The sequence below is a fragment of the Streptomyces sp. L-9-10 genome (genome assembly GCF_004151105.1).
Lineage (GTDB): Bacteria > Actinomycetota > Actinomycetes > Streptomycetales > Streptomycetaceae > Streptomyces.
In genome coordinates this window covers 1-56903 of the sequence record NZ_PHRF01000066.1, presented here as the reverse complement: position 1 = coordinate 56903, position 56903 = coordinate 1, and the positions used below count along the sequence as shown (strand labels likewise).

Below are 56903 nucleotides of genomic sequence, written 5' to 3'. Positions count from 1 at the left end.
CTGCCGGTGCGGCGCAAGCAGCCGGGCAATGTCGTCGTGAAGTGGCTGACCACCACAGATCACAAGACGATCGGCACGATGTACCTGGTCACATCGTTCGCGTTCTTCTGCATCGGCGGTCTGATGGCGCTCTTCATGCGCGCCGAACTGGCCCGTCCCGGTACGCAGATCATGTCGAACGAGCAGTTCAACCAGGCGTTCACGATGCACGGCACGATCATGCTGCTGATGTTCGCGACGCCGCTGTTCGCCGGATTCGCGAACTGGATCATGCCGCTCCAGATCGGCGCGCCCGATGTGGCGTTCCCGCGGCTGAACATGTTCGCGTACTGGCTCTACCTCTTCGGCTCGATCATCGCCGTGAGCGGTTTCATCACCCCCCAGGGCGCCGCTGACTTCGGCTGGTTCGCGTACTCGCCGCTGTCGGACGCGGTGCGTTCGCCGGGTATCGGCGCGGACCTGTGGATCATGGGTCTGGCCTTCTCCGGCTTCGGCACGATCCTCGGCTCGGTCAACTTCATCACCACGATCATCTGCATGCGCGCTCCCGGCATGACGATGTTCCGGATGCCGATCTTCACCTGGAACGTGCTGCTGACCGGTGTGCTGGTCCTGCTGGCCTTCCCGGTGCTGGCCGCCGCGCTCTTCGCGCTGGAGGCGGACCGCAAGTTCGGTGCGCAGATCTTCAACTCCGCCAATGGCGGGGCGTTGCTGTGGCAGCACCTGTTCTGGTTCTTCGGGCATCCAGAGGTGTACATCATCGCCTTGCCGTTCTTCGGCATCGTCTCCGAAGTGATTCCGGTCTTCTCGCGCAAGCCGATGTTCGGTTACATCGGTCTGGTGGCGGCGACGATCGCGATCGCGGGCCTGTCGGTGACGGTGTGGGCGCACCATATGTACGTGACCGGCGGTGTGTTGTTGCCGTTCTTCTCGTTCATGACCTTCCTGATCGCGGTGCCCACCGGCGTGAAGTTCTTCAACTGGATCGGCACGATGTGGAAGGGCTCACTGTCCTTCGAGACGCCGATGCTGTGGACGATCGGATTCCTGATCACCTTCGTGTTCGGTGGTCTGACCGGTGTGATCCTGGCGTCCCCGCCGATGGACTTCCATGTGTCCGACTCCTACTTCGTGGTGGCGCACTTCCACTACGTGGTGTTCGGCACGGTGGTGTTCGCGATGTTCGCCGGATTCCACTTCTGGTGGCCGAAGTTCACCGGCAAGATGCTGGACGAGCGGCTCGGGAAGATCACCTTCTGGACGCTGTTCATCGGCTTCCACGGCACCTTCCTCGTGCAGCACTGGCTGGGCGCCGAGGGCATGCCGCGCCGTTACGCGGACTATCTCGCCGCCGACGGTTTCACCGCGCTGAACACCATCTCCACGATCAGCTCGTTCGTCCTCGGTCTCTCCGTCCTGCCGTTCTTCTACAACGTCTGGAAGACGGCCAAGTACGGCAAGAAGATCGAGGTCGACGACCCGTGGGGCTACGGCCGTTCACTCGAATGGGCGACTTCCTGCCCGCCGCCGCGGCATAACTTCGTCACGCTGCCGCGGATCCGTTCCGAATCGCCGGCGTTCGATCTGCACCACCCCGAGATCGCCGCGCTGGAACACCTTGAGCTCGACGGCCAGCAGGACACCGCCCTCGTGGGCGGCAAGGAGGTCGGCAAGTGAAGATCCAAGGCAGGCTGTTCATCTGGCTGAGCGTCTTCATCCTGGCCACCGCCGTCGTCTACGGCGTCTGGTCGAAGGAGCCGGTCGGTACGACGGCGCTGTTCCTCGCCTTCGGCCTGAGCGTCATGATCGGCTTCTATCTGGCCTTCACGGCTCGCCGGATGGACGCCCTTGCTCAGGACAACAAGGAAGCCGACGTCGCGGACGAGGCCGGCGAGGTGGGGTTCTTCGCCCCGCACAGCTGGCAGCCGTTCTCGCTCGCCATCGGTGGCGCACTGGCCTTCCTGGGTGTGGCGATCGGCTGGTGGCTGCTGTACTTCTCGCTGCCCCTGATCCTGGTCGGCCTCTGGGGCTGGGTCTTCGAGTTCTACCGGGGCGAGAACCAGAACCAGTAGCGCGCTGAGCGAACCCGGGGCCCGAGCATTCCCATTCGGAGTGCTCGGGCCCCCCGTTTGCCTCTCTCGCCGTGCGGAAAAGCCGCGGGCGTTCCTATCTTGTGATCATGAACCACAAGCCACGCTTGCGCACCGTGCTGAGCTGCACCCTGCTGGTCGTGTCCCTCTGGGCGAGCGCGACCGCGTGCGGCAGCGGTGACGAGAAGCACCCGCTCTCCGCGAAGCCGGCCGACGCCACGGGCAAGGTCTCCTTCAGCATGTCCGCAGGCAAGACCAAGGCCGACCCGGACAAGCCCCTCGAAGTCACCTCGACGGGGGCCGACGGCAAGATCACCGACGTCACCGCCGTCGACAAGACGGGCCACTACCTGGCAGGCGAGCTCGCCGCCGACGGCACACGCTGGCACTCCACGGCGCCCCTGGCCGCCGGCAGCCGCTACACCGTCAAGGTGTCCACGGAGAGCAAGAAGGGCGCCCCCGGTCTGCGGACCCTCACCTTCGACACCCGCCCCGCCAAGAAGAAGCTCACGGTCGAGTTCGGACCGGACTCCGGCGAGTACGGGGTCGGCCAGCCCATCACCGCCACGCTCAGCGAGCCGGTCACCTCCAAGAAGGCCAGGGACGTCATCGAGCGCTCCCTGAAGGTCCGCTCCCAGCCCGCCGCCGAGGGGGGCGCCTGGCACTGGGTGGACGAGACCGAGCTGCACTACCGCCCCAAGGACTACTGGCCCGCCAACGGGACCGTCACCGCGTCGAGCACGCTCGAAGGCGTGAAGATCAGCAACAAGCTGTACGGCGGCACGGTCAAGCCGATCAAGATGAAGACCGGCGACCGAGTCGAGGCCATCGTCGACGCCAGCGCGCACTACATGACGGTCTATGTCAACGGGGAAGAGATCAACAGCATCCCGGTGACCACCGGGAAGCCGGGCTTCTCGACGCGTAACGGCATCAAGGTCGTCCTGGGCCAGGAGTACTTCGTCCGGATGCGCGGCACCAGCGTCGGCATCGGCGGTGGCGAGGGCTACGACCTGCCCGTCTACTGGGCCACCCGCGTCACCTGGAGCGGGGAGTACGTACACGCCGCGCCGTGGTCCGTGGGCTCGCAGGGCGTGGCGAACGTCAGCCACGGCTGCGTGGGCATGTCCACCGGCAACGCCGCCTGGTTCTTCGAGACCGTCCAGGAGGGCGACATCGTCCAGGTCATCAACAGCGCCGGGGACTACATGGAGGACTTCGGCAACGGCTACGGGGACTGGAACGTGGACTGGGAGGACTGGCGCGAGGGCAGCGTCCTCCAGGCCGGGACGAGGGAGGGCAGCAGCCCCGCAGACAAGGCGAGGCTCCGTCCCGTCGTCTGAGCCCCGGGAACGGGATCCGGACCGCGTGGTCCGGGGAGGGCCGTGGACGTCCGAGTACGGGCGTCCACGGCCCTCGCCTCTGTCCGGGCCCGTGTGCCCGGCCGAGCAGGATCTCCCTGCCCAGCGGGATCTAGGCGTCCACGGCGAGCCTGGCGCGCAGCAGGGAGGCCAGAGCCTCCGCGAAGCCGACCGGTTCGACCGGAAGGGTCACCGCGGCGTCCGCGCGGCTCCAGGTGGCCAGCCAGGCGTCCTGCGGGCGGCCGATCAGCAGCAGCACGGGCGGGCAGTTGAAGATCTCGTCCTTGATCTGCCGGCAGACCCCCATGCCGCCCGCGGGGACCGTCTCGCCGTCCAGCACACAGACATCGATGCCGCCCCTGTCCAGATGCTTGAGCACCGCGGGCAGAGTGGCGCACTCCAGGAACTCGACCGGCGGTACGTCGGAGGCCGGCCGGCGTCCCGCTGCCAGCCGGACCTGCTCGCGGGTGTTCGCGTCGTCGCTGTAGACCAGCACCGTGGCGGTCGGCTGCATTGTTCCTCCGTGACATCAGTGTCTGCGAGGGCTCCAGGGCGTCATTGCCATGAACCGATGCCGCGGATGCTACTCCGTCGGACACCATGTCAGCACGGGTAATGACGCCCCTTCGCCGGGCCGTTCGAGCTGGGCACATCGCATGGACACACCGAACGGCACCCCCCGGGGTCAGCGCGGGATAAGCGACCGACATAATGTCGGTCGTGGCGACAGCAACGACAGTAGAAACCGGGCACGCGCACCCGTCGGTCAATCGGCCGAACCTCACCAGCGTCGGAACCATCATTTGGTTGAGTTCCGAGCTGATGTTCTTCGCGGCCCTCTTCGCGATGTACTTCACCCTGCGATCGGTGATGGGAGCGGAGTACTGGAGCGAAATGGCCCATGCCTTGAACGTCCCGTTCTCGGCTGCCAACACCACGATCCTGGTGCTCTCCTCGCTCACCTGCCAGCTCGGCGTTTTCGCCGCCGAGCGGGGCGACGTGAAGAAGCTCCGCACATGGTTCGTGGTGACCTTCGTGATGGGTGCGATCTTCATCGGCGGTCAGGTCTTCGAGTACACCGAGCTGGTCAAGAAGGACGGCATCTCGCTGTCCTCGGACCCGTACGGCTCGGTGTTCTATCTGACCACCGGCTTCCACGGTCTGCACGTGACGGGGGGTCTGATCGCGTTCCTGTTCGTCCTGGGCAGGACGTACGCGGCCAAGAGATTCACCCACGAGCAGGCAACCGCCGCCATCGTCGTGTCCTATTACTGGCACTTCGTCGATGTCGTCTGGATCGGCCTTTTCGCCACGATCTACTTGATCAAGTAGCCGGGCACCGCGCCCGAGCGCACACAGTCCAGAAGCACCGACGCTGAAGATCCTGACACCGGGGTAATCCGTGAAAAAGCTCTCCGCACGACGACGCCATCCGCTGGCGGCGGTCGTCGTCCTACTCCTCGCGCTGGCGGCCACCGGGGGGCTGTACACCGCGTTCGCGCCCGCGGGCAAGGCGCAGGCTGACGAAACCGCCCAGTCCCTCGCCATCGAGGAGGGCAAGAAGCTCTACTCCGTCGGCTGCGCCAGCTGCCATGGAACCGGCGGTCAGGGAAGCTCTGACGGCCCCAGCCTGGTCGGCGTCGGCTCCGCCGCCGTGGACTTCCAGGTCGGCACCGGCCGTATGCCGGCCATGGCGCCCGGCGCGCAGGTGCCGAAGAAGAAGGTCATCTACTCGCAGAAGGAGATCGACCAGCTCGCCGCGTATGTCGCGTCCCTCGGCGCCGGCCCGATCATCCCGGGCGCGAAGCAGTACAGCCCCTCCGGTGCGGACATCGCCAACGGTGGCGAGCTGTTCCGTACCAACTGCACCCAGTGCCACAACTTCACCGGTGAGGGTGGGGCGCTGACAAAGGGCAAGACCGCGCCGTCGCTTGAGGGTGTGGATCCGAAGCACATCTACGAGGCCATGCAGACCGGCCCGCAGAACATGCCGTCCTTCCCCGACTCCACGATGCCGGAGCAGGAGAAGAGGGACATCATCGCCTACGTCAAGGCGGTGAACGGGGAAGAGTCCGCGAGTCCCGGCGGTCTGAGTCTGGGCGGCCTCGGCCCCGTCAGCGAAGGGCTTTTCGCCTGGATCTTCGGTCTGGGTGCTTTGATCGCAGTTGCCGTCTGGGTCGCGGCCCACACCGCTAAGGCCAAGAAGTCATGAGTAGCCAAGAAGAGATTTCAGAGAACCTGCCGAGCGAGCAGGGGGCCGCGGGCACCGCGGTGGAGCGTACGGACGACCCGTTCGCCGACCCGGGACTGCCGGCCCACCGGCCGCGGGTGCAGGACATCGACGAGCGGGCGGCCAAGCGGTCCGAGCGCGCGATCGCCTTCCTGTTCCTGCTGTCGATGATCGCGACGGTGGCCTTCATCGCCTCGTACGTGGCGTTCCCGGTCAACAAGATCGTCTACATCTTCCCGTTCGGCCACGTCAGCATCCTGAACTTCTCGCTGGGCCTGACCCTGGGCATCGCGCTCTTCTGCATCGGCGCCGGCGCGGTCCACTGGGCCCGCACGCTGATGTCGGACGTGGAGATCGCCGACGACCGTCACCCGATCGAGGCGACGCCCGAGGTCAAGGCGAAGGTCCTGGAGGACTTCGCGGCGGGTGCGGCGGAGTCCGGCTTCGGCCGGCGCAAGCTGATCCGCAACACGATGTTCGGCGCGCTGGCGCTGGTGCCGCTCTCCGGCGTGGTGCTCCTGCGCGACCTGGGCCCGCTGCCCGAGAAGAAGCTCCGCTCCACGCTGTGGCGCAAGGGCAAAGAGCTCATCAACATGAACACCAATGAGCCGCTGCGCCCCGAGGACATCGTCGTGGGTTCGCTGACCTTCGCCATGCCCGAGGGCCTCGACGAGCACAGCGAGGACTTCCAGAAGCAGATCGCCAAGGCGGCCCTGATGATCGTCCGGATCCAGCCGGACGAGATCAAGGACAAGCGCGAGCTCGAATGGTCCCACCAGGGGATCGTGGCGTACTCGAAGATCTGTACCCATGTCGGCTGCCCGATCAGCCTGTACGAGCAGCAGACGCACCACGTGCTGTGCCCGTGCCACCAGTCCACCTTTGACCTCTCCGACGGCGCCCGCGTCATCTTCGGCCCGGCCGGTCACGCCCTTCCGCAGCTGCGTATCGGTGTGAACGCCGAGGGCAACCTCGAAGCGCTCGGCGACTTCGACGAGCCCGTCGGCCCTGCCTTCTGGGAGCGCGGATGAGTACCGCAGACGACAAGAACCGCAAGGCGCCCGCCGGTGAGCGGGTCGCCGACTGGGCGGACGGCCGGCTGGGCATCTACGGCCTGGCCAAGGCCAACATGCGGAAGATCTTCCCGGACCACTGGTCCTTCATGCTCGGTGAGATCTGCCTCTACAGCTTCATCATCATCATCCTCACGGGTGTGTACCTGACGCTGTTCTTCCACCCGTCGATGAACGAGGTGGAGTACCACGGCAGCTACGTCCCGCTCCAGGGCGTGCTGATGTCGGAGGCGTTCGCCTCCACGATGGACATCAGCTTCGACGTCCGCGGCGGTCTGCTGATCCGGCAGATCCACCACTGGGCCGCGCTGATCTTCCTCGCGGCCATGCTGGTCCACATGATGCGCGTCTTCTTCACGGGCGCGTTCCGCAAGCCGCGCGAGGTCAACTGGCTGTTCGGCTTCCTGCTGTTCGTCCTGGGCATGTTCACCGGGTTCACCGGTTACTCGCTCCCGGACGACCTGCTCTCCGGTACCGGTGTCCGGTTCATGCAGGGCGCGGTCCTGTCGGTGCCGGTCGTCGGAACGTATCTGTCGATGTTCCTGTTCGGCGGGGAGTTCCCCGGCGGCGACTTCGTGGCCCGGTTCTACTCGGTCCACATCCTGCTGCTGCCCGGCATCATGCTCGGCCTCGTGGTGGCCCACCTGATCCTGGTCTTCTACCACAAGCACACGCAGTTCGCGGGCCCCGGCCGTACGAACAAGAACGTCGTGGGCATGCCGCTGCTGCCGGTCTACATGGCGAAGGCCGGAGGCTTCTTCTTCCTGGTCTTCGGTGTGATCGCGATCGTCTCCGCGATCGCCACGATCAACCCGATCTGGGCCCTCGGCCCGTACCGCCCCGACCAGGTGTCCACCGGCGCCCAGCCCGACTGGTACATGGGCTTCTCCGAGGGACTCATCCGTGTGATGCCCGGCTGGGAGATCAACTTCGCCGGACACACCCTCGCCCTGGGTGTCTTCATCCCGCTGGTGATCTTCCCGCTGGTACTGGTCGCGATCGCGGTCTATCCGTTCATCGAGTCCTGGGTCACCCGTGACAACCGCGAGCACCACATCCTGGACCGCCCGCGCAACGCACCGACTCGTACGGCCTTCGGTGTGGCGTGGCTGACCTGGTACTTCATCCTGCTGGTGGGTGGCGGTAACGACCTGTGGGCGACGCACTTCCATCTGTCGATCAACGCGATCACCTGGTTCGTCCGGATCGCCTTCTTCGTCGGACCGGTCATCGCCTTCATCGTCACCAAGCGGATCTGCCTGGGTCTCCAGCGGCGCGACGCCGAGAAGGTGCTGCACGGACGCGAGTCCGGTGTCATCAAGCGGCTGCCGCACGGTGAGTTCATCGAGGTCCACACCCCGCTGGAGCAGGGAGACCTGCACAAGCTCACCGCCCACGAGCAGTACGAGCCGGCCGAGATCGGCCCCTCGGTCGACGAGAACGGCGTGGAGCGCAAGGTGAGCCCCGGCGAGAAGCTCCGGACGAAGCTGAGCAAGGGCTACTACGGCGAGGGCAACCAGATTCCCAAGCCCACCGCCGAGGAATACAAGGAGATCACCAGCGGCCACGGCCACCACTGATCCCACCCGGCCTCACCAGGTCGCCACCACCGAGGGCCCCGGCCCGGTCTCCCGCGAGGGAACCGGCCGGGGCCCTCGGCGTACGTCCTGTTCCGGAGTACGGGCATCCGCCCTGCGCGCCGGTACACGCCGATAGGCTGACCACAGGCCGCACACAAGGCCCACGCAGTGGAACCGGACACCCAGGAGCGAGCATGAGCGCTGTGACCCCCGTCGGAGGCGACACCACGGCGGCCCGCACCTGGCCCCGCGTACTGGACGCGCTGCTGAGCGGCGCCGACCAGAGCGCGGACGCCACCGCCTGGGCGATGGACCGGATCATGCGCGGCGAGGCCACCGACGCCCAGATCGCCGGCTTCGTCGTCGCGCTGCGGGCCAAGGGCGAGACGGTCGCGGAGATCAGCGGCCTCGTCCGCGCGATGTACGCGCACGCCAATCTGATCGAGGTGCCCGGCAGGACCGTCGACATCGTCGGCACCGGCGGCGACGGCGCCAAGACCGTCAATATCTCGACCATGTCGTCGATCGTGGTCGCCGGCACCGGCGCGAAGGTCGTCAAGCACGGCAACCGCGCCGCGTCCTCGGCGAGCGGAGCCTCCGACGTACTGGAGAAGCTCGGCGTCAACCTGGAACTGACCCCCCAGCGGGTCGCCGAGGTCGCCGAGGAAGCGGGCATCACCTTCTGCTTCGCCGTGAAGTTCCACCCCGCGCTGCGTCATGTGGCCGCCGCGCGAGGCGAGTTGGGCATCCGCACCACCTTCAACTTCCTGGGCCCGCTCACCAACCCGGCGAAGGTACGCGCACAGGCGACGGGCGTCGCCGACGCCCGGATGGCACCGATCGTCGCGGGCGTACTGGCCGAGCGCGGCTCCTCCGCGCTGGTCTTCCGCGGCGACGACGGCCTCGATGAGCTGACCACCACCGCGACGTCGCGGGTATGGATCGTCCGGGACGGCAAGGTGTCCGAGGAGACGTTCGACCCGCGGGACGTGGGCCTGGAAGTGGTGCCCGTGGAGGCGCTGCGGGGCGCGGACGCGTCGTACAACGCGGATGTCGCGCGGCGGCTGCTGGCGGGCGAGACGGGGCCGGTGCGGGACGCGGTGCTACTGAACTCGGCGGCGGCGCTGGTGGCGCTGGATCCGACGGGGGAGTCGCTGGAGGCGCAGCTGTCGGCGGGGATGGAGAGGGCGGCGGAGTCGATCGACTCGGGCGAGGCGGGGCGGGCTCTCGCCCGCTGGATCGCGTCGTCGCAGTCGTAGCGGTTCGCCGTCCGGCGGGTTGCTGGGTGCGGGTGCGTTTTGGCTGGGGCCGGTGGTTGTGTGCGGGTTGTGGCCGGGTTGCGCGGTGCGCCTCCGGCGGGGGCGCGGTCCGGGGTGCGTTTTGGCTCGGGCCGGTGGTCGGGCGCGGGTTGTTGCCGGGTGGCGCTCCGAGGCTCGTGTCCGGGACTGCATGCTGTGCTTTCCCGGGGGTGTCCCCCGGGAAAGCACAGCATGCAGTCCGGACATGTGCCTCCGGAGGCCCCGGACCCCGGCCCACGACAACGAGACCGCAACCCGGCGACCGCAACCCACCCCCCCGCCACCCATATGGCATACTCTCCGGCAAGGTCATGAGCGACAGCGATTAAGGCCCCGGCTCGCTGTCCGGCAACCCTCCGTCCGTGGCGGGGTGCCCCGGGTGAAGACCAGGCCGTAGGCAGCGAGGTCTGCGGCAAGCGCGGACCCCTGCCACCTTTGGGGTCCTGGTCCTCAAGGGAGCAGTCTCGTGAGCAAGCGAATGCGTTAGGGCGATCGCGCCCCCTCTTCAACACCTCCGCACGGCGACCCGTGCGTTGAGGCACACCCCCGCGACCACCGCGGCGGAGCCGCGCACCGCGGCACAGCCGCGCCTCGTGGGGACTTGAAGCCGTTCCGACTTGTCCCGCCGGGAGATATCGCCATGTCCGCACGCCCGAACGCCGTCACCACGACCCTCTCCGACGACCCCGCCTGCGCCGCCCCGCTGCCGGTGCTCGGGCGAGAGGTGAGCGTCCCGCTCGTCACCGGTGGCGAGGTCACCTACGCCGCGCTCGACTACGCCGCCAGCGCCCCCGCCCTTCAGCGTGTGTGGGACGACGTCGCCGCGTACGCCCCGTACTACGGCAGTGTCCACCGGGGCGCCGGTTATCTCTCGCAGCTCTCCACGGATCTGTTCGAGAACAGCCGCCGCACGGTCGCGGAGTTCCTCGGCTGCCGCCCCGATGACCAGGTCGTCTTCACCCGCTCGACCACCGACTCGCTCAATCTGCTGGCGGCCGTGCTCCCCGCGGAGTGCGAGGTGTTCGTGTTCGAGACCGAGCATCACGCGTCCCTGCTGCCGTGGCGGGACGCGCGGGTGACGTATCTGAACGCTCCCAGGACGCCGGGCGAGGCCGTCGCCACGCTGGAGCGGGCGCTCGCCGGGCGGGAGGCCGCGGGGCCGGCGCTGGTCTGTGTGACCGGTGCGTCCAATGTGACCGGCGAGCTGTGGCCCGTACGGGAGTTGGCCGCCGCCGCGCACGCGGGGGGCGCCCGTATCGTGCTGGACGCCGCTCAGCTCGCGCCGCACCACCCCGTGGACATCGCCGAGCTGGAGGTCGACTGGGTGGCCTTCTCCGGGCACAAGCTGTACGCGCCGTTCGGTTCCGGGGTGCTCGCGGGGCGGGCCGACTGGCTCCAGGACGCGGAGCCGTATCTCGCCGGGGGCGGCGCCAGCCGCAAGGTGGCGCGCCGGGCCGACGGCGGGGTGGATGTCGACTGGCACACCACGGCGGCCCGTCATGAGGCCGGTTCGCCCAATGTCATCGGGGTGTACGCGATCGCCTCGGCCTGCAAGGCGCTCACCGACGCCGGGTTCGACGCGCTGGTGGCGCGCGAGCAGCGGCTCGTGGCCCGGGTGCGGGAGGGGCTGGCCGGGGTGCCCGAGGTGAAGGTGCTCTCGCTGTTCGGCGACGACGCGCCGCGGGTCGGGGTGCTCTCGTTCGTGGTCGAGGGGTGGAACAGCTCGCACTTCGCCGCCGCGCTCTCCGCGGAGTACGGCATCGGCGTACGGGACGGGCTCTTCTGCGCCCACCCGCTGGTACGGACGCTGCTGGGCAGCGACCCGCAGGACCCGGGGGAGTGCGGCGCCCCGGAGGCCGAGCCGGGCGAGCGGTCGCTCAACGCGATCCGGGTCAGCTTCGGCGCCGGGACGCCGGACGAGCATGTGGACCGGTTCGTCCGGGCCGTGCGGGAGCTGGTGACCGACGGCGCGCGGTGGAACTACCGTACGGAGGACGGCCGCTGCGTCCCCGACCGCGGCTGATTCAGGCCGCGACGGGCGCGAGGCGGGTGCCCAGCAGGACCATCCGCAGGGCGCGTTCGGTCGCGTCGGCGAGGAACTCGCCGCCGCGGTCGAGGGCTTCGGGCAGTGCCACCGGCGCGGGCAGGATCGAGCTGTACGCGTCGACCCCCACGGCCCGCACCTCGTGCGCGCCCTGCCCGATGGTGCCGGCCAGCACCAGGACCGGCACTCCGGACGCGTGGGCGCGGCGGGCCACTTCGGCCGGGATCTTGCCGCGTACGGTCTGGTGGTCGAGCGCGCCCTCGGCGGTGATCACCAGATCGGCGCGGGCCAGCCGGGCGTCGAGGTCGAGCCGGTCGAGCAGGACGTCGAAGCGGGGCAGGAGCCGGGCGCCGAGGGCGGCCAGACCGGCTCCCAGACCGCCGGAGGCGCCCGTGCCGGGGGCGGTGCGCAGGTCGGTTCCGGGGGACAGGTCCCGGGTGAGGACGGCCGCCCAGTGTTCGAGCGCCAGGGACAGTTCCTCCACCAGGGCAGGGCCGGCGCCCTTCTGCGGGCCGAACACCCGGGCCACCCCGCGCGGGCCGCACAGGACGTTGAACGGATTGCAGGCGACGAGCAGTTCGGTGCCGGACAGCCGCGGGTCGAGTCCGCTCGTGTCGATCCGGTCGAGTGCGCGCAGCGCCGCGCCGCCCGGGGGCAGTTCCCGGCCGCGGCGGTCCAGGAGCCGGGCGCCCAGTGCGCGCAGTGCCCCGGCGCCGCCGTCGGACGTTCCGGAGTCACCGCAGCCGACGAGGACGCGCCGGACGCCCAGGTCCAGCGCGGCGCCGATGAGCTGGCCGACGCCGTGGGTCGTGGTGGTGCCGGGGTCGCGCCGGTCGGCCGGTACGAGCGAGAGGCCCGCGACGGCGGCCATTTCGACGACGGCGGTCGCCGTACCGGGCGCGGTGTTCCCGAGGAGCGCGAAGTGGCTGCCGACGGGGTCACCGACCGGGCCGGTCGCGGTGTACGGGACCAGTCGGCCGCCGGTCGCGGCGGCCAGCGCCTCGGCGGTGCCCTCGCCGCCGTCCACCAGCGGGATCAGATCGACCTCCGCGTCGGGCACCACCCTGAGCAGGCCCTCGGCGATGGACTCGGCGACCTGGCGGGCGGACAGGGATTCCTTGAAGCCGCTGGGGGCGATGGCGATGCGGTAGCTCATGGCTGGGTCTCCAGACGAACGGGCACGCCGAGCAGTGGCCAGACGGCGAGGGCGAAGAGCAGGACGAGGGCTGCTGTGAGCGGTGCGAGCACGGCGGAGAGCCGGAGCAGATCACGCGGGGTGTAGGTGGGGGTGCCGGGCAGGTCGGCGAAGAGCGCGACGGGTTTCGCGGAGGCGGGCAGGGTGTGGCAGAACCCGGCCGCGGCCGTCGAGGCGAGCGCGGCGGCCATCGGGTTGACACCGGCGCCGATGGCCGCGACGACCACCAGCGGCACCAGTACGGAGGATCTGGCCGAGCGGGACTGAAGGGCCAGATGGGCGGCCGTACTGATCAGCACCACCCCGGTGAGGAACGCCCACGGGGGGACGGCGGAGCCGCCGGGCACCCAGCCGACCAGCCACGCGGCGGCTCCCGACTCGGCGAGGGCGACCCCCATCGCCATGGTCGCCGCCATGAAGAGCAGCAGCGGCCAGGGCACGGTCCGCAGACCGTCCTTGAGGCCGACGGTCCCGAGCGCGGGGGACGCGGCGACGACCGCGCCGATCAGCGCGACCACCGCGGGGGACACCCCGTGCAGTGGCTCGCTGCACCACAGCACGACCACGGTCCCGAGCAGCAGCGCGCACCGCGCCTCCGACGAGGTCAGCGGGCCGTCGACCGGGGTGCCCGAGTGCTCCTGGATCTCCGCGGCGGTGATGCGGACGGGTCCGCGCCGGTCGGCGCGTGTGGTGGTCGTCAGGAGCACCGCCTCGGCGGCGAGATGCGAGGAGACGACGGCGAGCGGCAGCCCGAGCAGCAGCCATTCGACAAACCCCAGCCGCTGTCCGGTCTGCTCCCACAGCACGCTGACGGTGATCAGATGCGCGCCCGCGCCGATCAGCGTGGCGATGGCGGAGAGCAGGATGACGGTCGGGAAGAGCAGCGCGAGCATGACGACGAGCCGGGTGCGGTCGGCGAGCGCCTTGGCGAGCGCCAGGAAGACCGGCAGGGCGAGGGCCGCGCGCCCGGAGGTGGCCGGTACGGCGAAGGCGGTGACGACCAGCGCGGCCGTGGTCAGATGCGTCAACTGCCGTACGGTACGGGCGCCGCCGACCAGGAAGGCCGCGGCCCGTCCCGCGAGCCCGGTCCCCGTGACCGCGGCCGCCAGGACGAACGCGCAGATCAGCAGCCACACCGTCTCGTCGCCGAGCGTGGCGAACAGTGTCTCGCTGCTGATCACACCGGTCGCGGTCAGCGCGAGCCCGGCGCCCAGGGCGATATACGTGTCGTCCACCGGGGTGGCGATCCAGGCGCAGGTGGCGAGGGCGAAGACGCCCAGGGTGAGCCGCGCGTCACCGCTCAGGCCCGGAAGGGAGCCGGGCACGGCGAGCAGCGCGCAGAGACTGAGTACGGCGCAGAGCCAGCCGGCCTGCCGGAACGAGAGTGTCACGACGATCAGTCTCCGGCCGCGCGGTGAGCCCCGAATGAGCGCTTTGTGAAAGGGAGTTCATCTGGCGGGCCCACTCGTCCGGGACCGCCCGCCGTCACGGCATCCGGTAGCCCATGCCCCGTACGGTCTCCAGCCGCTGGGCGCCCAGCTTCTTGCGCAGCGCCCGTACGTACACGTCCACGATGTTGGAGCCGGGGTCGAAGTCGTATCCCCAGACATGGGAGAGGATCTGCTCACGCGAGAGCACCTGGCCCGGATGGCGCAGGAACAGTTCGAGCAGCACGAACTCACGGGCCGTCAGATCGACGGTCAGCTCGCCCGAACGCGCCCTTCGGGTACGCAGATCCAGGCTGAGATCGCCGCTGCGCAACATCGTCACCTCGGGCGCGCGGGCCGCCGTGCGCAGCCGCAGCCGTATCCGCGCGAGCAGCTCCTCGAAGCGGAACGGCTTCGTCATCCAGTCGTCGGCGCCGCCCTCAAGGCCGGCCACGGTGTCCCGTACGGAATCCCGCGCGGTCAGCACGATGACCGGCAGCGTCACCCGCGCCTCGCGCAGTTCGCGCAGCACGGTGAAGCCGTCGCGCCCCGGCAGGCCGATGTCGAGCAGGACCAGATCGAAGCCGCCGGTGACGGCGTACTCCAGGGCCGAGTCGCCGTCGGCGGCCACGGTGGTGGTGAAGCCGTTGGCGCGCAGCCCCTTCTCGACGAAGGAGGCGATGCGCTCCTCGTCCTCGGCGATCAGTATGCGGTTCATGAACTCGTCTCCAGGATGAGTACGAAGGTGGCGCCGCCGCCGTCGGTGGGCCGCAGCTCGACCCGGCCCCGGTGGCCTTCGGCGATCGCCCTGACGATCGCCAGGCCGAGCCCGGCGCCGCTGGTGCGGGCGCCGCGGCGGGCCGTGCCGCGGCGGAACCTCTCGAAGATCACCTCCGCGTCCTGTGGCTGGACGCCGGGGCCGTGGTCGGTGACATGGAGTTCGATCCGGTCGCCGTGCGCCTGCGAGCCGATCCGGATGCGCTGCCCCGGCACGGTGTGCTGCACGGCGTTCTGCGCGAGCTGCACCATCGCCTGGGTGATCCGCTGCGGATCGAGCCGCGCCTCGCGGTCCGCGACGCCGTCCAGCACCCAGTCCCGGTCGCCCAGCGTCCGCGCCTTGACGAAGACATCGGCGGTCAGCTCGGCGAGCTGGACCGGCTCCGGGCTGATGAAGTCGGGCCGTTCGGCCTTGGCGAGCAGCAGCAGGTCCTCGACGATGCGGCTCATCCGGTCCAGCTCGTCGGTGACCAGACGTACGGTCTCCTCCCGGTCGGCCGGGTCGTCGCCCATCACCTCCAGATGGCCGCGCACGATGGTGATGGGCGTCCGCAGCTCGTGCCCGGCGTCGTCGACGAACTCGCGCTGCGCGGCGAACGCCCGCTCCAGCCGGTCGAGCATCCCGTTGAAGGTCTCGGCGAGCGCGGCGATGTCGTCCCGGCCCTTGACGGGGATACGGCGGGTGAGGTCCTGCTCGGTGAGTTGCGCCGCGGTCATCCGTACGACCCGTACGGGCGCGAGTATGCGGCCCGCGACGGCCCAGCCGATGCCGGTCGTCATCAGCAGCGCCACCCCCGAGATGGCCAGCAGCGTGCGGAACGTCTCGTCCGCGAGGGCCCGTTCCTGGTCCGCGTGGAAGGCGACGACGAACGCGCCGGGCGCCGCGTCGCCCGCGGGGTCTATCTCCACTTTCGCCCAGCGCAGCTCGCCCTGCGGGCGGTGCAGGGTGCCGGAGGCCGCCCCGGAGGCGAAGATCCGGGTCAGCGCGTCGTCGTCGCGCCACAGGGCGGTCCGGTCGGGGAGGTCGCGGCGCTGCCGGATCACATGCGGCTTGGGTCCGGCGGCCCGGGTCAGGCCGAGCAGTTCCTCGTCGGGGTCGGAGTACTGGCGCTGGAGAAAGACCCGGAGCAGCCTGCGCGGGTCGCCGAACCGCTCGCCGGTCTCCGGATCGACGCCCTGGCTGACGAAGTTCGCGAACTCGCCGGTCTCCTGGGTGAGCAGCTGGCTGATCCGCTGGTCGACGTCCCGCAGCAGGATCGAGCGGGTGGTGGTGGCCACGGCGGCCAGCGCGGCCGTCATCACCACCAGCAGCCAGAGGAGGATCCGTACGCGGGCGGAGATACGGCGCGAGTCAGCCGTCTTCACCGGTGTCGTCACCGCGGTCGTCATCGTCGTCACCGTCGGTGGCCGAGGGGCCCGGTACGACGGCGTCGCCCGGGGTGGCACCGGGGCTGCCGCTCTTCGAGGGGGCCGGTGTGGTGTCCGGCAGCACCCCGGGCGTGCGCGACGGCGTGCTGTCCAGCTCCACCTTGGGCGGCACCTTGGGCGTGTCCGGACTGTCCGTCATGGCGTAGCTGGTCGCGGCGATACCGAGCGGGATGGCGACGACTGCCGCCAGGGCCGCCAGACGAGGAGAGAAAGCCATGTCCGTCAGGGTGCCGGGCGCGGGAGAGGCGGGGATGAGGGCCGGATGAGGATTTCTTCATCCGACGCCGCTGAGACCGACGCCGCTGAGACCGACGCCGCTGAGACCGACGCCGCCGAGACCGACGCCGCCGAGGCCGACGCCGCCGCGACCGGCGCGGACGGGCCCTACGCGTCGAGTCCGATGGCGAAGGCGGCTTCGAGGTCGTGCTGGGAGTACGTACGGAACGCCACATGCGTGTCCGTGGCCTCGACGCCCTCGATCTTGCTGATCCGGCCGGGGATCACATCCGCCAGATCGTCGTGCTTGGGGACCCGGACCATGGCGATCAGGTCGTACGTACCGGTGACCGAGAAGACCTCGCTGACGCTGTCGAGGGCGGCGATCGACTCCGCGATCTCGGGGATCCGGTCGACGCTGGTCTTGATGAGCACGATCGCGGTGATCACGGTTGGCGTTCTCCCTCGGTGGCCGCGGCTGGATCCCTCACTCTATCGGTACGCCAGTACCGCACCCAGGCGCAGAGGAAGCCCGTGCCGAAGCCCACCACGTGCGCGAGATAGGCGACCCCGGGGCCGGCGTCCGCGCCGTGCGCCGCCACCCACTGGAGCACGAACCAGAAGATCAGCACGATCCAGGCGGGGAAGCGCAGCGGCAGGAAGAGCAGAAACGGGAAGAGGCTGGTGACCCGGGCCCTGGGGAAGAGATAGAGGAAGGCGCCGAGCACCCCCGAGATCGCGCCCGAGGCCCCCACCAGCGTCTGGTCCGAGTCGGCGTTGGCCGCCGCGTACACGAACAGCGCGAAGTAGCCGACGGTGAGATAGAAGAGCACGAACTGCGTCCGGCCCATCCGCTCCTCGGCCATCGCCCCGAAGACATACAGGAAGAGCATGTTCCCCAGCAGATGCAGCCAGCTGCCGTGGACGAAGAGCGCGGTCAGCGGGGTGAGCAGGGCGTGCGGGGTGCCGCGCAGCAGATTGACCGGGATGACGCCCCACCGTTCGAAATACGCGCTCTGGGTCGCGAGGAGCGTGTCCCCCTTCCCGTATCCCGGATTGAACCCCGACAGCGGGCTGATCAGGAAGACCAGACAGCAGAGGCCGATCAGTCCGTAGGTCACCACTGGGCCGTCGGCCGCCGTCCGCCACTTGATCATGGACAGAGCATTGCGTACCGGGACCCACTGGTACAGAGCGCCTCGCCGCCCCCTGGAGTGGCCGCCAGGCCGTAGGGTTGCTGGCATCACATGCGTGTTTCTGGATATCGGCGTTTCGACGGCGCACCCCGGGACACCGCACGAGGGACGACGAAAAGAGGACGGCGACGATGACGACGGTTCCGCAGCCGACGGCCGCGACCCGGTGGCGCTGCACGCTGTGCGGCAATCTCACGCGCTTCGATGTGACCCGCTCCGCGAAGACCGTCGAGTACGTCCATCTGGACCTGGCCGGGGAGCCGAAGGTCGAGGAGCGCGAGGTGGTCAGTGAGACCATCGAGTCGGTGCGGTGCCGTTGGTGCAACGCCGTGGACCAGATCGAACTGGTGGACAGGCCGGGGGCCGGTTCCTGAGGGAGCCGCCCGAAAGGGGTAGATGGGGTGACGGATCGTGGAGCAGCCCGCGAGCGGTGCTGAGCCGGCCGGTGCGGCCGGCGGTGACGCCGCGGAGGCGCTCGACCGCCCGCTCCCGGACGGAGTACGGCGCCGGGTCGTCGCGCTGGTCTCCGACGCCTTCGGCGGGCTGACCGTCACCGAACTCCCCACACAATTGCGGCAGTACGCCCGGTTCGCCCCCAACAGACGGGCGAAGTTCGCGGGGAACGCGATGGCCGCCGCCCTGGAGAGCGACCCGGTGTTCCGGCAGCGGATCGGGGAGCGGATCAGCCAGTCCCAGCCCGAGCTGACCGCGGCCCTGGAGGCGGGCTCGCCGCCCGCCGCCGCCGATCCCGTGGATGTCGCCGCGGCCGCGTATGTGCTCAGGCCCCCCGGGTGGGTGAAGCTGGTGGCCGCCGCGGGCGAGGAGGCACAGCGGGCGGACGCCGAGCGGGCCGGTGCGGAGACCCGGCGCGAGCTGGAACGGCTCCGTGAGGAACTGGCCGTCGCCAGGGCCCTGACGAAGAGCGAGACCGAGCGGCTGCGCACGGAGCTGGAGGCGGCCCGCAAGGAGGCCGAATCGCTCCACCGCAAGCTGCGCAGCGCCCAGAGCGATGTGAAGCGGGGCGAGGCGGCGCTGCGCCGCGCGAACGCGGAGTCCGAGGCGTTCCGGGCCGAGTCGGCGGCGCAGGTCTCCGCCGCGGAGAGCGAGACGCGCCGGATCAGGGCGCGTCTCGGTGAGGCGGAGGCGGCCGTCGAGGCGAGCCGCCGGGCCGCCCGTGAGGGCCGTTCGGTGGAGGACATGCGGCTGCGGCTGCTGCTGGACACGGTGCTGGAGTCGGCGCAGGGGCTGCGGCGCGAGCTGGCGCTGCCGCCCGCCGCCGCCCGGCCCGCGGACACGGTCGACGCGGTCGAGCCCGGCCGTATGTCTCCCAAGGACGTGGCGGCCCGCGCGCTCTCCGAGACCGATCCCGCGCTGCTCGACCAGTTGCTCGCGCTGCCGCAGGCGCATCTGATCGTGGACGGCTACAACGTCACCAAGACCGGCTATCCGACGATGCCGCTGGAGAAGCAGCGGCTGCGGCTGCTGGGCGGGCTCGCCATGCTCGCGGCGCAGACGGGCGCGGAGATGACCTGTGTCTTCGACGGCGCCGAGCTGGCGGCGCCGGTGCTGCTCGCGCCGCCGCGCGGGGTGCGGGTGCTGTTCTCCAAACCGGGCGTGACGGCGGACGAGTTGATCCGCCAGCTGGTCAGGGCCGAGCCGCCCGGCCGGCCCGTGGTCGTGGTCTCCACCGACCGGGAGGTCGCGGACGGGGTCGCCAGGGCCGGTGCCAGGCCGGTCGCGTCCGCCCTGCTGCTGAAGCGGCTTTCGCGCGTCTGATCCCTCTTGTGACGCTGGTCAACTCATGCGAACAATGACCGAATTGATCGCTCCTTGTTGCAGCGCAGCGTCAAATGCCCATGACTGCCTGTGTGGTGTCGGTAAATTATGTGCGTCCTGACTGAGTTTTTCCTTGGAAGGATTTGAACTGATCACAAGAAGGTCACTAAGGTCAGGCCTCGAACCTTCGCACGGTTGATCATCCATCCGGGGTGGCAGCGAAGGAACCGCCGATTTCGTGTAGTTCAGCCCGGTTCGGTCCAGTTCGCTGGAGGGGTGGACGCAGGAAGCCGGGGCCCAGCGTCCCCCATGGCCCGGCAGGCGGGTGAGGAAGAAGGAGCTCGCCTCCGTGGCGTCCCACCGTCGACCCAAGCAGCCGAGCCGTGCCCGTGTGACCGTGCTCACCGCGACCGCCGCCGCTGCCGTCGCTCTCAGCGCCCAGGCCGCGCACGCGGACCCGAAGCCGAGCAAGGAAGACGTCAAGGAGAAGGTCGACAAGCTCTACGAGGACGCGGAGAAGGCCACCGAGAAGTACAACGGGGCCAAGGAGGCGCAGGGCAAGCTCGAAAAGCAGGTCGACGCCCTCCAGGACAAGGTCGCCCGCGGCCAGGACGAGCTGAACGACCTGCGCGACGGCCTCGGTTCGATGGCCAGCGCCCAGTACCGCACCGGCGGCATCGACCCCGCCGTACAGCTGTTCCTCTCCTCGGACCCGGACAGCTACCTGGAGAAGGCGTCCACGCTCGACCAGGTCAGCGCCAAGCAGGCCGACACGCTCCAGCAGATCCAGTCCAAGCAGCGGACCCTCGCGCAGCAGCGCCAGGAGGCCCAGGGCAAGGTCACGGACCTCGCGGACACCCGCAAGCAGCTCGGCGCGAAGAAGGACGAGGTCCGGGCCAAGCTCGCCGAGGCGCAGAAGCTGCTCAACACGCTCACCGCGCAGGAGCGCGCCGCGCTCGCCCAGGAGGACGAGTCCCGCGCCAGCCGCGACGGCGGCGGCACCTCCTCGCGCGCCGACCTCGGCAACTCCGTGCCCTCCTCGCAGCTGGCCGGCGCCGCGTTCGCCGCCGCCCAGAGCAAGATCGGCACCCCGTACGTCTACGGTGCCAGCGGCCCCGGCTCGTTCGACTGCTCCGGGCTGACCTCCTGGGCGTACGCGCAGGCCGGCGCGACCATACCCCGCACCTCCGAATCCCAGGCCAACGCCGGTACGCGCATCGGAATGAGCCAGCTCAAGCAGGGTGACCTGGTCATCTTCTACGGCGACCTGCACCACGTCGGCTTCTACGCGGGCAACGGCCAGGTGCTGCACGCCCCCAAGCCCGGTGCCAGCGTGCGCTACGAGTCCATCAACAACATGCCCTTCCAGTTCGGCGTCCGGATCGTCTGACGGCCCGTTGACACCCGCCCATTCGGGCGAATTCCCGCTACGCACGCTGACGCCGCGCCCCACCGATGACCTTGTGGTCTGCGGTGGGGCGCCACTTTGTGTGCCCGGGGCGGTCGTTGGTCGCTCCGTGGTCGCACGGCTACTGTCTGCTGCGCGCAGCTCCGGCCAGCGGTCCGCCCGTCGGGCGGCAGGGGCTGCGTCAGTGCGTACAGCGGAAGGAAGTGCGGCTTCCTGTGGTGTCCCATCGCCGCCCCTCACAACCCGGACTGGGCCTCGGCGCCCGCGGCAGCGTCCTCGCGGTGTCCGCCGCGGCGGCCACGGCCGCGGCGGCGCTCGGAGCCGCCCCCGCGGGTGCCGACCCGCAGCAGACGCCGGAGGCCACCCGCGCCAAGGTCGACCGGCTGTACGAACAGGCCGAGAAGGCAACCGAGTTGTACAACAAGGCCAACGAACAGGCGGAACGGCTGCGCGGCCTGGTCGACCAGGCGCAGGACAGCGCCGCCCGCGGCCAGGAGCGCGTCAACAAGATGCGCGGAGCGCTCGGTTCGCTCGCCGGCGCCCAGTACCGCTCGGGCGGCGTCGACCCGGCCCTCGCCCTGCTGCTCTCCTCCGACCCCGACAGCTATCTCGACAAGGCCTCCGTCCTGGACCGGGTCGGCGCCCGCCAGTCCGGCACCCTGAGAGAACTCCAGCAGGCCCAGCGGAGGCTGGGACAGGTGCGTATGGAAGCCGCCCACGACCTCACCGAGCTGGAGCGCAGCAGAGCCGCCGTGGCCCGGCACAAGCGCGCCGTCGAACGCAAACTCGCCGAGGCGCGCCGGCTGCTCGACTCGCTGCCCACCGCCGACCGCGACTCCTACGACCGGGCCTCACGCTCCGACCGCGGCGAGGGCTCCACGCTCTCCGGCGGCGCGCCCGCCTCGGCGCGCGCCGCCGCGGCCGTACGCGCCGCCCAGAACGCGGTGGGCCGCCCCTACGTCTGGGGTGCCAACGGGCCCTCCGGCTTCGACTGTTCGGGGCTCACCCAGTGGTCGTACGCGCAGGCGGGCGTCGGACTGCCGCGCACCTCCCAGGCGCAGCGGTACGCGGGCCGGCAGGTCCCGCTCTCCGCCGCGCGCCCCGGTGACCTCGTGGCGTACCGCGACGACGCCAGCCACATCGGCATGTACGTGGGCAACGGCCAGGTCATCCACGCTCCCTACCCCGGGGCCGCGGTGCGCTACGACCCGGTCGGCATGATGCCGGTCTCGTCGGTCACGCGCGTCTGATCCGGACGGAAGCCGCGGGCCACCCCGTACGATCGGCGACGTGGCAGGTCGGGCGCGTACCGCGGCAGGACGGCACGGCGCGTGGGGACGTACGGCCGTGCCGTGGCTCGTCGCGCTGCTGCTGGCGGCGGGCTGCACGGCCCCAGGGAAGACCCCCGACACCTCCACCGAGGCGATCGGACGGACCCTGGAGCGCCGGGCCGCGGCCGTGATGGACCGGGACGAGGACGCGTATCTCGCCGTCCTCGCCCCCTCCGCGCGGACCCTGCGCGCCACCGCGCGCGAGGAGTTCGAGAACCTCGCGGACGTGCCGCTCGGCTCATGGACGTACCGGCTCACCGACGTCGAACGCTCCGGCGACCGGGCCACCGTCCAGGCCGAACTGCGCTATCGCATCGCCGGCTACGACAGCGCGCCGGTCTCCACCCCCCGCACGCTGGCGCTGGAGGAGAGCGGGGGCCGCTGGTACGTGACCGGGGACCGGCCGGGCGCGGGCGGCACCGCGCAGCTCTGGCAGCAGGGCGAGGTACGGGCCGTACGCGGCGCCCACAGCCTTGTCCTCGGCGTCGGGGCCGGTGCGGCGGCCGAGGAGCGGCTGCGCGGCATCGCGGCAGCCGCCGACCGTGCCGTACCCGCCGTGGACGACGCCTGGCCGGGCCCCTGGGCACGCCGGGTGGTGCTGCTCGCGCCGGACTCCCTGGAGTCCATGGCGGGGCTGCTGGGGGCGCCCGCGGCCGGATACCGGGGCATCGCGGCCGTCACCACGGGCGAGGTCGGCTCCCCGGGCGCGGCGCCCGCCGACCGGATCGTGGTGAACCCCGAGGCGTACGGCGCCCTCAGCACCTACGGCCGGCGGATCGTCCTCACCCACGAGACCACCCATGTCGCGACCCGCGCCGCCACCTCGGCCGCCACCCCGGCCTGGCTCTCGGAGGGCTTCGCCGACTGGGTCGCGTACCGGGGCACGGACCGGACGGCGGGCGAGATCGCCCCCGAACTCCAGCGCGCCGTCCGCCGCGGGGAGACGCCCGCACAGCTGCCGTCCGACGAGGACTTCGCCTTCGGCGGCGACCCCGACCGGCTGGCCCGCTCCTACGAGGGCGGCTGGCTGGCCTGCGAGCTGATCGCCCGGGACCGTGGCGAGCGGCGGCTGACCGGCTTCTACCGCGCGGTCGGCGCGCACCCGGGGCGCGAGGGGGCGGTGGAGAAGGCGGCGCACGACGTGCTCTCCACCACGCCGGAGGACCTCACGGCACGTTGGCGCGACTTTGTGCGCCGGCGTCTGGCCTGACCGCGGGCGCCTCCCTGTCGCGGGGCCCGGAGACCGTGTCCCGCCACAGGCGCGCACAGGCGGTCAGGGTCGCCGCGACCAGCAGTCCGTTCCGTACGGCCAGCAGCAGGACGCCCGTCGGGTCGCCGGCCACCACGTGCGAGAACAGCAGCGGGAACTCGAGCAGTGTCACGGCGGTCGCCGCCACCACCAGCCACGCGGGCAGGGCCATCCGGCTCGCCCGCAGCGTCAGACAGACGGCCGCCAGACCGACCAGCCAGAGCATGTACTGCGGACTGATCACCCGGCTCGTGGTGGTGAACAGCAGCACGGCGGCGAACGCCGCGTCGTACGGCGTGCCCGCGCCGAACCCGCGCGCCCTCAGCCGCCACACCAGCAGCCAGCCGAAGGACAGGACGGTCAGCGCCAGCGCGGCGTTGCTGACCAGCGGGACATACGGCCCCACGAACTCCACGGAACCGTAGTTGAGCAGCACGCTCCCGTTCCAGCCGAAGTGCCTCGCCACCTGGAAGACCAGCGCGCCCAGCGACTCGATCTCGGTGCCCCGGTCGCGCTGGAAGGTCAGGAACGCCAGCGCCCCGGGCATCGCGGCGGAACAGACCGCGAGCAGTACGGCCGCCACCACCGCGGCCGTCCCCCAGGACCACCGGGTGACCCGGCCGCGCGGGGTACCCACCAGCAGCAGTACCGGCCACACCTTCAGCAGGGCACCGAGCCCGGCGAGCGCCCCCATCAGCCGCGGCCGGCGCACCCCGGCGAGCAGGGCGGCGACCGCCACCGCCGTCACCATCAGGTCGTATCGCGCGTACGCCGTCGGACCCAGCAGCGGCACCCCCGCCACCCACACCCACGCGCCCCCCATGGACCGGCCGGTCCGCCTCCCCGCGTACAGCAGCAGCCCGAAGGCCATCGCGTCACAGAGGAGCGCCAGCACGAAGAAGGCGGAGGCGTAGCCGAGGAACGGCAGCACCGCGGGCGAGACGATCGCCAGCGCCGCGGCCGGCGGATACTGCCAGGTCACATCGTCCAGCGGGTATGTGCCGGTCTTCAGCACCTCGTACCAGCCCTGGTAGATCACCGCGACATCGCCGGTGACGTCGGGTCCGGGCAGCGTGACGACCTTGAAGACGCAGAGCAGCAGCGCCGCCCTGGTGAGGGCCCACACCGCGACCGGGAACCGTGTGCCGTGCGCGCCCGCCATGACCGCCTCATCCTCGTCCGACTCGTACGTGACCGCGGGTGTCATGATGCAGGGCGCGGCTGTGCGGGAGCCACGAGGCAGGGCCGCCGCCGGGTTGGGTACTGTCTGCGGCGATGCACAAGACATTGATCGTGACCAATGACTTTCCGCCCAGGCCGGGCGGCATCCAGGCGTTCCTGCACAACATGGCGCTGCGTCTGGACCCCGAACGGCTCGTCGTCTACGCCTCCACCTGGAAGCGCGGGCGCGAGGGCGCGGAGGCGACGGCGGCGTTCGACGCGGAGCAGCCGTTCACCGTCGTACGCGACCGTACGACGATGCTGCTGCCGACCCCGCGCGTCACCCGCAGAGCCACCCGGCTGCTGCGCGAGCACGGCTGCGAGTCGGTCTGGTTCGGCGCGGCGGCCCCGCTCGGCCTGATGGCCCCCGCCCTGCGCGCGGCCGGCGCCCGGCGCCTGGTCGCCACCACGCACGGCCACGAGGCCGGCTGGGCCCAGCTGCCCGCGTCCCGGCAGCTGCTGCGGCGCATCGGCGAGGGCACGGACACGATCACCTACCTCGGTGAGTACACGCGCTCGCGCATCGCCGCCGCGCTCACCCCGGAGGCCGCCGGGCGCATGGTCCAACTGCCGCCCGGCGTGGACGAGAAGACCTTCCACCCGGGCTCGGGCGGCCAGGCCGTCCGCGAACGGCTCGGCCTCGCGGACCGGCCCGTCGTGGTCTGCGTCTCCCGGCTGGTCCCGCGCAAGGGCCAGGACACGCTGATCCTCGCGCTGCCCGCGATACTGGCCCGGGTCCCGGACGCGGTGCTGCTGATCGTGGGCGGCGGACCGTACGAGGGGGCGCTGCGGAAGCTGGCGGCCGACACGGGCGTGGCCGGCTCCGTACGCTTCACCGGCGCCGTCCCCTGGTCGGAACTCCCCGCCCACTTCGGCGCGGGCGACGTCTTCGCGATGCCGTGCCGCACCCGGCGCGGCGGCCTCGACGTCGAGGGCCTGGGCATCGTCTACCTGGAGGCGTCGGCGACGGGGCTCCCGGTGATCGCGGGCGACTCGGGCGGGGCGCCGGACGCGGTGCTGGAGGGTGAGACGGGATGGGTGGTGCGCGGGGGGCCGCAGGAGGTGGCGTCCGCGGAAACGGCGGAGCGGGTGGTGGCGCTGCTGGGGGACGAGGAGCTGAGGCGGCGGATGGGGGAGCGGGGACGCGAGTGGGTGGAGGAGAGGTGGCGCTGGGACTCGCTGGCGTCGCGCCTCAAGGCGTTGCTCTAGCGGTACGCCGCCCGGCGGGGGGTGCGGTTGTCGTGGCTGGGCCGGGGGCCGGGACGATCCCCCTCCCGCCCGGTGGGCCTGTTCGCCCCCGGCGCACGGCCGCGCCAGTCCGTGACGGGCGGTGACGGGGGGCGCGCAGGGGTCGTGTCCGGGACGTAGAGCGTGATGTGTGGCGCGCGGACGCCTGAACCATCGTCAAAGCAGCTGCGCGCCGTAAATCATGCAGTCCGGGACGCGAGCCCCGGAGCGCACCCCGGCGACAACCCGCACCGCACCACTGGCCTCGGCCAAAGACAACGGCACCGCACCACCGGCCTCGGCCAAAGACAACCGCACCGCATCACCGGCCTCGGCCAGAACTCAGCCCTGATAGATCGCTTCGATTTCGTCGGCGAAGTCCTTCGCCACCACATTGCGCTTCAGCTTCATCGACGGCGTGATGTGCCCCGCCTCCTCCGTGAACTGCCGCGTCAGCACCCGGAACTTCCGTACCGACTCCGCCTTCGACACCGCCGCGTTCCCCTCGTCCACCGCCCGCTGCACCTCCGCCAGCAGCTCCGGGTCCAGCCGCAGCGTCGCCGCCGTCGCGTCCGAGGGGTTGCCGTGGTCCTTGGCCCAGCGGGTCAGGAACTCCTCGTCCAGGGTGATCAGCGCGCCCACGAACGGGCGGCCGTCGCCCACGACCATGCACTCCGCGATCAGCGCGTGCGCCCTGATGCGGTCCTCGATCACGGCCGGGGCGACGTTCTTGCCGCCGGCGGTGACCAGGATCTCCTTCTTGCGGCCGGTGATCGAGAGATAGCCGTCCTCATCGAGCGTGCCGATGTCGCCGGTGTGGAACCAGCCGTCGGCGAGGGCCTCGGCCGTCGCCTCGGGGTTGTTCCAGTAGCCGGTGAACAGGTGCTCGCCGTGGAGCAGGACCTCGCCGTCGTCGGCGATCCGGACGACCGAGCCCGGCAGGGGCTGGCCGACCGTGCCGATCTTCTGGCGGTCCCACGGGTTGAAGGCGGTGGCCGCGCAGGATTCGGTGAGGCCGTAGCCCTCCAGTACCGTGAAGCCGATGCCCCGGTAGAAGTGGCCCAGCCGCTCGCCCAGCGGGGCGCCGCCGGAGATCGCGTACTCGCCGCGTCCGCCGAGGACGGCGCGGAGTTTGCCGTAGACGAGCTTGTCGAAGATCTTGTGCCGGATCCTCAGGCCGAGGGACGGGCCCCGCGGGGTGGACAGCGCGCGGCTGTACGCGATCGCCGTGTGCGCGGCCTTGTCGAAGATCCGGCCCTTGCCGTCCGCCTGGGCCTTGGCGCGGGCGGAGTTGTAGACCTTCTCGAAGACGCGGGGGACTCCGAGGATCAGCGTCGGCCGGAAGGCCGCCAGGTCGTCGGTGAGGTTCTTGATGTCCGGCAGGCAGCCGAGCTTGATCGGTGCCATCACGGCCGCCACCTCGACGAGCCGCCCGAAGACATGCGCGGCGGGGAGGAAGAGCAGCACGGAGCACTCGCCCGTGCGGAAGAGGGGGTTGAGGCGTTCCACCGCGTTGCCGCACTCCGCGAAGAAGCTGCGGTGCGTCAGCACACAGCCCTTGGGGCGGCCGGTGGTGCCCGAGGTGTAGACGATGGTCGCCGGGTCGTCCGCCTTCGCGGTCGCGGCGCGTTCGTCGACGGCCGCGTCCGTGATCCCGGCGCCGGCGGAGGTCAGTTCCGCGACCGCGCCGTCGTCGATCCGCCAGACGTTCCGCAGGCCGGGGAGGCCGCCCCGTACCGACTCCACCGACGCGGCGTGCTCCGCGGTCTCCACGATCGCCGCGACCGCGCCCGAGTCGCCGAGGATCCACTGCACCTGCTCGGCCGAGCTGGTCTCGTACACCGGGACGGTGACCGCGCCGGCGCTCCAGATCGCGAAGTCGAGCTGTACCCATTCGAAGCGGGTACGGGACATCAGTGCGACCCGGTCGCCGGGCTGGATGCCCGCCGCGATCAGGCCCTTGGCCGCGGCCCGTACCTCGGCGAGGAACTGCGTGGCGGTGACGTCCGTCCAGGCGCCGGCCACCTTGCGGCCCAGGACCGCGACATCCGGGTGCTGCGCGGCATTACGGCGGATGAGATCCGTCAGATTGCCGTCCGAAGGGACCTCGTACAGGGCCGGAAGGCTGAACTCGCGCAAGACTGCTGCTCCTCATCGGGCGCCGGCGCCACGGCTTCGTACGCGCCGGCTGCGGTCCAAGATCGGGCAGGTGCTCGGTGGGGCGAGCACGACTGGACTGCCCGGACGTTACCCATCGGTACGGTCGTACCGATAGAGGGTCCCGGCCAGATGTTCCGTGCGTCACACGTACTGTGCGGTACTTCGCGCAGAGTAGTCCACACCTCCGCCGCCACGGAAGGAACCGCAGGTCCGGCCCCTCTACCGAGGGCGGAATCGGAGTTCTAGGGTGATCGTCATGCGAGGTATGCGAGTCAATGTGATCAGTGATGTCCATGGGAACGCACGGGATCTCGCGAAGGCGGGTGACGGCGCGGACGCCCTGATCTGCCTCGGTGACCTCGTGCTCTTCCTGGACTACGCGGACCATTCGCGCGGTATCTTCCCCGACCTCTTCGGCGCCGAGAACGCCGACAGGATCGTGGCGCTGCGCACCGCCCGCCGCTTCGACGAGGCCCGGGAGTTCGGCCGGGAGCTGTGGGCCGGGCTCGGGCTCGACCCGCGTGCCGCCATCGAGCGGGGCGTGCGGCGCCAGTACGCCGAACTGTTCGCGGCGTTCCCCGACCCGACGTACGCGACCTACGGCAATGTCGACATCCCGGACCTCTGGCGGGAGTACGCGCAGCCGGGCACCACCGTGCTGGACGGTGAGCGGGTGGAACTGGGCGGCCGGGTCTTCGGATTCGTCGGCGGCGGGCTGCGTACCCCCATGAGCACCCCGTACGAGATCTCCGACGAGGACTACGCGGCCAAGGTCGAGGCGCTCGGCGAGGTGGATGTGCTGTGCTCGCACATCCCGCCCGACGTGCCCGAGCTGACGTACGACACGGTCGCCCGCCGCTTCGAGCGCGGCAGCACCGCGCTGCTGGACGCCATCCGCCGTACGAGGCCGCGGTACTCGCTGTTCGGACACGTCCATCAGCCGCTGGCCCGCCGGATGCGCGTCGGCGCCACGGAGTGCGTGAACGTGGGGCACTTCGCGGCGACCGGGCGCCCGTGGGCCATGGAATGGTGACCGGCGCACTCGCGATAGCCTGCACCACACATATCCAGAAGCCGGGACAGCCCCAGCACCGGAGGAGCACGGCGATGGCGGAACACACCAGTTCGAGCATCACGATCGAGGCGGCACCGGCCGACGTCATGGGCGTGATCGCCGACTTCGACCGCTACCCCGAGTGGACCGGCGAGGTGAAGGAGGCCGAGGTGCTGGCCACCGACGGCCGGGGGCGTGCCGAGCAGGTCAGGCTGGTACTGGACGCCGGAGCGATCAAGGACGACCACACCCTCGCCTACACCTGGACCGGCGACAACGAGGTCAGCTGGACGCTGGTGAAGTCCCAGATGCTGCGTGCCCTCGACGGCTCGTACCTGCTGTCGCCCGCCGGGTCGGGCACCGAGGTCACCTACCGGCTGACCGTCGACGTCAAGATCCCGATGCTCGGCATGATCAAGCGCAAGGCCGAGAAGGTCATCATCGACCGGGCCCTCGCGGGCCTCAAGAAGCGCGTCGAATCCGTCCCCGGAGCCTGACGCCGATGCGTACGGTCCTCGTCACCGGCCCCGGCGGGGCGGGCCGTACGACCATCGCCGCCGCGACCGCGCTCGCCGCCGCCCGGCCCGGCGGACGGGTCCTGCTGCTCTCCGCCGGCCCGCTCGGCGAGCTTCTCGGAACACCGGCCGGAACGCCGGACGACCCCGCTCCGGTACGGGACGGCCTGTGGGCCGCGCGCATCGATTCAGGCGCGCACTTCCGTACGGAGACGCTCGCCTTCCAGGAGCGGGCCGCCACCGCGCTCGAACTGCTCGGCGCCCGCGAGCTGGCCGGTGAGGAACTCACCGAACTGCCCGGCAGCGAACAGTCCGCCCTGCTGCACGCCCTGCGCCGGGCCGCGGCAGGCGACTGGGACGTCCTCGTCGTCGACCTGCCACCGCTGCGCGACGCCCTGGCCCTGCTCGCCCTGCCCGAACAACTGCGCCGCTATCTGCGCCGGCTGCTGCCCCGGGAACGGCAGGCCGCCCGCGCGCTCCGCCCGATGATGGCGCAGCTCGCCGGGATACCCATGCCCGCGCAGTGGCTGTACGAGACGGCCGCCCGGTGGGACGCCGAGCTGGCCGCCGTCCAGTCGCTCGTGGAGGACCCCGCCACGACCCTGCGGCTGGTCGCCGAGCCGGGGCCCGCCGCGGCCGAGGCCCTGCGCGCCGCCCGCGCCGGGATCGCACTGTACGGACTGCGGGCCGACGCGCTCATGGCCAACCGGATACTGCCCGGCGACGCCGCCGACCCCTGGCTCGCGACGCTCGTCGCCCAGCAGCGCAAATGCCTGGACGAGTGGCACGAGGGATGGCAGCCCGGGACACCCGTGCACGTGGTGGGGCATCTGGGCCGGGACCCGCGCGGTCTCGACGACCTCGCCCTTCTCGGCCCCGCCCCTCTCGGCCCCGCCCCTCTCGACACCGTGCCGGAGGGCGCCACCGGCGGGAGCCCCGCCGAGGACCCCTGGCCCGTGGAGGACCGGCTCGCCGAGGAGAATCTGCTCGTCTGGTGCCTGCCACTGCCCGGGGCGGTCAAGAGCGAACTGGCGCTGGTACGCAGGGACGACGAACTCCTGCTCACGGTCGGCCCGTTCCGCCGCATCGTTCCGCTGCCGTCCGCGCTGCGCCGCTGCACGGTCACCGGCGCGGCTCTCACGGACGGCGTGCTGCGGGTGAGATTCACCCCCGACCCCGACCTGTGGCCGCGCGCACACTGAACGACGTACCTCCGTTCGGGTACCGTCGAAGGTACGAACCCTTCCGCTGCCCGTGGCGGAAGACCCTGTCTCTGACGCAGGAGTGCCGCATGAGCGATGCCACCGAGCGCCCCGCCGCCGACTCGGACGCCTGGGCCACGGCATGCGCCGAGGATCTGGAGGCCGAGAAGGAGCGCCGCCGCGCGACCTACGGCCCGCAGCCAGGCTCCGCCACCGAGGAACTGCGCAAGCTGGTCGAAGCCGTCGCCGACAAGGTCTCCGCGCTGCCGGGCCCGCTGTTCGGCGTGGCCGCGCAGGGCGCCGTACAGCAGTTCATCAACCAGGCGAAGGCGGCCGTCGAGCCGGTCATCGAGCGCAACCCCGGAGTCTTCGACCATCTCGCCGCCGCGGGCAACGAACTGCTCGCCGCGTACCGCTCCGCCGTCGAGTCCCAGGAGTCCCGCTGGACCCAGGGGACGCCTCCGTCGACCGGGGCCGTACGGGAGACGGAGAAGGCCGGCGATCCCACCGACCCGAGGGACGAAGGGCCTGGTCCGGACGGCCGGATCGACCTGGACTGACCACCGGGGCGACAGCGGTACACGGGGCAGGACCGGCCGGGCCGGCGCCCGCCCTCGGGTACGGTTGAGCCTTAGCGGGGCTCGACCGAAAACTGAGGGACACATGGGACTCACCATCGGCGTCGACATCGGCGGCACGAAGATCGCGGCCGGCGTGGTCGACGAAGAGGGCACCATCCTGGAAACGCACAAGGTACCCACTCCGCCGACCGCCGAAGGCATCGTGGACGCGATCTGCGCCGCGGTCTCCGGTGCCGGCGAGGGGCACCAGATCGAGGCCGTCGGCATCGGCGCCGCCGGCTATGTGGACGACAAGCGCGCGACCGTCCTCTTCGCGCCGAACATCAACTGGCGTCACGAACCGCTCAAGGACAAGGTCGAGCAGCGGGTCGGACTGCCGGTCGTCGTGGAGAACGACGCCAACGCCGCCGCCTGGGGCGAGTACAGGTTCGGTGCCGGGCAGGGCCATGACGACGTCATCTGCATCACGCTCGGCACGGGGCTCGGCGGCGGCATCATCATCGGCAACAAGCTGCGCCGCGGACGCTTCGGCGTGGCAGCCGAGTTCGGGCACATCCGGGTCGTGCCCGACGGGCTGCTGTGCGGTTGCGGAAGCCAGGGCTGCTGGGAGCAGTACGCGTCAGGGCGTGCTCTCGTCCGGTACGCCAGGCAGCGCGCCAACGCGACTCCGGAGAACGCCGGGACGCTGCTCGGTCTCGGCGACGGCACCCCGGAGGGCATCGAGGGCAGGCACATCAGCGCGGCGGCCCGCGCCGGTGACCCCGTCGCCATCGACTCCTTCCGCGAGCTGGCCCGTTGGGCGGGTGCCGGTCTCGCCGATCTGGCCTCGCTCTTCGACCCGTCCGCGTTCATCGTCGGCGGCGGCGTGTCGGACGAGGGCGAACTGGTCCTCGACCCGATCCGCAAGTCCTTCCGGCGCTGGCTGATCGGTGGCGAGTGGCGCCCGCACGCCCAGGTGCTCGCGGCCCAACTGGGCGGCGAGGCAGGGCTGGTGGGAGCCGCGGACCTGGCCCGACAGGGCTGACCCGGCACGACCGCGCCCGCCGTCACCGTGTCCTCGGTGCGGCGGGCGCCGTCATGTCCCGGGCCGCTGGTGTGTCGGTGCGTACGGCCGTTCCTGGGTCGCTGGTGTCGGTGCGTACGGCCGCTCCCGGGCCGCTGGTGTCGGTGCGTACGGCCGCCCCGCCTGCCGATATCTTGGCGGCATGGCGATGCCCACGCTGCCCGACTCCCGTACCGAGCCGGATGGTTCGGCGGTGATCCGGGTGCTCAGCTACAACATCCGGTCGATGCGCGACGACAACGAGGCGCTGGCCCGGGTGATCAGGGCCTGCGCGCCCGATCTGGTCTTCGTCCAGGAGGCGCCGCGGTTCTTCCGCTGGCGCAAACGCGCGGCCTGGCTGGCGGCGCACACCGGTCTCGTGGTGCTCGGCGGCGGCGCCACCGCGGCGGGGCCGCTGCTGCTCTGCTCGCTGCGCGTCGCGGTCGAGCGGACGGAGGACATCCTGCTGCCGCTCACCCCGGGCCTCCACCGGCGCGGCTTCGCCACGGCGGCGGTACGGATCGCGGGCGCCCGGATCGGGCTGCTCAGCTGCCATCTGAGCCTCAGCGCCGACGAGCGCCACGCGCAGGCGGGGATGGTGCTCGACCGGCTCAAGGCCATGGACGTACCGCACACGATCGTCGCCGGGGACCTCAACGACCGCCCCACCGGCCGCGGTTTCCGGCTGCTGGCCGGGGAACTCCAGGACTGCTGGGACCGGGCGCCCTGGGGCGGTGAGTACACCTCGCCCGCCGTACACCCCCGCCAGCGCATCGACGCGATCTTCGCCACGCACGGCATCGAGGTGCTCGGCTGCGGGGTGCCACACGGTCTGCCGGGCCTCGACGAGACCGACCTCAGGGCGGCGACGGATCACCTTCCGGTGCTCGCCGCCCTCCGCGTACCGGCGTTCTGAACCACCGGCTCCCGCCGGGTCCGTCAGACCACCGCACCGCTCCCCGGGTCGTCGCTCTCGTCGTCGTCATGCTTCATCCGCGCCACCAACGTGACGAAACCGCCCAGGAAGCCGCCGATGCAGAGCGTGCTCAGCCACCACGTCATGTCCCACCGCAGCAGGACGGCGACCAGCATCAGCACCGGGCCGCCGATCACCGCGAGCCAGGCGAATCTCGCCGTCGCGTCGGATTCCGGCAGCGGCGGCGGCTCCGGCGGGACGAAATGGCCCTCGTCGCTCTCGTCGAGGTCCTCCTCGCGCGGCTCATCCAGCTGGTAGTCGCGCGGCCCGCCGACGCCGGGCGCGAAGACGACAGAACCGCCCAGCGCGGGCTTCCCGTCCTCGGCGTCCGGCTCCGGATCCTTCCCGGCCGTCGGCTCCGGCTTCTCGGGAGGCTTGCCCAGCGTCTTGTCCGGAGCCGCGGGCTCCGGCCCGGCCCCCGGGTCCGTGCTGTTCCGCTCGCTCTCCAGCAGGGCCTGATCGTCCACCGACTTGAACGGCTTGGCGCCCGGCGGATCCGCCGGCTCCTCGCCGTACCCGGCCACGATCGCCGCCCAGGCCGCGTCCTCGTCGATCGGCTGCGGCTCACGGTCCGCGTCATGCTCAGCCACCGGTGGTGCTCCCCTTCTTCCCGACAGTCGGAGCGAGCCGGCCGATGAACGCGTGACTCTCCTCGAAAATCCGCTCCGCGTCATGGTCCAACGTCGCCACGTGGTAGCTCTGTTCCAGCAGGACCTCACGGACATCCACCGACGAGACCCGGGACAGGATCCTGGCGGAGTCGGCCGGCGGCACCACATGGTCCTCGGGGCTGTGCAGCAGCAGCAACGGCTGGGTGACCTGCGGCAGCGCCGTGTCCACCAGCCGGAAGAAATTCCGCAGCGAGTGCGCCGCGTGCAGCGGCACCCGGTCGTAACCCAGCTCCCGCGCACCCTCCTTGGCGATGTCGCTCGTCAGGCCCCTGGTCGTCGGGACCAGATGACGGAGCACGGGCAGCGCGTACGCCGCCGCTCCGTGCACCTTGATCCCGGGGTTCACCACCACGACCCCGCTGATCTCCCGGCCGTGCTTGGCCGCCAGCCGCAGCGCCAGCGCCCCGCCCATCGACAGCCCGACGACGAAGACCCGCGTACACCGCTCCAGCAGCTCCCGCAGCGCCCGGTCCACCTCCGCGTACCAGTCCTGCCAGCCGGTGACCCGCATGTCCTGCCAGCGGGTGCCGTGCCCGGGGAGCAGCGGCAGCGACACGGTCAGCCCTCGCTCGGCCAGATACCCGGCCCAGGGGCGCAACGACTGCGGGGAACCGGTGAATCCGTGACAGAGAAGGACGCCGACCTCGCCACCTTCGTGGCGGTACGGCTCGGCTCCGGGAAGGACCGGCACCGGGGTCTCCTGTTCGTGAGGATCGGACGATGTACTTCACCGTACGCGACCGGACCGACACCGACCAGATCCGTCGGGCACCCATGAAGGAGAGTGCGGGAGCCCCACGGGTTAAGGTCGGTGCGACAGCACACAGGAGGCAATCGAGTTGATCTACGGCGCCATGAAGTTCTCCATCGGAGGGTCGCTGAAGCTCGCCTTCAGGCCCTGGGTGGAGGGCCTCGAGAACATCCCCGCCGACGGTCCGGCGATCCTCGCGAGCAACCATCTCTCGTTCTCCGACTCGTTCTTCCTCCCGGCCGTGCTCGACCGCAAGGTCACCTTCATCGCCAAGGCCGAGTACTTCACCTCGCCCGGAGTGAAGGGCAAGCTCACCGCCGCGTTCTTCAAGGGCGTGGGACAGCTGCCGGTGGACCGCTCGGGCGCGCGCGGCGCGGGCGAGGCCGCGATCCAGAGCGGCATCAAGGTCCTGGCGAACGGTGAACTCTTCGGCATCTACCCGGAAGGCACCCGCTCGCCCGACGGCCGTCTCTACCGCGGCAAGCCCGGCGGCCTCGCCCGCGTGGCGCTCGCCTCCGGCGCGCCGGTCATCCCGGTCGCCATGATCGACACGGAGAAGATCCAGCCGCCCGGCAAGGTCGTCCCGAAGCTGATGCGCCCGGGGATCAGGATCGGCGAGCCGCTGGACTTCAGCCGCTACCAGGGCATGGAGAGCGACCGGTTCATCCTGCGTTCGGTCACCGACCAGGTGATGTACGAGATCATGAAACTCTCGGGCCAGGAGTATGTCGACATCTACGCGACGGCGGCCAAGCGCCGGCTCGCGGAAGAGGCGAAGGCGGCGGGCACCGGCGGGGAGTGAGCCGGAGGCGAACGGGCCGCAGGGGAACGAGGGGGGCGAGTGGCCAGGCGCGAGCGCGTCGTACGGATGTCGGTGGAGCAGCCGCTGTGGCGGGCGCTGACCGCGTACCGCGTACTGACCATGGTCTACGCGGTCCTGATCTTCTTCTACGAGCGTGAGCGGTTCGAACGCCCCTGGGTCGCCGCCTGGTTCCTCGCGTTCCTGGCGATATGGACCCTGGTCACGCTCCCCAGAGTGGCGAACGCCGTCAGCTGCACCAAGCGCTTCCTGATCGCCGACCTGGCCGTCGCGGTCACCGGCATCCTGCTCACGCCGCTCGCCGACACGCACGCCCAGCAGATCGACGGCCCCACGCTGCCGTCGATATGGGCCGCGGGATCGGTCCTCGCCTTCGCCATCAAGGGCGGCTGGCGCTGGGCCGCGGTCGCCTCCTCCGTCGTCGCCGTCGCCAACCTCGTCGAGCGCGCGCACCCCAGCAGGGACACCCTCCACAACGTCCTGCTCGTCTGGGTCGCCTCCATCGCCATCGGATACGTCGTCGAGGTCGCCCGCGCCTCCGAACGCACCCTCGCCCGCGCCCTGGAGATCGAGGCCGCGACACGGGAGCGCGAGCGGCTGGCCCGTGACATCCACGACAGCGTGCTCCAGGTGCTCGCGATGGTGCAGCGGCGCGGTACGGCGCTGGGCGGCGAGGCCGCCGAACTGGGCCGGCTGGCGGGGGAGCAGGAGATCGCCCTGCGCACGCTGGTCTCCAGCGGACTGGTGCCCGCCACCCGCGCGTCCGAGGACACGGTGGCCCGTACGGCGGGCCGGGACGACGAGCCCTGCGACCTGCGCACACTCCTCGCGCCGTACGCCGGTTCGCGGATCACCTTCTCGGAACCGGGCGCTCCGGTACTGCTGCCGCCGGCCGCGGCCGAGGAACTGACGGCCGCTGTCGGTGCCGCCCTGGACAATGTCCGCAGGCACGCGGGCGCCGAGGCACACGCCTGGATCCTGGTCGAGGAGTGGCCGGACGAAGTGATCGTGACCGTACGGGACGACGGCCCGGGTATCCCGGAGGGCCGGCTCGCCCAGGCCGAGGGGGAGGGCCGGCTCGGCGTCGCCCTCTCGATCCGCGGCCGGCTGCGGGACCTGGGCGGCACGGCCGAGCTGATCTCGGTGCCGGGACAGGGCACGGAAGTCGAGTTGAAGGTTCCACGGGGAGAGGCACGGCGATGACTGAACAGACGGACCCGATCAGGGTGATGGTGGTCGACGACCACCCGATGTGGCGCGACGCCGTCGCCCGCGATCTGGACGCGGCCGGCTTCGACGTGGTCGCGACCGCCGAGGACGGCCCGCAGGCGGTGCGCCGCGCGAAGGCCACCACCCCGCGCGTGCTCGTCCTGGACCTCAATCTGCCCGGTATGCCCGGCGTCCAGGTCTGCAAGGAGCTGGTCGGCACCCTTCCCGGACTCCGCGTGCTGGTGCTCTCCGCCAGCGGCGAGCACGCCGACGTCCTGGAAGCGGTGAAGTCCGGCGCCACCGGCTATCTGCTCAAGTCGGCCCGTACGGAAGACCTGATCGACGCCGTACACCGCACCGCCGTCGGCGACCCGGTCTTCACCCCCGGTCTCGCGGGCCTGGTGCTCGGCGAGTACCGCAGACTCGCCTCCGAGCCCGCGTCCGCCGCCCCCGACGAACCCAAGGCCCCGGAACTGACCGAGCGCGAGACCGAAGTGCTCCGGCTGGTCGCCAAGGGCCTCTCGTACAAACAGATCGCCGAACGCCTGGTCATCTCGCACCGCACCGTGCAGAACCATGTACAGAACACCCTCGGCAAGCTCCAGCTCCACAACCGCGTGGAGCTGGTGCGGTACGCCATCGAACGCGGCCTCGACGACATCTGAGCCGGGCCCGCCCCGGAGAATCCCCGCACAAGCCTTCATCCGCCCTCTGGTGCAACGCAATTGACCCTGCGCACCATGCCGGAGTGACCTGAGTCACCCTTCCTGTGGCCCGGGTACCCGATCGATGGCGAAGGGGAGTGTTTTCCATGCGCGTCGGAGTACTGACCGGGGGCGGCGACTGTCCCGGGCTCAACGCGGTCATCCGCGGCATCGTACGCAAGGGTGTCCAGGAATACGGCTACACGTTCACCGGGTTCAGGGACGGCTGGCGAGGGCCGCTGGACGACGACACCCTACGGCTCGACATCCCCGCGGTACGCGGCATCCTGCCGCGCGGCGGCACCATCCTCGGCTCCTCGCGCACCAACCCCCTCAAGGCCGAGGACGGCGTCCGGCGCATCAGGGAGACCCTCGCCGCGCACGGCGTGGAGGCGCTGATCGTGATCGGCGGCGAGGACACCCTCGGGGTGGCGGCGCGGCTCTCCGACAGCCACGGCATTCCCTGCGTCGGCGTGCCCAAGACCATCGACAACGACCTCTCGGCCACGGACTACACCTTCGGCTTCGACACCGCGGTCGGTATCGCCACCGAGGCGATCGACCGGCTGCACACCACCGCCGAATCCCATATGCGCGTCCTGGTCTGCGAGGTGATGGGCCGTCACGCGGGCTGGATAGCCCTGCACTCCGGCCTGGCAGGCGGCGCGAACGTCATCCTCATACCGGAGCAGCGCTTCGACGTCGACCAGGTCTGCGCCTGGGTGACCTCCCGGTTCAAGGCGTCCTACGCCCCGATCGTCGTCGTCGCGGAGGGCGCGATGCCGAAGGACGGCGACCTGGTCCTCAAGGACGGCACGCTGGACTCCTTCGGCCATGTCCGGCTGTCGGGCGTCGGCGAATGGCTGGCCAAGGAGATCGAGCGCCGCACGGGCAAGGAGGCCAGGACGACGGTCCTCGGCCACGTCCAACGGGGCGGCACCCCCAGCGCCTTCGACCGCTGGCTGGCCACGCGCTTCGGCCTGCACGCGATCGAGGCGGTACGCGACGGCGACTACGGCAAGATGGTCGCCCTGCGCGGTACGGACATAGTCCGCGTCCCGATCTCCGAGGCCACGGCCCAACTCAAAACGGTCCAGCCGGAGCTGTACGACGAGGTGAGCGTCTTCTTCGGCTAGGTCCCCCTTTTTTTTGGGGCTCGGTTCGCCTCCGGGCGCTTTGAGCCCCTGTCGACGGTCGACCGTGCTCGATTCCCTCGTACCTCGGGAACCTCCGCGCGCTCTCCCTTTCGACAGCGGCGCGCCCTTCGGCTCACTCGCCGCCGGAAAGACGGCACCCGGAACGGAGCGGCACCCCACCACGGCGCACGGCCGGGTAGTCGGTGACGGGCGGTGAAGGGGGGCGCGCAGGGGTCGTGTCCGGGACGTAGAGCGTGATGTGTGGCGCACGGACGCCCGAACCATCGACTGGGCGGAGTCGCGCCGTAAATCATGCAGTCCGGGACGCGAGCCCCGGAGCGCACCCCGGCGACACCCCGCACACGACCACCGGCCCCGGCCAAAACGCACCCCGCGCCGGAGGCGCACCGCACCCCGCACACGACCACCGGCCCCGGCCAAAACGCACCCCGCACCACGAGCCCCCGCCGGAGGCGCACCGCCACCACTCAGCCCGCGCCCACGACCCCCCGCCGGAAGGCGCCGAGCAGCCCCGCCACCACCTCCCGCCCATTCAGCGTCAGCACCGACTCCGGATGGAACTGCACCGACGCGAACCCGTCGCCCCTCAGCGCGTACACCTCCCCGCTGTCCCCGTCCCGGCTCACCTCCACCCCGTGCGCCGCCAGTTCCTCCGCCGCCGCGTCGTCGCACCGCGCCGTGAAGCTGTTGTAGAAGCCGACCGTCTCCTCCCGGCCGAACAGGTCGATCCGGGTCTGCGCACCCTGGTACGGCACCCGCTTGCGTACCGTCTCCAGCCCCAGTTCCGCCGCGATCAGCTCGTGCCCGAGGCAGACCCCGAGCAGCCCGTTCCGCCGGTCGCGGACCAGTTCCCCCGCCAGCCCGCGCAGCATCCGCATCTTCGGGTCGGCCGTGTCCGCCGGGTCGCCGGGGCCGGGGCCCAGCACCACCGGGCCCTCGTGCGCGCGCACGGTGGCGCGCAGATCCGGCTCGTCGAAGCGCCGTACGGTCACCTCAAGACCCGACGACCGCAGCACATGCGCCAGCATCGCGGTGAAGGTGTCCTCGCCGTCGACGACCAGGGCGTGCCCGGTGAGCGTCGTGGACGCGGTCCGCATCCTCAGCCAGAACGGCGCGAGGTCCGCGCGCCGCGCGTCCAGCGCGGCCCTGACCCCCGGGTCGTCGGCGAGCCGCGGGCGCGCGGACTCGTCGCGCGGGCGGCCGGGCCGTACGCCCAGCGCCGCCAGCACCCCCGCCGCCTTGGCGTGGGTCTCGGCGACCTCGCTCTCCGGGCGCGAATGACGTACGAGCGTCGCCCCGACCGGCACCCGCAGCCCGCCGTCGCGGTCGATGTCGGCGGTACGGATCAGGATGGGGGAGTCGAGGGTCTGCGTGCCGCCCGCGTCCCGCCCGATGAGCGCGAGCGCGCCCCCGTAGTAGCCGCGCCCGCCGGCCTCGTGCCGCTCGATGACCCGGCAGGCGTTCTGCACCGGCGAGCCGGTGACCGTCGCCGCGAACATCGTCTCCTTCAGCACCTCGCGCACATCGAGCGACGAACGGCCGCGCAACTCGTACTCGGTGTGCGCGAGATGGGCCATCTCCTTGAGCCGGGGGCCGATCACCACCCCGCCCCGGTCGCCGACGGTGCACATCATCTTCAGCTCCTCGTCGACGACCATGGACAGCTCCTCCGTCTCCTTGCGGTCGCCCAGGAACTCCAGCAGCGCTTCGGCGGACGGGCCCTCCGGCGGATAGCGGAAGGTCCCGCTGATCGGGTTCATCACGACGGTCCCGCCGCTCATCCGGACATGGACCTCGGGGCTGGCGCCGACCAGGGTGCGTTCGCCGGTGTGGACGAGGAACGTCCAGTACGCGCCGCGCTCACCGGTGAGCAGCCGCCGGAAGAGGGCGAGGGCGTCGGCCCGCCCGAAGCCGGGGACACGGCCTTCGAAGGTCCGCCGGATGACGAAGTTCGCGCCCTCGCCGCGGCCGATCTCGTCCTCGATCACCCGCCGGACGATCTCCGCGTACCGCTCGTCGTCGATGTCGAACGCGCCGTCCTCGACCCGTACGTCATGGGCGGGCAGCCCGGCGAGGAGTTCCGCGAGCGGCAGTTCGTACGTCTCGTCCGCGACCAGCACGGCCAGCGGCGTCCCGTCGTCCCGTACGTCGAAGCCGCGCTCCCTGATCTGCCGGAACGGCACCAGCGCGAGCGAGGGGCCGGCGCCGTCCGGCAGCTCGCCCAGCCGGTCCGCCTCGTGTACGGATCCGATGAGCAGTTCCACGAGATCGTGGTCCCGGCCGGGGGTGCGGCGGCGGAGCAGGGCGAAGGGCGGGCAGTCGTCGTCCAGGAGCCGTGCGACGAGCGTCCGGGGTGTCGCGTGGGACATCTGCGGTGTTCCTTCCGGGGAGAGGGAGAGGAACGGCCGCTTTCCGGTCCGAGGCCCGGACCCGGAGAACACTGAAGGCCGCCCCTCGGGCGGCCTTCGCGATTCGTGGTGCGCGCGTGAATCAGTGGGCCGCCGAGCGAGCGGTCCACCACCAGGTCTGATGCGAATGCGCGAACATGAGCGGCACCCTAGCACCGCGTGTTCCACACTGTGAGCGCCGCCTGTACCACAGCCCGCGACCACGTAACCTGGGGCGCGTGACAGTGAATGCTGAGAACCCCGCGGCCCATGTGCCCTCCTGGCAAGATCTTCCCGCTGCGCAGCAGCCGGAGTATCCGGACCGGGAGGCCCTGCGCGAGGTCGTGGCCGAGCTGGAGAGCTATCCTCCGCTCGTCTTCGCGGGCGAGTGCGACCAGCTGCGCGCCCGGCTCGGGGCCGTCGCCAAGGGTGAGGCGTTCCTGCTCCAGGGCGGCGACTGCGCCGAGGCGTTCGACGCCGTCTCCGCGGATCAGATCCGCAACAAGCTGAAGACGCTTCTCCAGATGGGCGCCGTCCTCACCTACGCGGCGTCCGTGCCGGTGGTGAAGGTCGGCCGGATCGCCGGGCAGTACTCGAAGCCGCGCTCCAAGAGCACCGAGACGCGCGACGGCGTGACGCTGCCCACGTACCGGGGCGACTCCGTCAACGGCTTCGACTTCAACGAGAAGGCCCGGATCCCGGACCCCGAGCGGCTCAAGCGGATGTACCACATGTCCGCCGCCACGCTCAATCTGGTCCGCGCCTTCACCACGGGCGGCTACGCCGATCTGCGCCAGGTGCACGCCTGGAACCAGGACTTCGTGAAGTCGTCCCCGTCGGGCCAGCGTTACGAGCAGCTCGCCCGCGAGATCGACAACGCGCTGAACTTCATGAAGGCCGCGGGCACCGACCCGGCGGAGTTCCGCACCGTCGAGTTCTACGCCTCGCACGAGGCGCTGCTGCTGGACTACGAGTCGGCGCTGACCCGGATCGACTCCCGCACCGGCCGGCTGTACGACGTCTCCGGCCACATGGTCTGGATCGGTGAGCGCACCCGCCAGCTCGACGGCGCGCACATCGAGTTCGCCTCGAAGATCGACAACCCGATCGGCATCAAGCTCGGCCCGACGACGACGGTCGACGAGGCGCTCACCTACATCGACCGGCTCGACCCCGACCGCGTGCCCGGCCGGCTGACCTTCATCGTCAGGATGGGCGCCGACAAGGTCAGGGACAAGCTCCCCGAGCTGGTCGAGAAGGTCACGGCCTCCGGCGCCACGGTGGCGTGGGTGACCGACCCGATGCACGGCAACACCTTCGAGGCGGCCTCCGGCCACAAGACCCGCCGCTTCGACGATGTGCTCGACGAGGTCAAGGGCTTCTTCGAGGTCCACAAGGGCCTCGGCACGCACCCGGGCGGTATCCATGTGGAGCTGACCGGCGACGATGTCACCGAGTGCGTGGGCGGCGGCGACGAGATCTTCGTCGACGATCTGCACCAGCGCTACGAGACGGCCTGCGACCCGCGGCTCAACCGCAGCCAGTCGCTCGACCTGGCCTTCCTGGTGGCCGAGATGTACCGCGACCAGTAGGGGCGCGGGGCGAGGGCCCTCATACCACGATGGGGTACGGATCGATGTGATCCGTACCCCATCGGTGTTTCCCCGGCTTTTGTCCGGCGGGGTCGGCAGGTAAGGTTAGGTTAGCCTCACCGGGTTCCGGGGTGGCCTGAACCAGCGACCCCTCCGGGAGGTGAACCGCGTGTACGTCTGCTCCTGCTTCGGCATCACCGAAACACAGGTGAAGGAACACGCGGCCGCCGGGGCGTGCACCCCCCGCCAGATAGCGTCGGCCAGCAAGGCCGGCACCGACTGCGGTTCGTGCGTACGCCGTATCCAGTCCCTCCTCGGCCGAGGCGGCTGCCCGCGCCGTGAGCTGCTCGACCAGGGCGCTCCCGCGCTCGCGGAGCTCGGCGTGCCGGAGGGCACGGTCCCGCCCGCTCTCCGAGAAGCCGCGTAGGCGGCGGTTCAGCTGTCGGGCTGCTCGATCTGCTGGGAGATATAGAGCGGCTCACCGAGCTTCTCGATCAGCTCCAGCTGGGTGTCGAGATAGTCGATGTGATGCTCCTCGTCCTTGAGGATCGATTCGAAGATCCCCTTCGAGGTGTGGTCCGCCTTGTTCCGCATGACCTCGATTCCGCGCTTCAGCCGGTCGATGGCCTCGACCTCGACCTCCCGGTCCGCCTCGAACATCTCGGTGACCGTCTGCCCCACCCGCACATGGAAGAGCCGCTGGTAGTTCGGCAGCCCCTCCAGAAAGAGCAGCCGGTCGGTGAGCAGCTCGGCGTGCCTCATCTCGTCGAACGACTCGGCCCGGGTGTATTTCGCGAGCTTGGTCCACCCGTTGTTCTCCTGCATTTTGCTGTGCAGGAAGTATTGATTGATGGCGGTCAGTTCGGCGGTCAGCTGCTCATTGAGGAATTCGATGACCTCGGGGTCGCCCTGCATCGCAGAGGCTCCTTCCAAGCGTGTGACGGGTGCGCGCATCCTCGCACCGTCACCAGGGGCCGTCCAGTAAGTGCATGCTTAGTATGGATTGCCTGGTCGCGTTCGGGCCTGGTCATGACCACCCTTCGCGGTCTGTCACCATGGAAGGCATGGGTCAGCCGGAAAGCCGGGAACGTCAAGAGCCGGAACAGTCCGAGCTACCACCGGGGCAGCGTCTACAGCGCGGCTGGCCGGTGACCCACTATGGGCCCGTACCGAAATTCCGGCAGGAACGCTGGGAGTTCCGGGTCTTCGGAGCCACCGCCGACGGCGACAAGCACTGCTGGAATCACGAGGAGTTCTCGGCGCTTCCGTTCTCCACCGTCGTGGGCGATCTGCACTGCGTCACGAAGTTCAGCATGGTGGGGGCCGAATGGGGCGGCGTCCCCGCCCGTACGATCGCGGAACTCGCGCCCCCCGCGGCGAGCGTCACCCATGTCATGGTCTGGGCCGAGTACGGCTTCAGCTCCAATCTGCGGCTCGCCGACTTTCTCTCGGACCGGACGATATTCGCCACCCATAAGGACGGTGAATTGCTCACCGCCGAGCACGGTTTCCCCGTACGGCTCGTCGTACCGCATCTGTACGCCTGGAAAGGGCCCAAGTGGGTCCGGGGCGTGGAGTACATGACCGCCGACCGCCGCGGCTTCTGGGAGGAGCGCGGCTATCACAACGTCGGCGACCCCTGGGCCGAGCAGCGCTACTCCTACCAGGAAGTCCCCGGGGACGGCCCGGAGCTGTAGGCCGTGTCCGCGACACGGCCCGGCGTCAGCCGTCGCGCAGCTTCTTCAGCCGTGCCACGTCCGCCGCGTGCCCCTCCGTGCCACCGGGTGTCTCGATCACCAGCGGAACGTTCTCGGTCGCCGGATGCGCGAACAGCTCACGGAACGGCTCCTCGCCGATATGTCCCGCGCCGATGTTCTCGTGACGGTCCTTGTGCGCGCCCGCCACATCCTTGGAGTCATTGGCGTGGATCAGCTTGAGCCGCCCCTCGCCGACCGTGTCCACCAGCAGATCCAGCGTCTGCCGCATCCCGTGCGGTCCCGCCAGATCGTGCCCGGCCGCGAAGATATGGCAGGTGTCCAGACAGACGCCCAGCTTGGGATGGGCGTCGAGCGCCTCGAAGTACGGGCCGAAGTCCCAGGTCCTCGAACAGAGCGAGAAGCCCTGTCCCGCGGTCGACTCCAGCAGCAGAAACGGATCGTCGTCACGGGTCAGCTCGTCGAGAAGCGGCAGCATCCGCTCCCGTACCTGCGCGAGAGCCACCTCACGGGGCCGCCCGCCGGTCGCCGAGCCCGTGTGCACGACCACGCCCAGCGCGCCGATCTCACGGCCCCGGCGCAGACTGTGCCGCAGCGACTCCACCGACTTCTCGGCGGTCGCCTCCGTATGCGAACCGAAGTTGATCAGATAGGGCGCGTGCACATACGCCGGGATCTCCTCCGCCGCGCACTGCGCGCGGAACTGCTCGTCCTGCGCCGGATTGCCCGGGGGAGTCGCCCAGCCGCGCGGATTGGCCGCGAAGACCTGGACGGTCTCGGCGCCCAGCTCACGTGCGTAGGCCAGACCGGTCGAGGCGAGGCCGCCCGCCACGGGGACATGGCTGCCGACGGGGTTGCGCGTCACTCCTAGAGCCCCTTGGTCGTGATGGTGATGGTGCTGCCCTCGGGGGCCTCCCGGCCGCCCTCGACCGACTGCTTTGCCACGGTCTCCCCCAGGAAGGGGAAGCCCCGGTCCACGGTGACCTCGAAGCCAGCCTCCTCCAGCAGCTTCGTGGCCTCGTCGGTCGTCTTACCGGTCACATCGGGTACGGAGATCATCCGCGGCCCCTGGGAGACCGTCAGCGTGACCGTATCGCCCCGGGCCAGCTGGGCACCCTCGGCCGCGGACTGCCGGGCGACCGACCCCGCGTCCTCGGGAGAGTTCACGCGCTCGGCCGCGACCTTCACCTTGAGCCCCTGGTCCGCCAGCTCCTCGGTGGCGTCCTCCACGGACTCACCGGTCACATCGGGGACGTCCACCGGGCTGCCCTTGCTCACCACGAGCGCGACCCCGGAATCGGGCCGCACCCCGCTCCCGGACGCCGGGGCCGAACTGATCACGGTGCCCTGCGGGATGTTGTCGTCGAACTCCCGCGTGACGACCCCGGCCGCCAGCCCCACCTTCTTCAGCGCCCGCCGCGCCTCGCCCAGCGGCATGCTCTCCAGATCCGGGACCTTGACGACCTCGGGACCGCGCGAGATCACGACGGTCACCGAGCCGTTGCCGCGGATACGCGCGCGGGGCGCGGGGTCGCTGCCCATGACCGTGCCGCGGGCGAAGGAGTCGCTGAAGTCCTTGGTGACCTTCACCTCCAGCCCCGCGTCCGAGAGCCGCTTCCTGGCCTCCTGCTCGCTCTGGCCGAGCAGCGAGGGGACGCGCGTGAACTGTCCGGAATTGATGTACCAGACGCCCGTACCGACACCGAGCACCAGCAGTACGGCGACCACCGCCGCGACGACGCCCCGGCGGGGCATGACCGGGCGACGGCCCGGCGCGTCCGACGGGGGCGCCATCTCCAGCCGGCTCGTGCGGTTCGGCGTCCCGTCCTCCGCCGGCTCGACGGACCGGATGCGCGGGATCACCGCCGTACGGTTCTCGGCACCGGCACCGGCACCGGCCCCGCCCTCCGGCTCGGGCGTGGCCCGCGGCGGTACGGCGTCCAGCTGCGCGTCGGTCAGCGCGGCCCGCGCCTCCCGCGTCAGCGCGAGCAGCGCCACCGCGTCCGCGGGCCGCACCTCGGGGTTACGGGCGGTCGCCGCCGCGACCAGCTCGTCCAGCTCCACGGCCAGCCCCGGCACGGCGGCCGACGGCGCGGGCACGTCCTCGTTCAGATGCCGGTAGAGCACCTGCGCGGGGGTCTCCCCGCCGTGCGGCTTCGCACCGGTCAGCATCTCGTGGAGGACGACCCCGCAGGCGTACACGTCGACGCGGGTGTCGGACGTGCCGTGCTCGATCTGCTCCGGCGCCAGATACGACACCGTGCCGAGGACGCTTCCGGTGGTGTTCGTGACATCGCCGACGGCCCGCACGAGTCCGAAGTCGGCGACCTTGACCCGGCCGTCGTCCCCTATCAGCACGTTCTCCGGCTTCATGTCCCGGTGCACGAACCCGGCCCGGTGCGCGGCCCCCAGCGCGGCGAGCACCGGCTCCAGAATGTCCAGCGCGGCCCGAGGCCGCAGCGCCCCGCGCTCCCGCACGACATCGCGCAGCGTGCACCCCGCGACGTACTCCATCGCCAGATAGACGTAGGCGCCCTCGGCGCCCTGGTCGAAGACCGCGACGACATTGGGATGCGACAGCCGGGCCACCGACTTGGCCTCGCGGATGAAGCGCTCCACGAAGGTGGCGTCGGCGGCGAGGGCGGGATGCATCACCTTGAGCGCGAGGACCCGGTCGAGCCGGATGTCGACGGCCCGGTAGACCGTGGCCATCCCGCCGACGGCGATCCGCGCGTCCACGCGGTAACGGCCGTCGAGCACGTGCCCGACGATGGGGTCCTTGAGGGTGGTATCCACGAGCCCGAGTCTACGAGCCACGGTTCACCTCCGGCGGGGGGTGTGGTCCGGGGTTCGTCTTTGGCTGGGGCCGGTGGTCTGGGCAGGGTCGCGCCGTACGGGGGTCCGGGGGTGCCCCCCGGGAAAACACAGCATGCCGTCCGGACACGTACCTCCGGAGGCCCCGGACCCCGGCCCAGCCACGACAACCGCACCCTCCCCGCCGGAGGCGCACCGCTCTAGGGGAACGCCGGCCTCTCCGGGTCCAGCGCCGCCACCCCCTCCACCGGCGACGACGCCCACGCGATCCGCCGCCGCGGCATCCGTCCCGCCCGCCACGCCAGCCGCCCCGCCGACACCGCGTACCGCATCGCCTCCGCCATCAGCACCGGCTCCCGCGCCCGCGTCACCGCCGACGCCAGCATCACCGCCGCGCACCCCAGCTCCATCGCCAGCGCCGCGTCCGACGCCGTACCCGCGCCCGCGTCCAGGATCACCGGCACCCCCGCCCGCTCCACGATCAGCTCGAAGTTGTGCGGATTGCGGATACCGAGGCCGGAGCCGATCGGTGAGCCCAGCGGCATGATCGCCGCGCATCCCACGTCCTCCAGCTTCGCCGCGAGCACCGGATCGTCATTGGTGTACGGCAGGACCGTGAAGCCGTCGTCGACCAGGGTCTCCGCCGCTTCGAGCAGCTCGATGGGGTCGGGCAGCAGCGTGCGCTCGTCCGCGACCACCTCCAGCTTGATCCAGTCCGTACCGAGCGCCTCGCGGGCGAGACGTGCGGTGAGCACCGCCTCCCCGGCGGTGAAGCAGCCCGCCGTGTTGGGCAGCGCGCGGATGCCGAGCGAGTCGAGTACGGACAGGACGGAGCCGTGCACGGTGGGGTCGAGGCGGCGCATCGCGACCGTGGTGAGTTCGGTGCCCGAGGCGGTCAGGGAGCGTTCCAGCACGTCGAGGCTGGGCGCGCCGCCCGTGCCCATGATCAGCCGGGAGGCGAACGTGGCGGAGCCGATGGTCAGCGGGTCGTCGGCCATGACTCAGCCTCCCTGGACCGCGGTGAGGACTTCGACGCGGTCGCCGTCGTTGAGCGGTGTGCCGGACCAGCGGGTGCGCGGGATCACCGTCTCGTTGACGGCCGCGGCGACCCCCGAGGGCGCGGGGGCGAGTGTGGCGACCACGACGTCGAGGGTGGTGGCGGGCGCGAGCTCGCGGGGCTCGCCGTTCACGGAGATGTTCATGCGGTCTGCTCCTGACGGATGGACGCGACGGGCGAGGGGCGCGAGGAGAACCGCGACGGGGAGAAGGCACGGGCCTCCGGGGGCAGTTCGCCGGTCGTCAGCACCGTGGCCATCGCGTCGCCTGTGACGGGCGTGAGCAGGACCCCGTTGCGGTAGTGGCCGGTGGCCAGGGACAGCCCCGGCAGCGCGGTGGGCCCGAGCAGCGGCGCGTTGTCCGGTGAGCCGGGGCGCAGCCCGGCGAGGGTTTCGGTGAGCGGCAGTTCCGTGATGCCGGGGATGAGTTCGTGCGCGTCCCGCAGCAGTTGGTACACCCCGCCCGCCGTGACCGTGGTGTCCCAGCCGAGTTCCTCGCTGGTGGCGCCGACGACCAGTTCGCCGTTCTCGCGCGGCACCAGATAGACGTGGCTGCCGCGCACGGCGGCCCGTACCGTCCTGGAGAGGAAGGGCGCGTACGTACGGGGCACGGTCAGCCGCAGGACCTGGCCCTTGACGGGCCGTACCGGCGGCAGGACATCGGCCGGTACGCCCCCGAGCCGGCCGCTGAGGCTGCCGCCCGCCAGTACCACCTGTTCCGCGGTGAGCGTGCTGCCGTCGGCCAGGACGGCGCCGGTGGCCCGGTCGCGTACGACGGAGAGCCGGTCGGCGTGGGCGCGGTGGACGACCACCCCGGCCCGTTCGCACGCGGTCAGCAGGGCCGCCGCCAGCCGCCGGGGATCGATCTGGTGGTCGTCGTCGACGCGCAGACCGCCGCGTACGCCCGGCGCGAGCATCGGTTCCAGGCGCCGGCACTCACGGCCCGTGAGCCACTGGGACGTCAGTCCGGAACGCTGCTGGAAGGCGTGCAGTTCGCGCAACTGGGCGCGGTCGTCGGTGTCGAGGGCGACGGCGAGGGTGCCGCACGTCCGGTAGCCGGTGTCCCGCCCGCTGGCCGCCTCCAGTTCGGCGACGAAGCCCGGGTAGCGCGCGGCGGAGGCGAGGTTGAGGCCGAGCAACGCTTCCTCGCCGTAGTGGAGTTCGGTGACGGCCGCGAGCATCCCCGCCGCGACCCGCGCCGCGCCGCCGCCGGGATCGGGGTCGGTGACGGCGGTGCGCAGCCCGTGCTGCGCCGCCCGCCAGGCGGTGACCAGGCCGATGATCCCGCCGCCGATGACGAGGACGTCGGAGGCCGCTGTTCCTTCACGGGGTGACTGCATGGGCGTCCAGCCCCTCCCTTCGCCGGCATGACCCGGATCAGGTTCGTACGGTCGGAGGCCGCCTCAGCCTCCCTCTCAGCCCGGTGCGTCCGGACTCCCGCGAGGTAGTGTCGGCTGCCAGCCTAACGCCCTGACCTCCGCGCTGTAAGGGAGCGATTACCGTGGCCCGTTCACTGGACGGACTCGTTCTTTCCCCGGTCGCCGACCAGGCACCGGGGCAGGTGGGCACCGCCACCCGCTTCCTCTACCGCGAGGAGGACGGCATGATCCGCGCCGAGTACGCGGGCGGTGACGTGGTCCGCGGATATCTCGTCGGGACGCGCGAGGGCGACCGGCTGGATTTCCGGTACGTACAGCTGAAGACGGACGGCGCGACCTCGTCGGGGCACTGCGTCTCCACCGTGGTCGGCCTTCCCGACGGCCGGGTGCGGCTGGAGGAGACCTGGGAGTGGGAGTCCCAGGAGGGCAGCGGCACGAGCGTGGTGGAACAGGTTCCCGCCGACGTTCGGGGAGTTGTCCGGGACGGGCTGTCTAAGGTGATCGGGTGAGCGAGAGACAGCGGGAGACAGAACCGGCCGGAGAGCCGAGGGTGGTCGTCGTCGGCGCGGGCATGGCGGGCGTGCAGACCGCGGTGGCCCTGCGGGAGAAGGGCTTCGGCGGCCCGGTCACCGTACTCGGCGCCGAGCCGCATCCACCGTACGACCGGCCCCCGCTCTCCAAGGCGGTCCTGCTGGGCAAGGCGGAGAGCCCGGCCTTCGACATCGACTTCGCGGCGCTGTCCGTCCGGCTCAGGCTCGGCCTCGACGTGACCGGACTGCGCCCCGGCGCACGGGAACTGGACACCGCGCGCGGGCCCGTTCCGTACGACGTGCTGGTCGTCGCGACCGGCGCGGAACCGATCGTCCTGCCGGGCACCGAGTCGCTGCCCGGGGTCCATCTGCTGCGCACGCTGGACGACGCGGAGCGGCTGCGTCCGGTGCTCGGCCGCAGGCAGCGGGTCGTGGTCGTCGGCGCGGGGTGGATCGGCGCGGAGTTCACCACGGCGGCCCGGGAGGCGGGCTGCGCCGTGACGGTCGTCGAGGCGGCCGACCGGCCGCTCGCGGGCGCCCTGCCCGCCGATGTCGCCGCTCCTATGACCGGCTGGTACGCGGAGAGCGGGGCCGAACTGCTGACGGACGCCCGGGTGGCCGGTGTCGAACCGGGCGCGGTGCTGCTCGCGGACGGCCGGCGGCTGGACGCGGACGCGGTGGTCGTGGGCATCGGCGCGCGGCCCGCGACGGGCTGGCTGGCCGGATCGGGGATGGAGCTGGGCCCGGACGGCGCCATCGTGGCGGACGAGCGGCTGCGGACCTCGCTGCCTGAGGTGTACGCGGTGGGTGACTGCGCCTCGTTCCCCTCGGCCCGTTACGGAGAGCGACTGCTCGTACATCACTGGGACAACGCGCTCCAGGGGCCGCGCACGGTCGCCGCGCAGGTGGTCGGCGAGACCGACGAGATCTACGACCCCGTGCCGTACTTCTGGTCCGAGCAGTTCGGCCGTTTCGTGCAGTACGCGGGCCACCACGCGGACGGTGACACCCTGGTCCGGCGCGGCGATCCGGCCGGGAGCGCCTGGTCGGTGGTCTGGCTGCGGGACGGGGCGCCGACCGCGCTGCTGGCCGTCGGCAGGCCCCGGGATCTGGCGCAGGGCCGCAAGCTCATCGAGGCGGGCGCGCGGCTGGATCCGGAGCGGACCGCGGACCCGTCCGTACCGCTGCGCAAGGCCGTGCTCTGAGCCCGCGCGGGTCGCGGCACCGCCGGGGCGGCGGCCCGATTGGGGCTTCTCGGCTACCGTCTGTCAGTCCGGGATGGCACGCTTGTCCTTGTGACCGAGATTGACGCAAAGATCGATGCTCTCGTCCCCGCCTGGCTTCACCTGCCCGACATCGCGGAAAAGCTCGACGTCGAGGTGACGCGTGTGCGGCAGTTGGTGAAGGAAGGCCAGCTGATCGCGGTGCGCCGCGGCGAGAACAGGACGCTCCAGGTGCCCGCCGCCTTCATCGACGGCAACAAGGTGGTCAAGGGCCTCGCCGGCACCCTGACGCTCCTGAGGGACGACAGTTTCACCGACGAAGAGATGCTCGAGTGGCTCTTCACCCCCGACCCCAGCCTGCCGGGCACGCCCGCGCAGGCGCTCAGTGAGAATCGCGGCACGGAGGTGAAGCGCCGGGCCCAGGCGCTCGCCGTCTGACGACATCGCCATCCGCGGTGCGCGGCGGCCCCGTACGACCGTCCGCCGGTCGTCCGTCGGCCGCCGCGCACCGCCGACCCACACATCACGGGGGGATCTTCCATGGCCACGGCTTCCGCGGCTTCCGCTTCGCTGTCCGACGCCCGGCTCTATCTGTGCACGGACGCCCGTGAGCGGCAGGGGGATCTCGCCGAGTTCCTCGACGCCGTGCTCGCGTCGGGCGTGGACATCGTGCAGCTGCGCGACAAGGGCATGGAGGCGGCCGAGGAGCTGGACCACCTCCAGGTCTTCGCCGACGCCTGCCGCAGGCACGGCCGGCTGCTCGCCGTGAACGACCGAGCCGATGTGGCCCATGCCATCGGCTCCGACGTGCTGCATCTGGGACAGGGCGATCTGCCCGTCCCCGCCGCGCGCGCGATCCTCGGGAACGGGCCGCTGATCGGCCGTTCCACCCATGCCGAGGCCGAGGTGGACGCGGCGCTCGCCGAGCCCGGCGTGGACTACTTCTGTACGGGCCCCTGCTGGCCCACTCCCACCAAGCCGGGCCGCCACGCCCCGGGGCTCGATCTGGTGCGGTACGCCGCGTCCCGCGCCACGGACCGTCCGTGGTTCGCGATCGGCGGGATCGACGCCGCCCGTCTCGACGAGGTGCTGGACGCCGGTGCCCGCAGGGTCGTCGTCGTCCGGGCGATCACCGAGGCGGACGACCCGGCGGCGGCGACCGCGGCCCTGGCGAAGCGCGTGCGCGACCGTGCCGTATGACGGCGGCGGGGTGTACGGATGGCCGGAGCGCGGCGTACGGATGACGGGAGTGCGGCGCACGGTGACGTGCCGTGCGCGAGCGCGGCCACTTAACCGGCAATCCCGGCAAAAGCCCCTCGTCCGGTTGGGGGACCGCCCCACCCTCGATAGCCTGCACATATGGCCCTAGGCACAGCTTCGACCAGATCGGATCACGCGCTGACCGTGCGTGATCTGCTCGCGACCGGCAAGACTTCGTACTCGTTCGAGTTCTGGGCGCCCAAGACGGAGAAGGGCGAGCGGAACCTCTGGAACGCGTTGCGCCGGATCGAGGCGGTCGCCCCGAGCTTCGTCTCCGTGACCTATGGCGCGGGTGGCTCCACCCGCGCGGGCACGGTCAGGGCCACCGAGCGGATCGCCGCCGACAGCACGCTCACGCCGGTCGCGCACCTCACGGCCGTCGGCCAGTCCGTCGCCGAGCTGCGCAACATGGTCGGGCAGTACGCCGACGCCGGGATCCGCAACATCCTCGCCGTACGCGGCGATCCGCCCGGCGACCCCATGGGCGAGTGGGTCAAGCACCCGGACGGTGTGCGCTACGCCGTCGAACTGGTCAGGCTGATCAAGGAGTCCGGCGACTTCTGCGTCGGAGTGGCGGCCTTCCCCGAGATGCATCCGCGGTCCACCGACTGGGACACGGACGTCAGGCACTTCGTGGACAAGTGCCGCGCGGGCGCCGATTACGCGATCACGCAGATGTTCTTCGACCCCGAGGGCTATCTGCGGCTGCGCGACCGCGCCGCCGCGGCCGGTTGCGAGACGCCGATCATTCCGGAAATCATGCCCGTCACCAGTGTGAAGATGCTGGAGCGATTGCCGCAGCTCTCCACCGCGGTCTTCCCGCCCGAGCTGAAAGAGCGGATCCTCTCGGTCAGGGAGGATCCCGCCGCTGTACGCTCCATTGGCATCGAGTTCGCGACGGAGTTCTGTGCCGAGCTGCTCTCCGAGGGTGTCCCCGGCTTGCACTTCATCACGCTCAACAACTCCACGGCGACGCTCGAAATCTACGAGAATCTCGGACTGCACGAGCAGTCGTGACCGGCCGTACCCGCCCTGTCCCCGGGCGGTGGGCCCAGGAGAGGGGCGGGCATGGGCTGGACGGTCCTCTACATCGCATTCGGCATCGTGGCCCTGTGGCTGCTCGGTGAGGTGCTGCTCCAGTACAAGGCGCGGCTGCGCTGGCGAGTGCTCGCCTTCACCGGGTTCATGGGTGTGGTCCTCGGCGTACTGATCCCTTCCATATTCGTCATCGCGCTGGGCGCGATCGCGTTCGCGGTCGGCCAGACGTATGTGACGCTGTCCTTCCGCCGCGGCTTCTCGACGGGCTGGGCGATAGGCGGCAGTCCGGGCGCGAGCCGCCGCCGCAAGGCCGGAAGCCGGCAGGCGCAGGAGCGCGAGCCCGCGCTTGAGGTCTCGGACCTGGAGTACGAGCCGCCCGCGTACGAGCCCCCCGCGTACGAGCCGGAGGCGCCCGCGCCGGCCGCCGCGGTCTATGAGCCGGAGCCGCTGCCCGACGACACGGGGCAGTACGGGATATACGACGACGCGGCCCGTGAGGCGCGTCAGCAGGGGCACGCGGGCGCGGGCGCGGCGACCGGTGCCCACGAGTACGGCGACGGCGCCGGCTACGACGCGTATCCGGGATACGGGCAGCACCAGCCCGCGGGCCAGGACGGATACGCGCCCCAGGACGCCTACCACTCCGGCCAGGACATGTATCCCGGCCAGGACGCGTACGCGCAGCAGCAGTACGGCTACGACGCGGGGCAGCAGCAGTACCCCGGGTACACCGACCCGTACACCGGCGCGGCCGACAGCGGCCGGCAGTACGGCTCCTACGACAGCTTCGGCGGCCAGCAGCAGTACGCCGACCCGTACGGCAACCAGCAGCAGTACGGCGGCGACACCCCGCCCGGCGGCGTGTGGGTCCCGCAGCAGCGCGACCGCGACGGCGAGCAGTTCCCGCCGATACCCCAGGACGAGCCGCGACGGCCGGGCTACCCGGACCCCGACTACAACGAGCAGCAGTACCGCTACTGACCGGCGAGGGGCGACGGGCGACGGGCGACGCGCCTTGGCGGGCCGTCAGGAACGGTCGGCGGCGCGCCTGTTGACCGAGCGGGCGCGGTGGCGGCGCGCGTGGCTCACCGCGAGCCGCGGAAGTCCGCCCCCTCCACGATCAGTCCGGCGACCAGCGCCCCCGACATCCCGGCGTGCGCGAGCCCGCCGCCCGGGTGCGCCCAGCCTCCCGCGCGATACAGCCCGGACAGCCGGGTGGGGTTCCCCGGAAGCAGCAGCCGGCCCTCGGCCCCGGCCAGCGCGGGCGCCGGTACGGAACCGCCCGCGGCCCCCGTCAGCGCCGCCGTATCGGCCGGGGTGCGCAGCTCGCGCCACAGGAGCCGCTCCGCGATCCCCGGCACGGCGGCCCCTGCGGCGGCCACCAGCGCATCGGCGTACCGCTCGCGCAGCGTGGCGTCGGACCAGTCGACCGGGCCGTCCGGGGCCACCGTCGCGGTGAGCGTGACCGCCTCGTGGCCGTCGTCGGGGCGCGTCGCGGCGTCGTCGGGCCGCAGCACCGTGACCGTGGGCCGCGCCGCGGTCCGCCCGGCGAACACCTCGGCCGCCTCGGCGCTTCCGTCGGGGGAGTGCACCACCGTCCGGTGCGCGGCGCCGGGTTCGCGGGCGCCGCGGAGCGCCAGCAGCACCGTGAACCGGCCCGGCCGCACGGCACCACCCGCGTCCGTGCCCGGCGGCCGTACGTCACCGTCCGCGTCGAGCCGCCATTCCACGAGCGGGCCGGGCGCGATTCCCGCCACCACATGGCCGGCTTCCGCGACCGTGCCGTCCGCCAGCTCGATCCCCGTCGCCGCGCCGTCCTTCTCGACGATCCGGGTCACCTCGGCGCCGAAGACGAACTCCACCCGGCGGGCCAGGCACCGTTCGTACACCGCGCGCGCCAACTCCCGCATGCCGCCCCCGACATACCAGCTGCCGAAGGTCTGCTCCAGATACGGCAGCAGGGCGGCGCTCGCCGGGGCGTGCCGGGGGTCGAGCCCGTACGACAGGGCGTAGCCGTCCAGCAGCGCCGCCAGCCGCGGGTCGGCCAGCTCCCAGGCGCCGATCTCCGCGACCGTCGTGGCCTGCCGGGCGCCGCGGAGCAGCCGTCGCCGCCGTACGGCCGGATACGGATCCCGGCCCAGCACCCGCCAGTCCGCCCACAGCGGCTCCTCCAGCAGCGGGCGCCGCGAGCGGTCCCAGGCGTCCCGGGCCCGGCCGAGGAACTCCCCCCAGCGCTCCCCGGCGCCCGCGCCCAGCGCGGCGTCCAGGGCGGAGACCACGCCGCCGCGCGACGCGTTGGGCAGCCGTACGTCGGTGCCGTCGGCGAAGACATGCCGGCTCGCCGGATCCACCTGACCGAGCCGGACGCGGCTCTCCAGCGGCTCCTTGCCGGTCTTGACGAAGAGATCGCGGTAGACGGCCGGCAGATGCAGCAGACCGGGCCCGGTGTCGAAGACGAACCCGTCCCGCTCGAACCGGCCCACCGACCCGCCGTACGTCGCCGCGCGTTCGTACACCGTCACCCGCTGACCCGCCACCGCGAGCCGGGCGGCCGCCGCCATGGCGCCCATCCCGGCGCCGATCACCGCAATCCGTGCCATGGCAGCGATTTTAGAGCGCCGGGGGAGCACCGGTATCCGGCCGCTTCGCGCGCGATGCCACGACCGCCCTGGGCGGGAGTACGCAGGACTGAGTACCGGTACCTAGTGGGGGAGATGAGTAGGCACGCGGATGGGCTCCGACCTGCGCGGACGGAAGAGTGGGGATCACGGAAGGGGCGCGGCGCCGGCACCGCCGACACGGGGCGGCGGAACGGCGCGGCTCCCCTGACGTAACGGGGGTGCGGACGGGGAGCCCAGCGACCACGGGGGATCACAAGGAAGCGGGCTCTCCGGCATCCCGGAGAACGGGGACCAGGGGGTACGGGGACAGGGGGACGGGG

54 protein-coding genes and 2 riboswitches (1 of these 56 running past the window's edge) are annotated in these 56903 nt (G+C 71.2%); of the genes, 34 read left to right on the top strand and 20 right to left on the bottom strand.

From position 1 onward, the window contains the following. The 3 genes from ctaD to CU044_RS18275 all read left to right on the top strand — a co-directional run. A protein-coding gene (ctaD, locus tag CU044_RS18285) for a cytochrome c oxidase subunit I (RefSeq protein WP_129769792.1) crosses the window boundary here: on the top strand, positions 1–1677 show its 3' portion. Its footprint begins 63 nt before the window's first position; 1677 of the gene's 1740 nt are visible here — the last part of the coding sequence; its start codon lies beyond the left edge, outside the window; it ends in the stop codon at positions 1675–1677. After that, on the top strand, positions 1674–2072 hold the full coding sequence (locus CU044_RS18280; RefSeq protein WP_129769791.1) for a cytochrome c oxidase subunit 4: 399 nt from the start codon (positions 1674–1676) through the stop codon (positions 2070–2072). Before ctaD ends, CU044_RS18280 begins: the two co-directional genes overlap by 4 nt. Before the next feature lie 107 nt (positions 2073–2179). Continuing rightward, positions 2180–3433, top strand: coding sequence for an Ig-like domain-containing protein (locus CU044_RS18275; protein ID WP_129769790.1), 1254 nt, complete (start codon positions 2180–2182; stop codon positions 3431–3433). A gap of 130 nt (positions 3434–3563) precedes the next feature. On the opposite strand, the gene CU044_RS18270 is transcribed toward CU044_RS18275, so the two are convergent. Then, positions 3564–3965 carry a hypothetical protein gene (locus tag CU044_RS18270; protein WP_129769789.1) on the bottom strand — a complete coding sequence of 134 codons (402 nt, stop codon included), beginning with the start codon at positions 3963–3965 and terminating at the stop codon, positions 3564–3566. A gap of 197 nt (positions 3966–4162) precedes the next feature. Here CU044_RS18270 and CU044_RS18265 point away from each other — a divergent pair, with 197 nt between their 5' ends. The 6 genes from CU044_RS18265 to CU044_RS18240 all read left to right on the top strand — a co-directional run bounded on the left by CU044_RS18265 (position 4163) and on the right by CU044_RS18240 (position 11655). Beyond that, positions 4163–4783: a heme-copper oxidase subunit III gene (locus CU044_RS18265; RefSeq protein WP_129769788.1), complete on the top strand. Its 621-nt coding sequence runs from the start codon at positions 4163–4165 to the stop codon at positions 4781–4783. Between the two features lie 70 nt (positions 4784–4853). Then, entirely contained in the window at positions 4854–5663 is an 810-nt protein-coding gene (locus tag CU044_RS18260; protein WP_129769787.1) for a c-type cytochrome, read from the top strand. Next, positions 5660–6712: a Rieske 2Fe-2S domain-containing protein gene (locus CU044_RS18255; protein ID WP_129769786.1), complete on the top strand. Its 1053-nt coding sequence runs from the start codon at positions 5660–5662 to the stop codon at positions 6710–6712. Before CU044_RS18260 ends, CU044_RS18255 begins: the two co-directional genes overlap by 4 nt. Beyond that, positions 6709–8334 (top strand): ubiquinol-cytochrome c reductase cytochrome b subunit, encoded by a 1626-nt coding sequence (locus tag CU044_RS18250; RefSeq protein WP_129769785.1) that lies wholly within the window; start codon positions 6709–6711, stop codon positions 8332–8334. Before CU044_RS18255 ends, CU044_RS18250 begins: the two co-directional genes overlap by 4 nt. Positions 8335–8528: 194 nt before the next feature. Further along, a complete protein-coding gene (trpD, locus tag CU044_RS18245; protein ID WP_129769784.1) occupies positions 8529–9593 on the top strand; it encodes an anthranilate phosphoribosyltransferase in 1065 nt (354 codons plus the stop codon). 346 nt (positions 9594–9939) lie between these two features. Continuing rightward, positions 9940–10057, top strand: a riboswitch (SAM riboswitch). 215 nt (positions 10058–10272) lie between these two features. Further along, the gene (locus tag CU044_RS18240; protein WP_129769783.1) at positions 10273–11655 is read left to right on the top strand and encodes an aminotransferase class V-fold PLP-dependent enzyme; all 1383 of its coding nucleotides are present in this window, start codon (positions 10273–10275) and stop codon (positions 11653–11655) included. A gap of 1 nt (position 11656) precedes the next feature. Here CU044_RS18240 and CU044_RS18235 read toward each other — a convergent pair whose 3' ends face one another. The 7 genes from CU044_RS18235 to CU044_RS18205 form a co-directional block, all read right to left on the bottom strand. Further along, complete coding sequence (locus tag CU044_RS18235) at positions 11657–12832, bottom strand: glycerate kinase (protein ID WP_129769782.1); 1176 nt, start codon at positions 12830–12832, stop codon at positions 11657–11659. Next, the gene (locus tag CU044_RS18230) at positions 12829–14262 is read right to left on the bottom strand and encodes an SLC13 family permease (protein WP_129769781.1); all 1434 of its coding nucleotides are present in this window, start codon (positions 14260–14262) and stop codon (positions 12829–12831) included. The genes CU044_RS18235 and CU044_RS18230 overlap by 4 nt, the downstream gene beginning before the upstream one ends. Before the next feature lie 94 nt (positions 14263–14356). Next, positions 14357–15016: a response regulator transcription factor gene (locus CU044_RS18225; protein WP_129769780.1), complete on the bottom strand. Its 660-nt coding sequence runs from the start codon at positions 15014–15016 to the stop codon at positions 14357–14359. Next, positions 15013–16464 (bottom strand): ATP-binding protein, encoded by a 1452-nt coding sequence (locus tag CU044_RS18220; RefSeq protein WP_129769779.1) that lies wholly within the window; start codon positions 16462–16464, stop codon positions 15013–15015. The genes CU044_RS18225 and CU044_RS18220 overlap by 4 nt, the downstream gene beginning before the upstream one ends. After that, the gene (locus tag CU044_RS18215) at positions 16427–16720 is read right to left on the bottom strand and encodes a small hydrophilic protein (RefSeq protein ID WP_129769778.1); all 294 of its coding nucleotides are present in this window, start codon (positions 16718–16720) and stop codon (positions 16427–16429) included. The genes CU044_RS18220 and CU044_RS18215 overlap by 38 nt, the downstream gene beginning before the upstream one ends. 167 nt (positions 16721–16887) lie before the next feature. Further along, a complete protein-coding gene (locus CU044_RS18210; RefSeq protein WP_030355412.1) occupies positions 16888–17169 on the bottom strand; it encodes an Lrp/AsnC ligand binding domain-containing protein in 282 nt (93 codons plus the stop codon). Further along, the gene (locus tag CU044_RS18205) at positions 17166–17876 is read right to left on the bottom strand and encodes a rhomboid family intramembrane serine protease (protein WP_129769777.1); all 711 of its coding nucleotides are present in this window, start codon (positions 17874–17876) and stop codon (positions 17166–17168) included. The genes CU044_RS18210 and CU044_RS18205 overlap by 4 nt, the downstream gene beginning before the upstream one ends. Positions 17877–18046: 170 nt before the next feature. On the opposite strand from CU044_RS18205, the gene CU044_RS18200 reads away from it, so the two are divergent. From CU044_RS18200 to CU044_RS18180, 5 genes are all read left to right on the top strand, one after another. Further along, the gene (locus CU044_RS18200) at positions 18047–18289 is read left to right on the top strand and encodes a hypothetical protein (RefSeq protein ID WP_129769776.1); all 243 of its coding nucleotides are present in this window, start codon (positions 18047–18049) and stop codon (positions 18287–18289) included. Positions 18290–18326: 37 nt separating this feature from the next. Beyond that, positions 18327–19691 carry an NYN domain-containing protein gene (locus CU044_RS18195; RefSeq protein WP_129769775.1) on the top strand — a complete coding sequence of 455 codons (1365 nt, stop codon included), beginning with the start codon at positions 18327–18329 and terminating at the stop codon, positions 19689–19691. A 349-nt stretch (positions 19692–20040) separates the two neighbouring features. Next, positions 20041–21081: a C40 family peptidase gene (locus CU044_RS18190; protein ID WP_129769774.1), complete on the top strand. Its 1041-nt coding sequence runs from the start codon at positions 20041–20043 to the stop codon at positions 21079–21081. A gap of 233 nt (positions 21082–21314) precedes the next feature. Beyond that, positions 21315–22349 (top strand): C40 family peptidase, encoded by a 1035-nt coding sequence (locus tag CU044_RS18185; protein ID WP_129769773.1) that lies wholly within the window; start codon positions 21315–21317, stop codon positions 22347–22349. Between the two features lie 97 nt (positions 22350–22446). After that, complete coding sequence (locus CU044_RS18180) at positions 22447–23640, top strand: hypothetical protein (RefSeq protein ID WP_129769826.1); 1194 nt, start codon at positions 22447–22449, stop codon at positions 23638–23640. Here the strand turns inward: CU044_RS18180 and CU044_RS18175 are convergent. Then, positions 23597–24841, bottom strand: coding sequence for a glycosyltransferase 87 family protein (locus CU044_RS18175; protein ID WP_129769825.1), 1245 nt, complete (start codon positions 24839–24841; stop codon positions 23597–23599). The genes CU044_RS18180 and CU044_RS18175 overlap by 44 nt on opposite strands. Before the next feature lie 113 nt (positions 24842–24954). Between CU044_RS18175 and CU044_RS18170 the strand changes: the two genes are divergently transcribed. Further along, entirely contained in the window at positions 24955–26109 is a 1155-nt protein-coding gene (locus CU044_RS18170; protein ID WP_129769772.1) for a glycosyltransferase family 4 protein, read from the top strand. Positions 26110–26469: 360 nt separating this feature from the next. On the opposite strand, the gene CU044_RS18165 is transcribed toward CU044_RS18170, so the two are convergent. After that, entirely contained in the window at positions 26470–28266 is a 1797-nt protein-coding gene (locus CU044_RS18165) for an AMP-dependent synthetase/ligase (RefSeq protein WP_129769771.1), read from the bottom strand. Between the two features lie 286 nt (positions 28267–28552). On the opposite strand from CU044_RS18165, the gene CU044_RS18160 reads away from it, so the two are divergent. The 6 genes from CU044_RS18160 to CU044_RS18135 all read left to right on the top strand — a co-directional run bounded on the left by CU044_RS18160 (position 28553) and on the right by CU044_RS18135 (position 33597). Next, the gene (locus CU044_RS18160) at positions 28553–29320 is read left to right on the top strand and encodes a metallophosphoesterase (RefSeq protein ID WP_129769824.1); all 768 of its coding nucleotides are present in this window, start codon (positions 28553–28555) and stop codon (positions 29318–29320) included. Positions 29321–29394: 74 nt separating this feature from the next. Then, positions 29395–29838 carry an SRPBCC family protein gene (locus CU044_RS18155; RefSeq protein WP_129769770.1) on the top strand — a complete coding sequence of 148 codons (444 nt, stop codon included), beginning with the start codon at positions 29395–29397 and terminating at the stop codon, positions 29836–29838. A gap of 5 nt (positions 29839–29843) precedes the next feature. Further along, on the top strand, positions 29844–31058 hold the full coding sequence (locus CU044_RS18150) for an ArsA-related P-loop ATPase (RefSeq protein WP_129769769.1): 1215 nt from the start codon (positions 29844–29846) through the stop codon (positions 31056–31058). An 89-nt stretch (positions 31059–31147) separates the two neighbouring features. Then, the gene (locus CU044_RS18145; RefSeq protein ID WP_129769768.1) at positions 31148–31618 is read left to right on the top strand and encodes a DUF5304 domain-containing protein; all 471 of its coding nucleotides are present in this window, start codon (positions 31148–31150) and stop codon (positions 31616–31618) included. A 103-nt stretch (positions 31619–31721) separates the two neighbouring features. After that, complete coding sequence (locus tag CU044_RS18140; RefSeq protein ID WP_030355398.1) at positions 31722–32663, top strand: ROK family glucokinase; 942 nt, start codon at positions 31722–31724, stop codon at positions 32661–32663. A gap of 181 nt (positions 32664–32844) precedes the next feature. Beyond that, positions 32845–33597 (top strand): endonuclease/exonuclease/phosphatase family protein, encoded by a 753-nt coding sequence (locus tag CU044_RS18135; protein ID WP_129769767.1) that lies wholly within the window; start codon positions 32845–32847, stop codon positions 33595–33597. 23 nt (positions 33598–33620) lie between these two features. On the opposite strand, the gene CU044_RS18130 is transcribed toward CU044_RS18135, so the two are convergent. Beyond that, positions 33621–34247 carry a hypothetical protein gene (locus CU044_RS18130; RefSeq protein WP_129769766.1) on the bottom strand — a complete coding sequence of 209 codons (627 nt, stop codon included), beginning with the start codon at positions 34245–34247 and terminating at the stop codon, positions 33621–33623. Continuing rightward, the gene (locus tag CU044_RS18125; protein WP_129769765.1) at positions 34240–35019 is read right to left on the bottom strand and encodes an alpha/beta fold hydrolase; all 780 of its coding nucleotides are present in this window, start codon (positions 35017–35019) and stop codon (positions 34240–34242) included. Before CU044_RS18125 ends, CU044_RS18130 begins: the two co-directional genes overlap by 8 nt. A gap of 148 nt (positions 35020–35167) precedes the next feature. Between CU044_RS18125 and CU044_RS18120 the strand changes: the two genes are divergently transcribed. The 4 genes from CU044_RS18120 (at position 35168) to CU044_RS18105 (ending at position 38948) form a co-directional block, all read left to right on the top strand. Further along, positions 35168–35881 carry a lysophospholipid acyltransferase family protein gene (locus tag CU044_RS18120; protein ID WP_129769764.1) on the top strand — a complete coding sequence of 238 codons (714 nt, stop codon included), beginning with the start codon at positions 35168–35170 and terminating at the stop codon, positions 35879–35881. A 39-nt stretch (positions 35882–35920) separates the two neighbouring features. Then, complete coding sequence (locus CU044_RS18115; protein ID WP_129769763.1) at positions 35921–37102, top strand: DUF5931 domain-containing protein; 1182 nt, start codon at positions 35921–35923, stop codon at positions 37100–37102. Next, positions 37099–37773, top strand: a complete 675-nt coding sequence (locus CU044_RS18110; protein ID WP_129769762.1) for a response regulator transcription factor — start codon at positions 37099–37101, stop codon at positions 37771–37773. The genes CU044_RS18115 and CU044_RS18110 overlap by 4 nt, the downstream gene beginning before the upstream one ends. Positions 37774–37919: 146 nt before the next feature. Further along, positions 37920–38948, top strand: a complete 1029-nt coding sequence (locus tag CU044_RS18105) for a 6-phosphofructokinase (protein ID WP_129769761.1) — start codon at positions 37920–37922, stop codon at positions 38946–38948. 488 nt (positions 38949–39436) lie between these two features. Here CU044_RS18105 and CU044_RS18100 read toward each other — a convergent pair whose 3' ends face one another. Further along, a complete protein-coding gene (locus CU044_RS18100) occupies positions 39437–41338 on the bottom strand; it encodes an anthranilate synthase family protein (RefSeq protein WP_129769760.1) in 1902 nt (633 codons plus the stop codon). A gap of 257 nt (positions 41339–41595) precedes the next feature. On the opposite strand from CU044_RS18100, the gene CU044_RS18095 reads away from it, so the two are divergent. Together CU044_RS18095 and CU044_RS18090 are read left to right on the top strand one after the other, a co-directional pair. After that, on the top strand, positions 41596–42948 hold the full coding sequence (locus tag CU044_RS18095) for a 3-deoxy-7-phosphoheptulonate synthase class II (protein ID WP_129769759.1): 1353 nt from the start codon (positions 41596–41598) through the stop codon (positions 42946–42948). 160 nt (positions 42949–43108) lie between these two features. After that, a complete protein-coding gene (locus CU044_RS18090; protein WP_129769758.1) occupies positions 43109–43375 on the top strand; it encodes a (2Fe-2S)-binding protein in 267 nt (88 codons plus the stop codon). Between the two features lie 8 nt (positions 43376–43383). On the opposite strand, the gene bfr is transcribed toward CU044_RS18090, so the two are convergent. Next, positions 43384–43863, bottom strand: coding sequence for a bacterioferritin (bfr, locus tag CU044_RS18085; RefSeq protein ID WP_129769757.1), 480 nt, complete (start codon positions 43861–43863; stop codon positions 43384–43386). A gap of 149 nt (positions 43864–44012) precedes the next feature. On the opposite strand from bfr, the gene CU044_RS18080 reads away from it, so the two are divergent. Further along, positions 44013–44645, top strand: coding sequence for a sulfite oxidase-like oxidoreductase (locus CU044_RS18080; protein ID WP_129769756.1), 633 nt, complete (start codon positions 44013–44015; stop codon positions 44643–44645). A 25-nt stretch (positions 44646–44670) separates the two neighbouring features. Here the strand turns inward: CU044_RS18080 and CU044_RS18075 are convergent, their stop codons facing one another. The 5 genes from CU044_RS18075 to thiO form a co-directional block, all read right to left on the bottom strand. Continuing rightward, positions 44671–45528, bottom strand: a complete 858-nt coding sequence (locus CU044_RS18075) for a deoxyribonuclease IV (protein ID WP_129769755.1) — start codon at positions 45526–45528, stop codon at positions 44671–44673. A gap of 2 nt (positions 45529–45530) precedes the next feature. Beyond that, entirely contained in the window at positions 45531–47459 is a 1929-nt protein-coding gene (gene pknB, locus CU044_RS18070; RefSeq protein WP_193563996.1) for a Stk1 family PASTA domain-containing Ser/Thr kinase, read from the bottom strand. Between the two features lie 218 nt (positions 47460–47677). Next, positions 47678–48475: a thiazole synthase gene (locus tag CU044_RS18065; RefSeq protein WP_129769754.1), complete on the bottom strand. Its 798-nt coding sequence runs from the start codon at positions 48473–48475 to the stop codon at positions 47678–47680. 3 nt (positions 48476–48478) lie between these two features. After that, complete coding sequence (thiS, locus tag CU044_RS18060) at positions 48479–48679, bottom strand: sulfur carrier protein ThiS (protein WP_129769753.1); 201 nt, start codon at positions 48677–48679, stop codon at positions 48479–48481. Next, positions 48676–49872 carry a glycine oxidase ThiO gene (thiO, locus tag CU044_RS18055; protein WP_129769752.1) on the bottom strand — a complete coding sequence of 399 codons (1197 nt, stop codon included), beginning with the start codon at positions 49870–49872 and terminating at the stop codon, positions 48676–48678. Before thiO ends, thiS begins: the two co-directional genes overlap by 4 nt. After that, positions 49870–49983: riboswitch (TPP riboswitch) on the bottom strand. (Overlaps the previous gene by 3 nt.) Positions 49984–50033: 50 nt before the next feature. On the opposite strand from thiO, the gene CU044_RS18050 reads away from it, so the two are divergent. From CU044_RS18050 to CU044_RS18025, 6 genes are all read left to right on the top strand, one after another. After that, on the top strand, positions 50034–50420 hold the full coding sequence (locus tag CU044_RS18050; protein WP_129769751.1) for a hypothetical protein: 387 nt from the start codon (positions 50034–50036) through the stop codon (positions 50418–50420). After that, positions 50417–51646, top strand: coding sequence for an FAD-dependent oxidoreductase (locus CU044_RS18045; protein WP_129769750.1), 1230 nt, complete (start codon positions 50417–50419; stop codon positions 51644–51646). The genes CU044_RS18050 and CU044_RS18045 overlap by 4 nt, the downstream gene beginning before the upstream one ends. Positions 51647–51736: 90 nt before the next feature. After that, positions 51737–52102: an Rv2175c family DNA-binding protein gene (locus CU044_RS18040; RefSeq protein WP_129769749.1), complete on the top strand. Its 366-nt coding sequence runs from the start codon at positions 51737–51739 to the stop codon at positions 52100–52102. A 102-nt stretch (positions 52103–52204) separates the two neighbouring features. After that, positions 52205–52864 carry a thiamine phosphate synthase gene (gene thiE / locus CU044_RS18035; RefSeq protein WP_129769748.1) on the top strand — a complete coding sequence of 220 codons (660 nt, stop codon included), beginning with the start codon at positions 52205–52207 and terminating at the stop codon, positions 52862–52864. A 159-nt stretch (positions 52865–53023) separates the two neighbouring features. Next, on the top strand, positions 53024–53941 hold the full coding sequence (gene metF / locus CU044_RS18030; protein WP_129769747.1) for a methylenetetrahydrofolate reductase [NAD(P)H]: 918 nt from the start codon (positions 53024–53026) through the stop codon (positions 53939–53941). A gap of 51 nt (positions 53942–53992) precedes the next feature. Further along, complete coding sequence (locus tag CU044_RS18025; protein ID WP_129769746.1) at positions 53993–54943, top strand: hypothetical protein; 951 nt, start codon at positions 53993–53995, stop codon at positions 54941–54943. A gap of 104 nt (positions 54944–55047) precedes the next feature. On the opposite strand, the gene CU044_RS18020 is transcribed toward CU044_RS18025, so the two are convergent. After that, positions 55048–56562 (bottom strand): NAD(P)/FAD-dependent oxidoreductase, encoded by a 1515-nt coding sequence (locus tag CU044_RS18020; RefSeq protein WP_129769745.1) that lies wholly within the window; start codon positions 56560–56562, stop codon positions 55048–55050. Positions 56563–56903 lie beyond the last annotated feature (341 nt).

What these genes read in the sequence shown, in the direction of transcription:
- CU044_RS18200 (WP_129769776.1), top strand. Translation starts at nt 18,047, where the DNA reads ATGACGACGGTTCCGCAGCCGACGGCCGCGACCCGGTGGCGCTGCACG.
- CU044_RS18175 (WP_129769825.1), bottom strand. Translation starts at nt 24,841, where the DNA reads ATGGCGGGCGCGCACGGCACACGGTTCCCGGTCGCGGTGTGGGCCCTC.
- CU044_RS18150 (WP_129769769.1), top strand. Translation starts at nt 29,844, where the DNA reads ATGCGTACGGTCCTCGTCACCGGCCCCGGCGGGGCGGGCCGTACGACC.
- CU044_RS18080 (WP_129769756.1), top strand. Translation starts at nt 44,013, where the DNA reads ATGGGTCAGCCGGAAAGCCGGGAACGTCAAGAGCCGGAACAGTCCGAG.
- CU044_RS18135 (WP_129769767.1), top strand. Translation starts at nt 32,845, where the DNA reads ATGGCGATGCCCACGCTGCCCGACTCCCGTACCGAGCCGGATGGTTCG.
- CU044_RS18025 (WP_129769746.1), top strand. Translation starts at nt 53,993, where the DNA reads ATGGGCTGGACGGTCCTCTACATCGCATTCGGCATCGTGGCCCTGTGG.
- metF (WP_129769747.1), top strand. Translation starts at nt 53,024, where the DNA reads ATGGCCCTAGGCACAGCTTCGACCAGATCGGATCACGCGCTGACCGTG.
- CU044_RS18275 (WP_129769790.1), top strand. Translation starts at nt 2,180, where the DNA reads ATGAACCACAAGCCACGCTTGCGCACCGTGCTGAGCTGCACCCTGCTG.
- thiO (WP_129769752.1), bottom strand. Translation starts at nt 49,872, where the DNA reads ATGCAGTCACCCCGTGAAGGAACAGCGGCCTCCGACGTCCTCGTCATC.
- thiS (WP_129769753.1), bottom strand. Translation starts at nt 48,679, where the DNA reads ATGAACATCTCCGTGAACGGCGAGCCCCGCGAGCTCGCGCCCGCCACC.
- CU044_RS18235 (WP_129769782.1), bottom strand. Translation starts at nt 12,832, where the DNA reads ATGAGCTACCGCATCGCCATCGCCCCCAGCGGCTTCAAGGAATCCCTG.
- CU044_RS18170 (WP_129769772.1), top strand. Translation starts at nt 24,955, where the DNA reads ATGCACAAGACATTGATCGTGACCAATGACTTTCCGCCCAGGCCGGGC.
- trpD (WP_129769784.1), top strand. Translation starts at nt 8,529, where the DNA reads ATGAGCGCTGTGACCCCCGTCGGAGGCGACACCACGGCGGCCCGCACC.
- CU044_RS18265 (WP_129769788.1), top strand. Translation starts at nt 4,163, where the DNA reads ATGTCGGTCGTGGCGACAGCAACGACAGTAGAAACCGGGCACGCGCAC.
- CU044_RS18255 (WP_129769786.1), top strand. Translation starts at nt 5,660, where the DNA reads ATGAGTAGCCAAGAAGAGATTTCAGAGAACCTGCCGAGCGAGCAGGGG.
- CU044_RS18020 (WP_129769745.1), bottom strand. Translation starts at nt 56,562, where the DNA reads ATGGCACGGATTGCGGTGATCGGCGCCGGGATGGGCGCCATGGCGGCG.
- CU044_RS18205 (WP_129769777.1), bottom strand. Translation starts at nt 17,876, where the DNA reads ATGATCAAGTGGCGGACGGCGGCCGACGGCCCAGTGGTGACCTACGGA.
- CU044_RS18270 (WP_129769789.1), bottom strand. Translation starts at nt 3,965, where the DNA reads ATGCAGCCGACCGCCACGGTGCTGGTCTACAGCGACGACGCGAACACC.
- CU044_RS18215 (WP_129769778.1), bottom strand. Translation starts at nt 16,720, where the DNA reads ATGGCTTTCTCTCCTCGTCTGGCGGCCCTGGCGGCAGTCGTCGCCATC.
- CU044_RS18110 (WP_129769762.1), top strand. Translation starts at nt 37,099, where the DNA reads ATGACTGAACAGACGGACCCGATCAGGGTGATGGTGGTCGACGACCAC.
- CU044_RS18240 (WP_129769783.1), top strand. Translation starts at nt 10,273, where the DNA reads ATGTCCGCACGCCCGAACGCCGTCACCACGACCCTCTCCGACGACCCC.
- CU044_RS18155 (WP_129769770.1), top strand. Translation starts at nt 29,395, where the DNA reads ATGGCGGAACACACCAGTTCGAGCATCACGATCGAGGCGGCACCGGCC.
- CU044_RS18100 (WP_129769760.1), bottom strand. Translation starts at nt 41,338, where the DNA reads ATGTCCCACGCGACACCCCGGACGCTCGTCGCACGGCTCCTGGACGAC.
- bfr (WP_129769757.1), bottom strand. Translation starts at nt 43,863, where the DNA reads ATGCAGGGCGACCCCGAGGTCATCGAATTCCTCAATGAGCAGCTGACC.
- CU044_RS18225 (WP_129769780.1), bottom strand. Translation starts at nt 15,016, where the DNA reads ATGAACCGCATACTGATCGCCGAGGACGAGGAGCGCATCGCCTCCTTC.
- CU044_RS18160 (WP_129769824.1), top strand. Translation starts at nt 28,553, where the DNA reads ATGCGAGTCAATGTGATCAGTGATGTCCATGGGAACGCACGGGATCTC.
- CU044_RS18220 (WP_129769779.1), bottom strand. Translation starts at nt 16,464, where the DNA reads ATGACGACCGCGGTGACGACACCGGTGAAGACGGCTGACTCGCGCCGT.
- CU044_RS18065 (WP_129769754.1), bottom strand. Translation starts at nt 48,475, where the DNA reads ATGGCCGACGACCCGCTGACCATCGGCTCCGCCACGTTCGCCTCCCGG.
- CU044_RS18105 (WP_129769761.1), top strand. Translation starts at nt 37,920, where the DNA reads ATGCGCGTCGGAGTACTGACCGGGGGCGGCGACTGTCCCGGGCTCAAC.
- CU044_RS18250 (WP_129769785.1), top strand. Translation starts at nt 6,709, where the DNA reads ATGAGTACCGCAGACGACAAGAACCGCAAGGCGCCCGCCGGTGAGCGG.
- thiE (WP_129769748.1), top strand. Translation starts at nt 52,205, where the DNA reads ATGGCCACGGCTTCCGCGGCTTCCGCTTCGCTGTCCGACGCCCGGCTC.
- CU044_RS18140 (WP_030355398.1), top strand. Translation starts at nt 31,722, where the DNA reads ATGGGACTCACCATCGGCGTCGACATCGGCGGCACGAAGATCGCGGCC.
- CU044_RS18145 (WP_129769768.1), top strand. Translation starts at nt 31,148, where the DNA reads ATGAGCGATGCCACCGAGCGCCCCGCCGCCGACTCGGACGCCTGGGCC.